Here is a 57671-nt window from a genome sequence, read left to right as displayed (position 1 = left end):
CTGTCCGAACAACGTCCTATTCTAGCCTTGATCAATTTTTCAAACGGATTATGCGACCTTGTTGTCCTCATACTTCAATATCGCCGTAAGCACAACCTGGCTAAATTGATGTTATTATCGAGCAATTTTATTTTCTTTTTTGCAGGGGCCATACTCTACCAGAATGGAGCTGAATATTTTCTACTATGCATCCTGATCTCTTCCACTTTACTTTATGACGATCGTCGTATACACCTACTTTTTGCATTAGCAGTTACTATAGCCATGGTATTTATTTACATCTCTCCAAATATAAACACCTTTGAACAGCCGGTGCCTGTAGCGCGCGTACTATACAATATCATCTGTTCGATTATCTTTATTGTAGTTTCTGTGAATTTGTTTCTACAGATCATCTACAGCAACATGAAAAAAATAGAAAATCAACGTCTCAGCCTACAGTCAATAAACAAGGACAAAGAAAAAGTTTTTTCGATTATTGCCCATGATATAAAGAGCCCATTTGCTACCTTAGAGACAATGGTTGTAGCACTAGAACAACAGGTACTCAACAATAGCATATCTCCAGACTTTATTCGTCAATTAAGACTACGGATAGTACAACAGAACCTAGTCCTCGATGACCTTCTTCAATGGGGTAGCAGTAGCTTACGCGGGATTGCTAATGCTCCCGTCCCGTTAATGATCACACCTATAGTAAACGACATTTTGGCTACATTTGAAGAACAGATACTAGTAAAACAGTTAAACTTCAAAATCAGCATTCCCGAAGATGAACACATATTGGTGAATAAAGACCATTTGACCATCATTTTACGTAATTTCATAAGTAATGCAATCAAATTCAGTTACGTCACAGGCGAGATACACATTTTCACCTCGACCGACAAAGACTTTACATTTATCCATATTAAAGATCAAGGCATAGGAATAAATCCTTCTAAATCTGCACTCCTCTTTAATGAGATACAGCGCAAGTCTCTTGGCACAGAAGATGAGCCAGGGGCAGGCCTAGGTTTAATTTTATGCAAAGACCTTATCGAACGCAACCACGGTATCGTACATATACAAAGCACTCCCAATAAAGGCTCAATATTCACCGTGGGCCTACCGAGCTATCCTAACGAAGGGAACAATGCAGACCAGAGATCTCCTGAAACTCCTATAGTATCCAACGCTCCCTCTCCAAAAATAATAGAAAATCATCTAGAAATTCGATAGTCTAGACCAATTTCCCTGTATTATACGTTATTCCATTCCCATACACTATGGTATCCATTCACCGATTCCACATAGTCTAAAAATCCCTTATAAAAAGCATGCTGCCCGATAGTACTACTATCCCCTATCACCACGAGCTTTTTCTTAGCACGCGTCAAAGCTACGTTGATACGCCTTACATCCGATAGAAATCCGATATTCCCACCTGTATTACTACGCACTAGGCTGATATAAATGATATCTTTCTCCTGGCCCTGAAAACCGTCTACCGTGCTGACCTGCAGATCAACATACGGTAATCCCCCAATATCAGATAATAATCCTTTCAATCGGTTCGCTTGTCCCCGATAAGGAGTAATAACCCCAACTGTAGGCAATTTCTCTCCATGATGTCCTCCCTCCAATTGAGCTATCAACGCACTAAGATGGTTTACTAAAAAATCTGCTTCCTCTTTATTGGACAACGCTCCCTCTTCTTCCTTTTCCTCAAAACCAGCCCCTGCGGTATCAATAAAAACAATAGGCTCAGTGTCATCTACCAACCTCCATTCTGCAGTTGCTGGCGCAGCCTTCAGTCTCCCATCGTACATCATTACCGAAGAATATGTCATTATCTGACTATTCATTCTATATTGGGTATCCAAAAAGGAAACTGAATCAGGATATCTCTTAACCAATTTTTCAAACAACGTATTAAAGAGTTCCTTACTCTCCCTTTCCTCCGACTTTATCGTAGGGGGCAATTGACAATGATCACCCGCCAATAACAACCGGTCTGCCTTGAGAATAGGAATCCAACAAGCAGGCTCAAGCCCCTGAGCAGCTTCGTCTATGACCACCGTTTCAAATCGTTTATCACGGATATGAGGATGATTTGCACCAACCAGAGTAGCCGCGATAACTTGCGCTTTACACAATATATCTTCTATTACATAATCTTGGATCCGGTCGATGTCCTTTCTTATTTTGCGTGCTTCATTCAATAGTGCTTTACGCTGCTCATATTCCGAACGTCCAAAATTACGCTTATACTTACGTGCCATATCCGTGTAGGCACGAGCTTGCTTTTCCAAGCCCTTTACCTCTTTATAACCAGCATGCTTACTCGCTTTCTCATCCACAGTCAATGCCAACAAATGTGCAGATACCTTTACCGGATTCCCTATCCTTAAGACGTTCAGTCCCAATTGATCCAATCGTTCAGCTAAAACATCCACCGCCGTATTACTTGGAGCAACAATCAATACCTGTCCGCCCGAACGTTTTATACCTGCAGCTATTGCTTTGATCAGCGTAGTCGTTTTACCTGTACCCGGCGGACCATGTAAAATAGCCAGATCACCCTTCCCCAGAATACGCCTGACGGCGTCATTTTGGCTTATATTGAGTCCAACATCATCGAAATCATCTCGTCCATCAGCTAGAGCTATAGGTTCCAGCCCCAATAACTTCCGGGTTAGTTTACCTTTCTGTGGGTCTTCAATTCCACGCTCAGCCTCCTGCAGAGCCGACTTCATCTCACGATACGAATTTTCATCAAACAAAAGGTCCAAACCTAACTTTCCTTTTCGGCTCCAATCCGGAAGTTCCTCCGTTCGAAAAGACACCTTCATCAAGTTTTGATTCACAAAAGCAATAGTACCCTGAATTCTATCTTCTTGAGGAGCATAATTCGAAAACAAACTGATAGGCATGCCAAAACGAAATCGGTGACCATTTTCAAGATCATTGGTCTTATGGAATGTAACTGTTAGATAGTCTCCCCTCCCCAGCTCACTATCGGAGATTTGTATAGGGTACCATGTCACTCCCAATTCCTTACGCTCAGTCAGTGTACGCGATGCCAATACCAGCTCATGCGCAGCTCTGTCATGCGCCAACTCCAGCTCCAACAAAGTCGCCAAATTCTTAAAATAATCCATCAATCACATCTTTATAGCTACAAATTAACCTCTTTTTTTTAACAACCGCTACACCCTACAAAAATCAAATGAAACCACTGCTTCATATAATACTAGATCAAATAGCTAGATGTCAGAAAGATTTTTTAGCTTTAGCTACTGAGTTGATAGATTATACAGGAGCGATAAAACAATGGAAAAGAAGGTAAATGCTGATGAGTTTGTAGACCGATTCATGGTCGGCAGTCTAGAACACTTAAAATACAAGCAATTCCCGGTTAAGGTATTCCAGCTTAGCGAAATTGCCCCTTTTATAAAATTCCCTACCCCTCCCATATTTTTAGCTTACAATTTGGTGATCCATCTTACCGAAGGCTATTTCACCTATCAAATTGGCCCTAAAGAATATAGTGTACAGGCCCCAGCTATTCTTATCAGTAGTTATGGAAATATTTCAGCTGTAAAAAACGCAGACAAATCAGTCAGAGGGCATTGTATATTGATCAACGAGGCCGCCATGACATCTATATTCAGGGCACAGGAAATCCTAAACATCTTCAGCATCTCCCCCCTTATCGACCTTACTCGCGAAGACAGCATTGGCATCCACCAGCTTTGCAAATTACTTTACAAAGAGCTTTATGCAGAAGACTCTTACACCGAGCTAAATAACAGCCTATTAAAATCTATCCTTTTAAAAGTTATAAAACTGTCTTCTTCGGATAAGCTACTCAGCAGAAGACAAGAAATAGCAATGATGTTCAAACGCTTGGTGCACAAAAACTTTAAAAAACACAAACATATTGGTTTTTACGCAGATAAGCTAGCCGTATCGACCAATTACCTAAATCGATGTGTATTCTCTGTATTCAATCAGTCATCAAAAGAAGTAATCCTTGAGATATGCATTATGCACAGTCAACTCCTTCTCTTTGAATCCAATAAAAGTATTTCTGACATCTGTTACGAGCTAGACTTTTCTGACCCATCCTATTTCTCTCGTATTTTTAAAAAACTAGTAGGACTATCGCCTACAGAATATCGTAATAGCGCAAAATAGAAAAACAACCAAATGCACGATTTGTCCTAGCATTAATACAGGATTCGATATATACATCCTTGTAAAATACCTACTTTTGTATCAAAGGGACATCACACGAGTAGATTAAGTGTTCATGCCTTAAAATCACACAAAGAAACATGTTTGATTTTGTGCTAGACGCTAACCTCTGTTTATCCTTCATATTTTCAATTAAAAAACGTTTGTTATGCTTAATCTTTTAGAGCAAACCGGTGTACATCAAGATTTCAATGTATATATAGCATCCTTCAGGGAGCGGTTGGCTAGCTTGTTCAATACAGAATACGACTACAATTCAATGAGCTTGTCTAGAGGTTTACCACCCACATTCCTCAGTGAGATCATGGCAATGAATCCTTTATCGGTAGCTATCCCTGAAGAACATGGAGGCAGAGGTATACATGTCAAAGAATGCTTAGGCGTATTATCCGCGGCTTCTTATGAGTCACTGTCGCTCTCGCTCATGTTTGGTATCAATATCGCTTTATTCCTTGAGCCTTTTGCCAAATATGCTGATCCTACTTTACATCCTGGTGTATTCAACCGTTTTTTGAAAGACAAAGCCATGGGGGGATTAATGATTACCGAACCAGGCTACGGTAGCGACGCACTCAATATGCGTACAGCCCATGAGCTCCAAGGCGACACTTATAGTATCAAAGGACAAAAGCATTGGCAAGGTTTGACCGGAGCTGCCGATTTCTGGTTAGTTACCGCAAGAAAAACAGTAGCCAATGGCGAACTAGCAAGAGATATTGATTTCTTCGTGACAGACAACTCGATCGAAGAACAAAAAATTATCGTCCAAAAGAAATTCAACAACTTAGGCCTATATGCTATCCCTTATGGATTGAATGATATTGACATCAAAGTACCTGCTACGCAAAAACTAATTGCCGAGAGCACTGGTATTAAATTGATGTTGGACACCTTACACCGTAGCAGGTTACAGTTCCCAGGAATGGGTATGGGGTTCATAAAACGATTATTAGATGAATCTCTACTTCATTGCAATACGAGACGTGTTTCAGGACAGCCGTTGAGTGAAATAGATGCTGTCAAATTTCAACTTTCTCGTATTCAAGCTGCATTTACGATATGTTCCGCGATGTGTTCATACAGTAGTGGCATGAGTTCTATAGCAGCAGATTTATTTGGAAATGCAGTCGATGCAAATAGCGTCAAAGCATTAGTAACGGATCTTATGCAAGAATCTGCACAGATTGCGCTACAATTGGCCGGTGCCAACGGATATCGTCTAGATCATATTGCAGGCCGTAGTGTAGTCGATAGTAGACCTTTCCAGATTTTCGAAGGATCCAACGAAATGCTCTATTCACAAGTAGCTGATTCTATAGCCCGTGTGATGCGCAAAACCAAGGTTAACAATCTCTTAGAATACCTTAAGAGTTATGACCTTACCAAACATGCTGCCGAAGTATTTGGTTCGACACTAAACTTTAACCTACCTGATCAGCCTAAGCAACGCCAGATGGTTACGTTAGGTAGAATGATTGCACGTGTAGTTTGTTTTCAGTTCGTGATACAGTCTAACCATCTTGGTTTCAGTAATGAAATGACAGAAATAACACGTCAGCATATACAAATGGACCTAAGCATGCTGGCAGGACAATGGTCTGCTGGCGCACAAGCCGACCCATTAATGGACTATCAAGAAAATAGTGACTGGTCAAATTTCATACAGTCTTAAGCAATAGCTTCCTATTTTAGTAAAATCTCCAAACGGATATATACAAGAGAGGCTGTCTAAAAAGCAACAAATCGTCGTCATTGCGAACCTGAGGAACGATGGTGTGGCAATCTAACTTACTTAAAACAAAGATTGCTTCGTCATACTTCCTCGCAAAGACGAGAAACTCAAGCTTTTTAGACACCTTCTGTTTTATATGAAGTATGTAGACTACTGTCTACATTGAATGTTTTAAAATCAACTAAGGTGGTAGCTTTGGTTTTTAAACTCCATCGAAATATAATACTGATACTTCTGTTTATCTAAAGGATAATCCCAGCAACCCAATCGATGATAGATATCACCTCCAAAACCAGACTTGAACCGATATAGCCCATACATAGGGTGTGAGGGGTCTGCCTGAGGCGCAACACCAAAAAAATCATACTCCGTACAACCTTTTTCTCGAGCGATCTGCATCGCCCGCCATTGCAATGCATATGTAGCCATATAATTCCGGTTTTCAGTAGCCGACGCTCCGTAGAGATAAGTTCCCCGGTTGGCAGAAACCACTAAAAACATTGCTGCCAAGGGCTTATCCTCCACTTCTGCGACCAACAAATACACCTCTGCTGGCGAAAGCGTATCATTAGCACGAGCCGAAAGAATGATTTTAAAATTATTAATATCGTGCAGAAAAAAATTATTACGTTCGGCCGTCTGCCTATACAGGTCATACCACACTTCTAAGCTCTCCAGTCCCAACGAGCGAATACGCACCCCTTTCCGTGCTGCGAGATTTATATTATAACGAGTTTTCGATTTCATCCTCCCCAGCAACATATCGTCGTCTCGTTTCAGATCCATAAAAATCGTATTTGAAGGCAGAATATCGGTATTTGACTTATGCAGATTCCAGTGCTCCGTATTAAAATTAAGGCGCATCTCCTGAATCCTACGCTCAGGAACCCCTAACCAGTTACCATGCAAATCATAACAATCATCGTCTTTTGCCCAATGAGATTCCCAGGACAAGTCATATCGAATCATAATACAATTGATTGGCAATTGAGAACGTAGACTTTCGGACAATTGTTCTAGGAAATATCCCTGATTTTCTTCAGACGGTTCCACTTCGGGTCCGTAGGGCACGTATGCGATACAATGATCCTCATCCACAGCCTGTAAGATAACCAGAAGGTCACCTACAAAATAACTCATATCATCCGTATCGGTATACAAATCCGACACCTTAGTTTTAAAATTAAAAGCCTTTGACTGCAGGCCTTGGAGCTTTTTAACCTTAGACCAATAAGCCGTTTGTTGGATAATCCCCGTTTTATAGAGGTCACCCACCTCTTTATCTTCAATGTCCGCTATCATGACGCTATTTTGTTCGCTTTTACAATCCACCTCTTAATACAAGACGTATTAATCGGCTAAATCCGGCAAACATATCCATTATAAATGGATAAAGCTAAGGGCTATTGTTATTTTAGTGTTAAAAAGCCACTTTACCTCCCCCGCGCTGCGAAAAAGTGAATAATCAACATCCACGTCTCCCTACCAAACGTCTACAGAGCTCATCCCTCAGAATATGCTAGTGACCAGCAGTCACTTTATTTTTGGCACGCACATAGCGGTTAATGTAATACATCAGAACCAAAGTCAACAGCACACATACTGCAACAACGTACCCCACAATATCATAATGCTCCAATGCTGATGTAGAAGTTTTCTGATAAACTATAAGCCCCGCTATCGTCGCGGCAATCCCTCCTGCGATCTGTTGCAAGGAGGCTTGAATACTCATATACGCACCACGATCACTATCATCCGGTACAGCAGAAATCAAAGCCATAGACGGTACCATACGACACAGTACGCCCAGCATGATTCCTGTATTCAATACCAATACCAACCAAAAAGGTACACCGTTTAAATTAGTATAGATCAAGCAGAATATGATAAGCCATATACTACCAACACCAAATAGCTTCAGCTTATCAAACCTATCACTCAGTCGGCCGATCATCGGCATAAACAAAAGCGAAACCAAGCCCGAAACCATAAAAAGAATTGGAAGTTGATCTTCATGAACATCAAGGTTATTAACAGCAAAGATAGTTCCATAAGGCATCATCATAAAACCACCCAACGACAGCAATGAGGTCGTCAAAAACCCACGCTGATAGGCGCTGCGTCTAAGTGTGGTGAGCAGATGCGAAAGTACATTCCGATCGCTTGTATTATTCATTAAATGAGCGTTCACAGGCTTTAGAAGCAAGACGATCCCGATCAATATCAGCACAGAAAATCCCGCTATATAAATAAAGGGAGCCTCCCATCCTTGGTGGTTGGCGACATATAGACCAATAGGTATTCCCAATACCTGACTGGCCCCAAATCCCATTTGCACAAAGCCCATGACCCGGCCACGTTTTTCCATAGGAAATACATCTGTCAATATCGCCATAGAGATTGATCCTATTACTCCTCCAAACAAGCCCGTAATAATACGAGCTGCCACAATCGTTGCATAACTATCCGCTAAACCGCAAAAAGCCGTTCCGACTACAAAACCAATATAGAAAAACACAAGTAATTTCTTTCGGTCAAAGCGATCTGCAAATCCTGCGGTCAATAAACCTGATATACCAGCACTGTAAGCGTAAGCTGATACAATATTCCCAAACGAAGAGGCGTTAATATCCATAGACTTCACTAGCATATCTCCCAAAGGAGACATAACCATAAAGTCAAGAACCACCGTAAACTGGGTAATAGCCAATAAAAAAATAACAGTCCTTTCGTAACTCGAAAACCGAGATAGCGATGTTTGATCAGACATAGAATTCGACTTTTAAAAGTCCAAAAGTAAGAAAACTTTATTTATCCTGCTTACGAACGAGAAGACTATCACATACCAAAGATGTAAGCACAACCGAAGTACGTCCAGCATAACTCACATGCATACTGCGATCAAAAGATTCTATCTCGTCGATACGAATAATCACCCCTAGAGCAAGTTCTCGTGTATTTAAGTACTTCAATAGCGATGCTGAAGATTGACCAACCGCCATCAACTCGACTTGTTCGCCGACGATACAATCGCTCAATTTGAAGTATGGATTTACGACGACATCCCCTTCTTTGCTTGGTATGGGAGAACCATGCGGGTCAACTGTTGGATAACCTAGAAGTGCATCCATTTTATTAAAAAACTCCGGAGCATGGATATGCTCTATCTGCTCTGCGATATGATGTACCTCTTCCCATCCAAATCCCATCTTCTCTACAAGGTACATTTCGGTCAATCGATGCTTTCTCACTACCAAAGCAGCTTCTAAGCGTCCTTTTTCTGTCAACCTAAGTGGCTTATAATTCTCATGAATCACCAACCCTTTTTCAGAGAGCCGCTTCATCATACTGTTTACAGTAGGCATTTTTATATCTAAAAAACGACTAACCTCGTTGACAGTAGCCTCTCCTTTTGTGCCCGACAACATAAATAGAGCCTTAAGATAATTTTCCTCTACAGCTGAGTTCATACACAAATCTACAAAATATTAGACCATACTAAGATGTTTATTGAGAAAAACTTTATTCCTATAGTCTAACTCCCTATTTTTGTGGAACAAATGAATCTATCATTAATAAGCTTGCATGTTTGATTCCATCATTTCTTTTTTAGAACATACGGACCCAGTATGGGCCGCTTTTTATGCTACTATGTTTACCTGGCTTGTGACCGCCCTAGGTGCATCTCTTGTATTCTTCACCAAAGACACCTACAAAAGATTTATGGACAGCATGCTCGGCTTTACAGGCGGCGTCATGGTCGCAGCCAGTATCTGGAGTTTACTCATACCAGCTATTGATATGAGCGAGGGCGAAGGTTTCCAGAAAGTACTCCCTGCCGTATTGGGCTTTCTTGGTGGAGCAGGTTTTCTCTTTGCACTAGACAAAATACTTCCCCACCTTCATGTCAACTTCAAACAGGTAGAAGGGATAAAGACACCTTGGCAAAAAACCACCTTGCTCGTGTTAGCTATTACACTACACAATATTCCGGAGGGTTTGGCTGTTGGTGTATTATTCGGCGGTGTAGCTGCCGGTATACCAGAGGCCAGCATAGGTGGCGCAATCGCATTGGCCATAGGTATAGGATTACAGAATTTTCCGGAAGGAATTGCTGTTGCCATGCCACTGAGAAGAATGGGAATGAGTGCTAGAAAGAGCTTTTTCTACGGACAGCTTTCAGCGATAGTAGAACCAATTGCCGGAGTAGTCGGAGCTATAGCTGTTGCTGCGTTTACCCCTATTCTCCCCTACGCATTGGCTTTTGCAGCAGGAGCCATGATATTCGTTGTCGTCGAAGAAGTTATCCCTGAAGCTCAGCAGAACAAAAGTTCAGACATGGCCACGCTGGGATTCATTGCGGGTTTTGTCATCATGATGACCTTAGATGTCGCTTTGAGCGGATAATTTGAAAAAAAATAAAATTTTATTCAAGAACAGTAAGTGTAAATTTGATTGGCTCGATTGGATAGTCTAGGCTATCCGTTTTTACTTTGCTGATTTTCAACAGCACATCCAATCCTTCACACACTTCGCCAAAAACAGTATAATCACCGTCCAGCCTAGGTTGCCCGCCATACTTCAAATAGTACTCTCTCTGCCCTGCCGTATATTTTATTCCCTTCTTAAGCTCTAACTTGTCCAGTTCTTCAGCAGAGACCGATTTTCCCACCACAAAATAAAGCTGATTCAAAAACGACGCTTTCATTGGATTTCCATCCCGTCCTGCCCCCAACGCTCCTACTTTATGAAAAGCCCGTTCATCAAACTCCGGGTTCAGACGAGGCTTTACCCCTAATGGATCCGCAGACTCCCGCTTCTCGATATCGATGTCATGTTCGCCCCCTTGCACTACAAAATCGTATATTATCCTATTGAAAAATGATGAGGCATAGGTTCCTTCTTTTATGGCTGTCAAAATTAACTCCCTATGTTTAGGCGTAAAATCATACAGCACCACCTTAACCTCACCAAATGTCGTTTTAAACAATAAACGACTCGTCTGTCCAAAAGATAGCGCCTGATTAAACAGAAAAAACAACAAAATCAAAATCGTCCTCATAAAATTAAAAATGTCAACATCATGTCATGATAAAAAAAACAGCACAAAACATTTTGTTAGTGTACATATTACACCTATATTTGTACTATCATAATTTAGGTTTATAATTGGTTACAAAAGGTTTTCATTCTCCCCGTTTGAAAACCTTTTTTCATTACTGTATTATGCCTTATCAATTGCATCGTATATCGCGTCCCATAAGGCGATTCTTTTCCTCAACGCCTCTTTTGACACCGCTTTTATTGCATCCCACCTAGAGTCGTCTGTACCACCAAGTTCCAATATCATCTGCATAGCCAATGGCCCGTGTTCATCCCCATCCAACTCAATATGACGCTCAAAATAATATATAAACTTCTGCAAATCCGTATCCGGAAACTGGAGCTGTATTTCTTTTAATATTGCATTGAACATTCCCGGTATCAAGTCTTCACGACCAAAGGTGAATGCCGCAGCGACCTCATGATCACCTCCATTAAAAATAACATCAAAAGTGTATAATAGGAACTCCTTGATACGTACATCTATATCCATTTTACGAATAGCATCTTCCACCTTCACACCGTCCTTGATTATAGAAACAAACTGCTCAATAGCACCCGTATCTGCCCCCATAGACCGCATTGCATCCAGATACATTTCATAGTGACTCAACCTGCTACCATCGATATACTCATCCGATTCTTCCGCCAGCACGATCTCATTAATAAGATATCTCGTATTTGGATAATCCGACGCAATCCACGGCACCCGTACACAGGTCAAGCGACGTTGCAGACTCTTCAACAGTGACATAAAATCCCAAACAGCATAGACGTGCGTCTCTGTAAACAATCGCAAATCTGCTATACCTTTAATTTTGGAATACAAAGGATGGGTCAAAAGCTGCTCCCTTTCCTCATGAATGTAGGCATTAATCTCTTCAATCTTATTCATACTACAAAAGTAAGTATTCATTATTGTATACATTCAACAAAAAATACCGATAAATAAAAATTACCTGTTATCGGGGATAGAAAAAAGACGAAACTATTAGCATATTTGCCTCGTAATTTAACAGAAAGATGAAAAAATTCACATTAACCCTTTTTATGGTACTTCTACTATGTACAAGTATCTGGGCACAATCCCAAAAATCATTTCGGATTGATTATCGCGTCATAACTGATGCAAGTTCCACTACAGAAAACAACGAATCGCTTATCAAAGCATGGGTCAATAAAAGTCACTTCAGAGTTGACAATGCAATGATGGGAAGTATCATATATGTTGGAAACAAAGATGAAAATTCAGCTTTCGCATTGCTACCTGATTCTGAAGAGTATGTAATTATCGCAGACGGCTTACAAGACGATGAGGAAGAGTACATTTTACCAGTAGAACTGGTTGCAGGTAAACAGAAAAAAATTGCCGGCTACAACTGCAAACTAGCTACCGTCAAAGTTGACTATGGCACAGGAGAAGACGAAAATACCACTATCGAAATCTGGTATACCGAAGACATCCCTAACCTTTACTGGGGCGAATTTTCCTTCTTCAAGCAACTCAAAGGAGCCGTTCTATCATTGAAACTGGGTGACTACGCTTTCACAGCCACCAAAGTTGTATCCGAAAATGTAGACAACAGCCTATTCGAAATACCGGACAATTATACAGAAATGGAGGACGAAGGCATGAATGGTATGAATGAGCAGCTTACCGAAGACCGCTTCGTGTACGCTGATGAAGACGGTGTATTATACGGGATGAGAGACGGAGAAGGTAATGCAATCACACAACCATTGTACACCTATATAAGTGCATTTACGGAGGATAATGTGTCCGTCGTTATCGACGACAAGGAGAAATATGGCGCCATAGACAAAGATGGCAAACTATTGGTTCCGTGCAAATATGACTACCTCAGCTATGATGAGGGCACACAGCAATACCTATTCGGCCAAACCGAAAAATACGGTTTACTCCACAAGGATGGAAAAATCTATGTTCCAGCAAAGTATGACATGATCTCATTCTTCAATCAAGGATATGCAACAATCACTCTAAATGACAAAAGTGGTTTGATCGATCAAAATCAGAAAATAGTAGTTCCGGCCCAATATGATGTCATCTTTGAATACAACAAACACAATTTCACTACCATAGAAGATGAAAAATATGTTTTAAACAGTATAGCGCAGAAGAAAAAAGTAGTAGGTGGTTTTGACTTTCTTTCACTATCGTTGGATTGTAATATCATCTTAGCACAAAAAGATGGTAAATATGGCTATATTGATGAAAATGGAAAAACAGTCATTCCTTTTAAATTTACATTCGCAAATACCTTTTCTGACGACATGGCTGCCGTAGCAGAAGATGAAGAAACAGAAGACATATATTACATCAATACGAAAGGTCAACGTATCGATGTAGCACAAAACTAAATAAACAGCACTCTTCCGCTAGGTAATTAGCGGAAGAGTCTATTTCTACGCCGCGGTTATCCACACCCTACCACTACAGCGGTGCTGTTTTATTTCCAATAGAAAACTTATATTCGTTTACTGATTTGAAGAAGTCAATGCTATTTGGCATGAAAGAAAAAGTGATAAGACATATCCTCCATTACGTTATATGCATTTTTAGCATGACATTCCTCTTCTTATGTCCGCACAGCAGTCACGCCCAAGATTTATTACAACAACTAAAAACAGATTATGATAAGACAAAAGTAGCCAGCATACCACGTTTCCAATTAACAGGAAAATATGCCCAGGCACTCTTGTTTAACAACCAACAGGACAAAGCAATCGCTATTCTGGAAGAAAATATTAAACAGGCCTCGAAGCTCCCTGAAGGAAAATACGCGGCCTATCTCTACACCGTCCTCGCTATTAATAATCGTATTTTAGAACGCATCACCACCTCGGAAACAAATATTGAAAAGGCCAGACTTTTTGCGACAAAAACTAACGATTCAGAGGCAAAAGGTTATGTAAAATATGGTGAAGGCTGGCTCGCCACAAGAAACAATAAAGAAGCGGAGGCCGTACGTAACTTCTTACAGGCTACACAATTTTTTGACAAAGCCCCTCCTTCCGCATCTTTAGATTCTAGAAAATCTTCCGTTTATAAGGAGCTGACCTCTATATACGCCAATTGGAATGAGTATGAACTACAGGAAAAGTACGGAACCTTGACACTTCAGCTTGCCCTTAAGCAAAAAGATCTTTCGGCTATCTTTGAAGCCTATATGTCCATGGGATATATGCACGAGCAACAGTTTACCCAAAATCCGCACCAAGAAAAACACCGGGATCTGGCCGAGAAATATTATCTCAAAGCAATAGATCTATACGACAAAAACAAACAGTCTTTCGCTACTGTATCCAATCTATCTTTTGTCGCCAACAACCTCGCCAATCTCTATCTACATTTCTATCCCAACACATACAAGGAGAGGGTCCGATATTACGCACAACTAGCACAATCACAAGGGCAGGCTTCGGAGCAACGAAACCATATTGCTTCGTCTTATGGTATACAGGCCGAACTCGCTAAACAAGACGGTGATTTTCATAAAGCCAGAGCCTTTCTCCTATCCTCGTTAGAAGAGATTGGTAATGATCCTCTTGCTGATCAACACATCTTGCTGAGTATATATGAAAATCTGAGTGACATTTGTGAGCGGGACAAAGACTATAAAGAATCCCTACGTTACTACAAGCTCTACCTAGAAACTTTCCAAAGCATCTATAACAAAGAAAAGCTTGGCCTGAGCAGACGTCTTGAGGCCCAGTATGAGAAAGAAAAACAAATGCAGGAGCTCCAAAATCTTCAATTAGAGACCCAGAAGAAGGAGCAGAAACTACAATTAATGCAAGTCCTTGACCTACAGCAGCGACAAGAACTAGAAAATCTAAAGCTACGCGACGAGAATAACCTCAAACGTTTAGAGCTTTCCCGTATGGAGGGGGACCAACAGCGGCAGGCCCTCCGTCTCTCCAAGTTAGAAAGTGAGACAAGAGCCAATGAAGCACAAAACTATCGCAAGGAACTCTCCTATCGCGAAAACATAAACCGTTTTTACACGGTCCTCATGATTGCTTCCTTTTTGTTACTACTTGTATTGCTGTATGCATACAGGCAACGCACCCGTCATATGAAGCAACGCGAAAAACTGCATAATCTTGAGCTAGAGAAGGAAAAGCAAAGATCCAACATCTCCACTTTAACAGCTATGCTCGACGGACAGGAACAAGAGCGCGGACGCCTGGCCCGAGATTTACACGATGGTCTAGGTGGTCTCCTTTCTGGCACAAAACTGCATCTATCCCATATTACTGAGCAGTCCGACCCTACCGTAAAAAACCAACTTTCCAAATCAATCGACCAACTTGATATAGCTGTGGATGAGTTACGACGGGTGGCCCACAATCTAATGCCAGACCTGCTACAGAACTATGGCCTAGAAGAAGCTTTAGCAGATTATGCTTCCCGCATGTCCAATGACAACATCGAAATCGATGTACAATTCCTACACTATACCTTCCCCATGACCAAGGAACAGGAACTGATTACCTATAGAATCATCCAGGAATTGGTCAACAATGCGATCAAGCACGCCTCTCCACATCAAATTATTATACAGCTAGTGGAAGAGGAAGAACGCTACAGCATTACCGTAGAAGACGACGGCAGAGGGTTTGAAATAGATAAATTAAAAAACAACAATAGTGCAGGCTTGCACAACATCAACTCTAGAATACGCTTTTTAAATGGCAATTTGCATATTCAATCAAGCGTAGAACTGGGTACCAGTATCGAGTTTTATTTTCCTAAAAAGACTACACATGATTAAAATCGCAATCACCGATGATCACCCCTTATTACTAGAGGGTTTAAAAAACATTTTATCCCAAGATACAGACCTACAGATTATGGGCTGTTACGAAAGCGCTACAGCCCTAAAAGACGGTTTACAGCACCACCCCATAGACGTACTTTTACTCGATATTAATCTTTCGGACAGCAATGGAATAGACCTCATCAAGCCACTCCGTAGCCAATATCCTACAATGCAGATCATTATACTGAGCGTGCACAACGAGTATGCTGTTATCAATACAGCCTTTCAGGAAGGCGCCCTCGGCTATATCCAAAAAAATGCCGGAGTAGAAGAGATTTTAACAGGGATCAAGACTGTGCTCTATGGCAATCGTTTTACCTGTTCACAGACCAAGACAATAATCGACAAGAAAGCGAAAGATGGACTCAGCAGCGTTCCAAAACTCACCCGCAGAGAGAAAGAAATATTAGTTGAAGCCGCTATGGGACTTACTACTGCTCAAATTGCTGAAAAGTTATTTATCAGCCCACACACGGTAGAGAGTCACCGCAAAAACCTCATCGAAAAATTCAAGACCTCCAACTTAAGCTCAGCCATAAAACTAGCCATCGAGTATGGCTTAGTTCGTGCTTAACAGAATAACTAATCTACTTTGGGGATCGACGAAAAGCTTGTTTTCAACGCGGATCGTCGATCGATACCCAATATCTCGTAGATCGCTTTCAAGTGGTATTTTACGGTATTCTCTGAAATAAACAAAATCACCCCAATTTCTTTATTGGTCTTACCCTGATTGACTAAATCGATAATCTCCTGTTGTCGGGATGTAAACGAAAAATCTTTAAGCTCAAGTTTAGCCTTTTCCAGTGTTTCACTTTCTGATGCTATTTGCTGCAATGTGGTGCGCATACGTTCGTTATCTTCTTCCACCAGAATACGCTTCTGCCTATTAACCCTATACAGAAGGTATAATACCAATAGCAACAGCAGTAAAACAAACGTAAAGCTTATCAGATAGTACTTAAAATAACGTTCACTCTTTATTTCTAAATCCTTATGTTCTTTTAGGAGACTATTTTCGATCAAGTTCAATTTACCGACCTGGTTATTCGCATTATAATTAGTCCGCGCTACACTGACCCGTTTTTGTGAATACAAGGCATTCTCATAATCCTTGATATGTTCATAATACCGGGTTATGGTTTCATCCATAATTATCTTATAGATTGCCATATCGTATTGATTTGCATAGGACATTCCATCCTCGTAAGCTTTCAACGCGGCGTCGTGATTACCCATCTCCTGAAACAGCCTAACTTTAATACGGTATATGCTGGGGAGATTTTTCGGATTATCAGCCTTTTGGATTTCGATAGCACGATTCAGCTCTTTATCCGCAGCGGCATAATCCTTATTCCGCATGGCGAGGACACCGAGTGTACAAATAAAAAAAGACTGTGTTTCAGCAGGGAGCAGACTCAACTTATTTTTGTCTATCGATTTAAAGATCGCTTCAAACTCTTTGTGCTCCTGCAGGTCAAAATAAACAAATAGACGCTCGATCTGCACTCTAAAAGCAACCTCCTCCCTCAGACTATCAGGTACAGGTTCCGCAACAGCCAGATCTAGATTTCTTAATGCCCCCGTATAGTTATAGAGTCTTTTATAGGTCAATGCTTTTTGTAAGTAGGCATTATACCGTGCATAAGCAGTAGCTCCCTTATCATTCAGGATATGCTCTAGCTTTAAGATCACTTTTTCAAATTCCTGCTTATCATTCAAATCACCAATTTCTTTTGCAAAAACAACAGGATCAAAGTCTTTGGAATAGACCGTTCCCATATAGATCATTCCAAGAAAAACTGCAAAAAAATAAGTATATAGCTTCATTACAAGATAAATATTGTCATGATGTCAATCTAATGGATGACAAACAAGCAAAAAGTTAATCGTTTGGGCCTCAAAGGTAGGCCTTTTGTATTAAAATACAATATTAACTTATGATAAAACTGCTTAACACCCTAGACCACAAAGGGACAATTGCTGGACAAATAGTCTAGACTACCCGAGCACTACCCGTCTTCTACCCGTCTTCTACTCGTCTTCTACTCGTCTTCTACTCGTCCTCTTAAATAGATATTTATGATATTTGCCGCACAGCACCAAAACAATTGTAGTATGGCAAAAAAAATAAAAGCCCTTCTCAAAATAACCATTTATGGAGAAACAGCTTCTGAACAGAAAAGAGTATATGTAATTGACAGTAAATCCCTTAAAATCGATCTGAACAACCTTTGTCCTATAGGAGAACAGGTCAATCACAAGATGATACAGAACTATGGGGCTAAGCCTAGCAACTTATCCCCAATCATCGTCCCAGAGTAAAACTTATTTCCATAACAACTGTGCTTTAAAAACACAGGTTTTGTCCAATAGATTATAGGACTCATCATAAGTCGGAGTATAAAAGAACAAATACACCGGTTGTTTCATATTTCGGACATCTACCGTTTTTTCCGTATCCATATAATAGAAGCTATTGACCGTCCGGGTAGCCTTCCACAATTTATCATTTCCTTTAGCCCCTACATCAAAGCGATGATCTTTTGTTGAAGTAAAATACCAATAGCTTGGCGCTTCATTGTTGACAAACACCTCCTTATCGGCATTAAACAAAGACTCAGCCATCCCCGTCTCCTCAAACCACATCACCTCCAGGTCGGCTTCACCCAATGCAGACTTATAAATATACTCGTCTGTCGTCACCCCTACCAAAAAGCCCTCTACTCCGGCAGACTTGATCTCCAAGGAAAATGTCTTTGGAGAGAGCATATACACGTCATCCTTAGATAACACCATTGCTCCATCCTGCACGATCTTAACCTCCAACTTTTGCGCTTTCACAAGCCCTAATGTACACATCAGGGCCAAACAAAAAAACAGTCTCTTCATATCTATTTTACCTTACGTTATAATTTCAAAACCACCCGGCAGTCCGCACAGTTTACAGGTTTTGATTGTTTGCGATACACATCAAAATGTACCGTATTCAACATTTTATCTAGCATTTCATCCCCCGTTGCTGTGCTTTCCTCTTTGACAGCCTCCATTCTTAGGTTCCCCTTCTCCTCCATCTGCAAGAGATAGTATCCAAAATATCCCCGCGACTCGAGCACCAGTGTATCCCTTTCCAACTTCCACTGATACGTCTCCACCTCCGCTACATAACAGGTATCCAGATTTCCCTCATAGTAAGTATAGTCCACCGTATTATCCGATCTAAACACAAAATTCCGAGACAGACGGCAAGCATCAAAATCCTTAATCACCTCCGTTCCCTCCTCGACAAAGCCCGACCGCTCCAATTTCCATACACCGATCAACCTAGCGGCATCTATTTCCTGTGCGCTCACCTTAGTACAACACGCAACCAGCAGCAATAAAACTATTCTCCAGTACATCATATAGCTACAAAAATAACAATTTCCGTTAGCTTCCTCCCTCCCTGCTTCCAGTGATTTCTGATATCATCCCGCCAGCGAACTGACTCCAATATGACAGAGATAAGTACTGACTCCTCCTAAAAAAGGCTATCTTTACTTTGGCTTTAGGGGTGTCCATTGTTATGGACTGAGATAGACCCTTTGAACCTGACACGGTTGGTACCGTCGTAGGGAAAAGCAAGAACCTATCCAAAAGGCACAATATATTATATTGCTGCCAATGATTCCTTAAAGCCTTTAAAAACATATATCTTTTTAAATCAGGCTTACACATGGCACATTCTATCATTAAACAACTAGAGGAACTAAGAGAGCTCAATCCTCTGGTACACAACATCACCAATCTGGTAGTGATGAACAACACCGCCAATGCCTTACTGGCATTGGGCGCATCTCCGGTCATGGCACACAGTCCTGCCGAGGTCAAAAACGTAGTGGAAATATCCAAGTCTTTAGTGATCAATATAGGCACACTTAGCGCATCGTGGATCGAATCCATGTATCAAGCTGCATCCCATGCCACAACCATAGGATGCCCTTGGGTCCTCGACCCCGTCGGTGCTGGTATCTCCGCACTCCGTAATGATGCACTCCAACGGCTCTTGAACCTACGACCGACCGTCATCCGGGGCAATGCTTCCGAAATACTGGCTCTAGCCGGCTTCAGCCAGGCTACCACAAAAGGCGTAGACAGTACTGCCCACAGTTCCACCGCCCTCCAAGCCGCTATTAAGCTTCAGAACAGCTACAATGCCATCATATGTGTCTCTGGAGAGATTGATTATATCGTCTCTGCCAACGAAATCATCGAAGTCCACAATGGCCATATCATGATGACAAAAGTTACAGGACTGGGATGTACCTCCTCGGCGCTCATCGGAGCCTTTTTGGGTCTCCGCAACAACACCGTCGAGGAAACTATTGCTGGAGTCGCTGTACTAAGCCTGACGGGCGAGCTGGCCGCACGAACCGCTAAAGGTCCCGGAAGCTTACAAATGCATTTGTTAGACGCCCTTTACAACCTGGATACCCCCACCTTACAACGCGAACTTAGTATACAGCGCTATGTCCGAAGAGATTAACTTTCCGTACCCCCTGTATCTGGTCCTCTCCGAACAGGACTGCATACACCTACCTTGGCTTCAGGTTGCTGAGGAGGCCATCCTTGGTGGTGTTGATATTATACAACTACGCGAAAAAAATGCAGATTATCGGGAGTTTATTAAAAAAGCAAAGGCGCTAAAGGAAATAACAGATCGATACCAAGTACCCCTGGTTATCAACGATGCTGTTGATATAGCCGCTGCCGTGGATGCTTGGGGCATACATGTCGGACAGCAAGATACCCCTCCCAGTGAGATTGTAGCCCGATACGGAACCAAATTTCGCATTGGATGGTCTATAGAATCCCTCTCACAGTTGGATTCTCCCGAGATCAAGTATGTACATCATCTAGGGGTGAGCCCCGTGTTCCGTACAGATACAAAAAAAGACACGATTACCGAATGGGGTATCTCCGGCATCAGGCAGCTGAAGACTCTGACACCATTACCACTGATCGCCATTGGCCATATCAACGAATCCAACATTGCCCAGGCACACCAGGCCGGAGCCTCCAGTATGGCCGTCGTATCCGCTATATGCCACAGTGACAATCCCAGAGAGGCCGCATTCGCCTTAAAGCAAAAAATCAAAAACTAGCTATTGTAATGGAAACAAAGAAATACACCGTAGCCTCCGTACTCTCCATTGCCGGCTTTGACGGCAGTGGTGGTGCAGGCATACAGGCAGATACCAAAACCATCTCCGCATTAGGCTGCTACGCCATGAATGTACTCACAGCCCTACCCGTACAGAATACGCAGGGCGTCAAAAGCATCTACGAGATACCTACCCAAGCGATAAAAGATCAACTCGAGACCATATTTGAAGATATATATCCTACTGCTATCAAAATCGGTATGGTACACAGCACCGCTCTGGTAGAACTTATCGCAGATTTTCTAAAAGACTACAGAGGACCGATTATCTTTGACCCGGTAATGGTATCCACCAGTGGACACCGCCTGATCCAAGCAGACACCATACAGGCCTGTATTGATCGGTTATTTCCACTAGCCACATTGATCACGCCCAATCTGGACGAAGTTGCTGTCCTGATCAACGAACCTGTAGACAGCCTGGCAAAGATGCGTACGGCCGGAGCAAAGCTCCTTCAGATGGGCTGTCAGGCTGTGCTTGTCAAAGGAGGACATCTTCCGGGCAATGACCTTTCCTCCATACTCCTCCGTGCAGATCAGGACATCCAATTTGACACCACAAAAATAGAAACACGCAATACCCATGGTTCGGGCTGCACCCTGTCTTCGGCCATAGCGAGCTATCTAGCACTTGGCGAGGACCTTCCGACCGCCGTCAGCAATGCGCTTGACTATGTCAACAAAGCCATACAGGGCAGCCAGCACCTCGCTATAGGTCACGGCAGCGGACCCCTCAATCATTTTCATAACCCTCAGAAACTCATAACATATGACATGGACTAATCAAGCTTGGCAAACCATACAGCCCTTATATCAGGAAATATTGGACATGCCTTTTATACACGAGCTCAAAAACGGCACACTACCATTAGCTAAGTTTCAGTTTTACATGCAACAGGATGCCCGCTATCTCGAGCACTATGGCCGTGTACTTGCTTACATGGGCAGCAAATGCACGGACAACGATCAGGCATTGGATTTTTTCGATTTCGGCAAGAATGCACTGATAGTGGAGCGAGCGCTCCACGAAAGCTATTTTACACAATTTGGCATTCCTAAAGATAGCGTAACAGCAGATCTCGAACCCGTATGCCACCATTATGTACATTTTCTAAAAAGCACCGCAGCCTTTGATCCTCTAGAGGTCGCATTGGCAGCGGTACTGCCCTGCTTTGTCATTTACAAAGAAGTCGGTGATTATATCATCAGCACACAGACCCGTGCAGACAATCCCTACAAAAACTGGATCAATACCTACAGTGGACCTGAATTTGGTATAGGTGTACAAAAAGCATTAGGTTATGTCAATGCTGCTGCCGAGCGTACTACAGACGCTATTCGTAAGCAAATGTTGGACGCCTACGTAACTGCCTCCCGGATGGAATTTAAGTTTTGGGACGCAGCCTACAACAAGACAACTTGGTAACGATTAAGAAGCAGAACAAAGCAAGGAGCTGTCTAAAAAGCAACAAATCGTCGTCATTGCGAACCAGAGGAACGATGGTGTGGCAATCTAACTTACTTAAAACACAGATTGCTTCGTCATACTTCCTCGCAAAGACAAGAAATTCAAGCTTTTTAGACAGCCTCTTGGTTAATTATACGCGCTTCAGAATCATGGCCGAAGCTCCACCACCACCATTACAGATCGCAGCTATACCATAGGTCCCCTGCTCCTGCTCCAGCACGCTGCTCAGCGTCACGAGAATACGAGCACCCGAGCACCCCAGCGGATGTCCTAAAGATACCGCTCCGCCGTATATATTTACCTTGTTGAGATCAATACCCAATAGCTGCGCATTAGCTAAAGCTACAACCGAAAAAGCCTCGTTGAGCTCGAAGAAATCAATATCAGCAATTGTCAATCCAGCCTTTTTCAGCACCTTCTCCGTTGCTACACTCGGCGTAGTCGTAAACCACTCCGGTGCCTGTTCTGCATCCGCACAGGCAATCACCTCCACCAGTGGCTTCAGTCCCAAAGCCTGCATCTTCTCTTCACTCATCAAAAGCAACACCGCAGCACCGTCACTGATTGTCGATGCATTTGCTGCTGTAACCGTCCCGTCCTTTTTAAAAGCAGGTCTCAGCGAAGGAATCTTATCATAATTCACCTGGCCAAACTCCTCGTCCTGTCCTACCGTCACATCCCCCTTACGTCCTTGTATCGTCACCGGGACAACTTCCTTTTTAAACTTACCCGCTTCCCAAGCCTCCTTACTGCGCTGGTATGAAGAAATAGCATAGGCATCCTGCGCCTCCCGTGTTATCGAATATTTATCCGCACACAACTCTGCAAACACCCCCATCGCATCCTGACTGTACGCATCAGAGAGACCGTCTTTCTGAAGTCCATCCACCAGTGTCTGATCGCCAAACTTGGCTCCCCACCTTGTTGATGTCGCATAGTATGGCGCCTGACTCATACTCTCCATCCCTCCGGCCAGTACCGTATCGGCATCTCCCAATCGAATGGCCTGTACCGCCAATGCTACTGCTTTCATGCCACTCGCGCAGACCTTATTAATGGTCGTTGCTGGCACATGATCAGGCAGTCCACCTTTTTTCGCAACCTGCCTTGCCGGAGCCTGACCTAGATTCGCCTGTATAACGTTTCCCATCAACAATTCATCCACCTCATTGGCGTCCACCTGAATATCTTTTAAAATGTGTTCGACGACTTTAGCACCCAGATCTGTGGCCAACAGACCGGACAATCCACCCCCAAAACCACCTATGGCAGTTCGCTGTGCGGCAACGATAAATACTCTTCTTGACATAACGTAAAACCCTATATATGATTATTTAAAAGTTTATAATTGGGATTGCCCCAACACTCACAGTGTGCAAACGAAGCGCTCCATTGTGATAAGCAACAAATTTAGTATTAAATATCAAAATAAATAGGAAATACAAAACCTTTTTGGCTAAATTAGCAATTATCCCGAATTATTAACAAAACACCATCGGGAGGTTATAACCAGTAAACTTAAACGTATATGCGGGCATCACTATTGACAGCAGAACACGAAACATTCCGAGAGACACTACGTACATTCATACGTAAAGAAATCCTTCCTCACGTCGATCGTTGGGAACAGCAAGGACAGATAGATCGCGAGATCTGGAAGAAAATGGGCGATATGGGCTTTATGGCGCTCAACTATCCCGAAGAATATGGCGGGCTCGACCTAGACTTCTATTTTTCCATGATACTCTGCGAAGAGCTGTCTTATTGCTTTTCGGGTGGATTTACCATATCCGCCCTAGTCATCCAATACATGTCGGCTCCCTACCTATTGAAACATGCATCCGAAGAACTGAAACAAAAATACCTACGTCCGGTATTGAGCGGCGATCTCATCAGTGCCGTAGCTATCACCGAACCTGGAGCGGGATCGGATGTCCAACACATCAAAACAACAGCACGTCGGGAAGGAGACTATTATCTAGTCAACGGTTCAAAAACCTTTATCACCAATGGTTATTATGGCGATTTCTTTATTACCGCTGTAAAAACAAGTCCCGAAAAAGGACACAAGGGAATCAGCCTGCTCCTTATCGACCGCAACAGCCCTGGAGTAACGGCTACCAAGATTACAAAAATGGGTTGGCTGGCCTCTGATACTGCCGAGCTCGGCTTTGACCAGGTCAAAGTACCGGTCTCCCATCTCATCGGAGAGGAAGACGCCGGCTTCAAATATCTAATGGGCGGACTACAGTTAGAACGCCTCACCGCCGCCATACACAGTTTAGCTACCGCAGAATCTGCTCTGGACTACACCCTGGACTATATGCGACAACGCGAAGCCTTTGGTAGAAAGCTACAGGAGTTTCAGGCCCTACGTCACCGTGTCGCTCAGATGGTAGCCGATATCACGACAACCAAAGCATTTATACAGCATTGCTGCGACCTACAGCAACAGGGTGAATATGCTGTTAAAGAATGTTCCATTGCCAAATTACAGGCCAGTGAACTCGCTGTCAGAGTCGTCAGTCAGTGTTTACAGCTATTCGGTGGCTATGGCTTTACCGAAGATTATAAGATAGCCCGACTGTACCGCGATGTACGCGTAGGGACCATCATCGGTGGCACATCCGAGATCATGCTCGAAATCATTGCTAAGATAGCCATTGATGACATCCAGTATCAACCCAAGACCAATACATAACACTATGTCACACACTCCATTTAATTTTTCCCGTATAGGTATTATTGGTGCTGGTATGATGGGCGCCGGAATTGCCTTCGAAGCGGCAAAGGCCGGTATCCAGGTATTGCTCAAAGATGTAACCATCGAGCAGGCACAGAAGGGCAAATCCTATTCCGAACGTGTCTGCCTAAAGCTCATCGAACTCGGAAAAATGCAAGCCGAGCAAATGGCACCACTCTTAGCAAATATCCACCCCGTGGCCGATTACGATACATTCCACGATCTGGATATGATCGTTGAGGCTGTGTTCGAAGATATGGACCTGAAAAAGACTGTGATTGAAGCATCGCAGTCCGGTCTTCGGCCCGGAGCCTTTTTTGCTTCCAACACCACATCCCTTCTGATCAGTGAGCTAGCCGAATCAAGTCAAGATCCGACAAACTTTATAGGCATGCACTTCTTCTCACCTGTAGACCGGATGAAACTCGTAGAGATCATCCGAGGCAAGGAAACAAGTCCACAAACGGTAGAAAAGGCTACACAATTAGCCCATATATTGGGCAAAACGGTAATCACCGTCAACGATGGTCCCGGTTTTTATACCTCACGCGTTTTTTTCAACTACCTGCTTGAAGCCATCAGCATGCTACTGGAGGGTATACCTGCCGAAATGATTGAGGCAGAAGCCCGTCAGGCGGGATTCGGAGCCAGCCCACTCGCGGTGTTGGATGAGATCTCCCTTCCGCTGATGCTGCATGTCTATGACCAACTCCCATCACTGAGTAACAGCCAACGGCGAGCATACCGCTATTTAGAAACATTGATTGCTCAAGGCCGATCGGGGCGCAAAACAGGTAAGGGCTTTTATAACTACGGAGACTCAAAAACCCTATGGAAAGACCCGACATTGCCGACGTCTGCTCCCCTTGTCGATGGGGGAACAATAGCGAAAAGACTCTTGCACGTAATGGCGCTAGACAGTTACCGCTGCCTAGAAGAAGGCATTCTGGACAGTACAAGCGATGGGGACACAGGCTCTATACTAGGTATCGGGTATCCCCCTCATACTGGCGGTGTATTCCAGCATATCGATCAGGTAGGCTTGCCTCAGTTCGTTCAGGAATGTGAGCAATTTGCCGACAAAGGTGAACAGTGGGAGATTCCGGATTCTTTACGGGAGAAAGGTTAATGGAGTTATCTAGTTAACGTGTTATCTAGTTATGAAGTTAACGAGCCTGTACCGGTTTTTCATCCGGATTGTACAGGTGCCTGATAACAGTAAAAGTAACGTCACCCTGAGTGTAGCGGAGCGGAATCGAACGGGTCTATCAACTGTATAGGGTTAATATATAGTTTCTAGATATCTCCACTTCGGTCGATTACTTGTCCCGATTTCGGGATAACGAGATAGTTTCCAAACCGAGCTTGCGAGCTCACCGTAATCCGTCATTGATAGCGAAATAACATGAAGCGAAGCAATCCCTTACTACAAGGAGATTGCTTCATTTCATTCGCAATGACGACTATTATCATCGTTCCTCAGGTCTGCAGTAAATGACATTACTTCATCATCAGATCGACCATATCATTGACATCCATAGCGATGAATGTATCATAATCCAAGGTTGACTCGCAGATCTGCTGCTGTTGCTTCTCGGAAAAGATCCGAGCTAGATTACGTTTATACTTTTCGATAAGTTTAGGTATCCCTTCCTCTCTGCGTCTAGGGTGCCCTATCGGATATTCTACAATCACTTCAGGCAATACCGTTCCGTCTTTCATCTCCACCGTAATCCCGTTGGCGATAGCACGTTTCTCTGGATCATGGTAGTCTTTTGTAAACTGTGGATCTTCCACACAGACCATTTTATCCCTTAACTCGTCTATGCGCGGATCCAGTGCCACTGCATCTTCGTAATCCTCGGCCGTAAGTCTGCCGAACAACAAAGGCACAGCGACCATATACTGTATACAGTGATCCCGATCTGCCGGATTATGCAATGGTCCTTTTTTATCAATGATACGGATAGCCGCCTCATGTGTACGGATAGTGATACGCGCTATATCAGCTGCCGACCGTCCATAAGACTCCAATTGCGCATGCAACTGCATAGCACATTCCACCGCTGTCTGCGCATGGAACTCGGCCGGAAATGAAATTTTGAACAGCACATTTTCCATTACATAAGAGCCATATGACCGTTGAAATTTAAACTCCTGCCCTTTAAATGACACATCGTAAAAACCCCATATAGGTGCAGATAACACCGAAGGATACCCCATCTCCCCTGTTTTGGCAATCAATGCCAAACGTACTGCGCGCGAGGTTGCATCCCCTGCTGCCCAGGACTTGCGGCTTCCGGTATTCGGAGCATGTCTGTAGGTACGCAGTGCCTGCCCATCCACAAATGCCAAGGACACCGCATTGATCAACTCTTCACGATCCAGTCCCAATAGCTTACCGACTACTGCTGTCGAGGCCACCTTGACCAATAGCACGTGATCCAGCCCAACCCTATTAAAGGCATTTTCCAATGCCAGGACACCCTGGATCTCATGCGCCATAATCATCGCATCCAGAACAACATCCGTCTTAAGCGCAGCTTTCCCCTTTGCCACATTCGTACGGCTTATCCAATCCGCAGCGGCAAGGATCCCTCCTAGATTATCCGATGGATGCCCCCATTCGGCTGCTAGCCAGGTATCATTAAAATCCAGCCAACGGATCATTGCACCGATATTGAATGCTGCCTGTATAGGATCCAACTGATAATTCGTACCTGGTACCTTGGCACCGTTTGGTACCATCGTCCCTTCGACCACAGGTCCCATGAGCTTCGTACAGGCCGGATAAGTCAATGCTTCAAAGCCGCATCCCAGCGTATCCAGAAAACAGTAAAAAGCAGTCCTTTTGGCGACCGTACTTGTTATATTATAATCCAGCACATAATCCGCAATATCCACCAACACCTGATCAGGTTGAGGTCTTTCATTCGATAGTATAGAAGACATATTAAAATTTAAAAAGTAAAAGTTAAAAAGTGAAAATGTTAAAGAGTTAGAATTTTAAAGAGTTAAAACGTGAGAACAGGAATTAACGTTGATTTAAAGGAACAAAAGCTCTATTCTCCGGACCTACATAATTTGCACTAGGCCGTATAATCTTGCCATCCTGCCGTTGTTCGAATACATGAGCCGACCAGCCCGTAATGCGCGACAGTACAAATAAAGGTGTAAACATCTCCGTAGGTATGCCCATCAGGTGGTAGGATACTGCCGAGTACCAGTCCAGGTTAGGGAACATACGCTTCTCTTCCCACATCACCTTTTCCAATCGTTCGGCAATATAGTACAGGTTCATATCCCCTGCTTCTTCCGATAGCTCACGCGCGACACGTTTGATAACCTCATTGCGAGGATCCGAAATCGTATACACCGGGTGCCCAAACCCGATGATCACCTCCTTATTGGCTAACCGCTGCCGTATATCTGCTTCCGCCTCATCCGGATTCGCATATCGGGTCTGTATTTCATAGGCTACCTCATTGGCGCCTCCATGCTTAGGTCCCCGTAACGCGCCTATTGCCCCTGCTATACAAGAATACATATCCGACCCCGTACCTGCGATCACGCGGGCGGTGAATGTCGAGGCATTAAACTCGTGCTCGGCGTAGAGATTGAGTGATATCTGCATAGCACGCACCCAAGAATCCGGCGGTACTGCACCATGTAGTAGACGCAAGAAATGTCCTCCCAATGTCGCATCATCGGTCTCTACAGCGATCTCACGTCCGTTTTGACTGAAATGGTGCCAATACAGCAATGCCGATCCCATCGAAGACATCAACCGATTAGCGATATCACGGGCTCCTGCCAGCGGATGACTATCCTTTTCCGGCTGTAGACTCCCGAATACCGAAACGTAAGTACGCAATACATCCATCGGATGCGATGTCGTAGGCAACTGCTTTAGTACCTTTTGTATCGCAATAGGCAATCCGCGCTGACTGAGTAGTTGGGTCTGGTACGCATTAAGCTGTGCCTGTGTGGGCAGTGTACCGTAGATCAACAGGTAGGCCACCTCCTCAAAAGTAGCCCCATCCGCGAGTTCCAAGATATCATATCCCCTATAGTGCAGATCATTACCTGTCTTCCCCACGGTACTCAGGGCCGTATTTCCTGCCGCCACGCCCGATAGTGCGACACTTTTCTTCGGTTTAAATCCTTGTTCGTTAGTCTCGTTCATCGTATTTAGTTTTGAAAAGGTTATCTAATCGGTTTTCATATGCATAATAGTCTATACTGCGGTACAACTCTTCGCGTGTCTGCATATCCTGGAGTACGGCCTGCTGTCCTCCATCTTTACGGATATGTTCATAGACCTGCGTTGCCGCTTTATTCGCCGCCCGGAATGCCGATAGCGGGTACAGAACAATCGAAACACCTGCCTCACGCAACTGTTCGACAGTAAATAACGGTGTCTGCCCAAATTCTGTGATATTGGCCAGTATCGGTAGCCCTGTTGCTGATGCGAAAGACCGATAATCCGCCAGATCGAGTACCGCCTCGGCAAAGATAAAATCAGCTCCAGCCTCCTTATAAGCCAGTGCACGCTCTATCGCCCTGTCTACCCCTTCCGAAGCGATAGCATCAGTACGGGCACCGATCACAAAATGAGCATCCGTTTTTGCATCTACAGCCGCCTTGATACGATCACACATCTCGGTAGCCGATACCAGCTCCTTACCCGGGCGGTGCCCACAGCGCTTGGCTCCGACCTGATCCTCCATATGTACGGCGGCGGCCCCTGCTTTTATCAGCGACTTGATCGTACGAGCCACATTGAATGCCGATGGGCCAAACCCCGTATCAATATCCACCATAAGCGGTAGGTCGCATACATTCGTAATACGGTCTACATCAATAAGAACATCCTGTAAGTTGGTAATACCCAGATCGGGTATCCCCAATGAACCGGCAGCAACGCCACCTCCCGATAAATAAATAGCTTGAAATCCGGCCTGTTTGGCCAGCAGGGCATGGTTGGCATTGATAGCGCCGACCACCTGCAAAGGTTTTTCCTTTTCAATAGCTTCCCTAAAAAGAAGCCCTGGAGAGTTTATCATATAATTGGATATTGAATGACTATACGCCAGCACTAGCTACCAGCGTATAGTCTTATTAATTCGTATAAACCTGCTAGTACAGGGTTTATTTCTCAACGGATAATATACGAATATAATTTAATCAATACCAAATGATTAGGATTTATTAACATTAAAACTGATAGACCAGACCAACGGTCAGTCCACCATGGAATGTATTACTTTTCGCATCCGCTTTCCACAGCTTCCAAAGCGGTTTCCCATCTTGGTCGGCAACCTCCGCAGCCTGCGAATAATTGAGAGATGGCGCGACATAAGCACGGAAGTGTGAAGACAATAACAGCGATGGTATCAATTGCAGCGAACTGCGCGAAGCATCCTTCCATCCCATATCCTTGTCCATATGCATTCGTTGCGTCAGTTCGGCCGATAGGGCAAATCTGTGGCGTTCCAGCAGATTAGCCCCCAATCCTACTTCCACCCCATATTTATAAGCATCATGATCCAGATAGGTACCCATCCCCAAGATACTGTACATAACCCGGCCTCCCGATCTAAAGTTCACACCTATAAAGCCACTCTCATCGGCAACCAGCCCTAGCTGCCTCCTTCCATTCTTTATCCAGTTAAAAAGCGCAATAGGGTAATCACTACTATCTGCAATATTGATTAAACCAGCGACCTGTACACCTTTGACCTTCTTGGCTATATTGATAACCCCTGCCACCTGGTTTCCCGCGGTCTCCGTCGCAATATTAATCCCTCCCGCCATCTGTATCCCCTTCACTACACCTCCGCTATTCATTACCCCGGCCAATTGGTACTGTACGGTATCCTTTGCATAATTGACTCCACCGGCCAGCTGTCCGCCCTTCACCTCTTTCGCCATATTGATCACTCCAGCGAGCTGTAGCCCACGGGCTGTATCCACTTTATTCCAGCCACCGGCCATCTGTACCCCCTTCACATTACGCAACACCACATTGCCGACTCCAGCGATCTGCACACCTGACACATCACCGCCGACTACATTCACCCCTCCGGCCATCTGTACACCCCTTACCTTGTATTGATTAAGGTTGAAGCCCCCGGCAAATTCCACACCATCCACACCGGCTGTATATCCACCCAATATATTGATAGACACCTTGTTCACAATCTGCGAATTAAAGAAACCGTGCGTACTCAATCCCGGCGTCAACGACATCTGGTACGGGCTATAGATAAAGAACCCACCCAGATTAGCACTCTGTATGCGCTGCGATGCACTACTGAATGCCGCACCCAAGAAAGTCTTGTAGATATTACGGTTCGAATCCACCAGTACATAATAGCCCACTTTCTTCGTTTTGCTGTCTTTAGACACATCAATCGGCAACAAAAGAATCAATGTCGTATCCCTATAGTTTTCCTTATTAAGCCCGATGATCACCTTACTGTCCGGCTTTTTGACGTCTAGTTCAAAAAATCCATCCTTATTCGTCAACGTTGCATTCAGATAAGTCCCTTTATCATATACACTCGCAAAAGACAAAGGCTTATTGCTACGCAGATCACGCACATATCCCGAGATCATGGTTTTATTATGCTGCTTCAGATCGATATCCACCTGCTCGACCACCATCCGCCAATCCGAGCGGCTGATAATAATATGCGAAGCCGTCTCCTTAAAGGAATACCGTGAACCGAGACAGCGCTCCAAGTAATCAATCAACACCCCATTATGCGCATTCGCCTGGACCACGCTATCTAAGTCAATCAATTGGCTATTGTAAGAAAATAACAGCCCCTTGTCCTGCTGTAGCTGCTCCAAGAGCTGTCCTACAGAAGTCTTTCCATAAGCAGGCATCTTGACCACCTGCGCTAGTTTTGCCTGTGAAAATGCATCTGCCTGTGCCAGAATAAAAATAGACAATGCTACAAAAAACTTAGCTCTATTTATAAAGTAAACAATCAACCTAAAGCTTTTAATAAACTGGAACATAACCGGGTTATCCTTTAATATAATATACATTACCTTTTTTCTCAATTTTCAATTCAAAAGTTTTCAATATCACGTCCAGCATCTCGTTCAATGTCTGCCGCTCGAATGATGCTGTATAGCGCAGCACTTTGGTCTTATCATCCACCACAACAAACTTTTGGTCGAACGCCTTGCCCAGCACCTCAAATACACGGCTCAGTGGTGTATTCTCAAAAATAAACTGCTGATGGATGTAATACTTGTAGAGCTGATCTTCCACCGTATCCACTTTCACTTTCGTACGTGCCGTATCTTGGATCAGCACCCTATCATTGGGCTTCAGGCGTACGCTATTGCCGGCATGATCCACCCGTACCGATCCCGAAGAGACAATGACCTCCGTCTCACCATCCGCTCTGCGCACATGAAAACTTGTACCCAGCACCGTAATCGTGCTATTCCCACTCTGAATAACAAAAGGCTGCGTCGTATCCCGCTTGACATCAAAAAACGCCTCACCTTTGCTAAGTACCACGGTACGCTCTTTGGTCAGCCAACCTTTTTTATAATCCAATACCGTCTTCTTATTAAGGTACACCGTACTACCGTCCGGCAGTCCTGCCTGTTGCAGCCTATCGTTCGAATCCAGGGATAGATCAGTAGACAATGTCCATCTCAGAACAGCTACCGAAGACATCAATAGCATCACTATCGCTGCCGCCACCATCCATGGCCTCCAGCCTCTGGAACGCTTCTCCTCCGTTAATACCAGCACCTTAGTAGGCTGTTCGTCCCGGAGCTTTATAAAATCGGCCCAGGCGCGATCCACGTCCACCTCCGGACTTTGATCCGAAGCACCGCTCCACTCCCATATCTTTTTCATATCCGTATATTCCTTTTCGTTTTCGGCGCTCTCCCTAATCCACGCTTCTACCACAACCTGCTGCTCCGCATTCAAATCACCACTTATATATTTTATCAATTCTTCCTTATTCATAATCCATTGATTAACAAAAAGACAACAACATTTAAATAATCCGCCAGATGAACCCTCAAGTGCCGCAGCGCTTTCGTCATATGTCCTTCGACAGTCTTCAGCGATAACTCGAGCACTTTGGCTATCTCATGGTATTTCAGCTCCTGAAAGCGGCTCATCTCGAACACCGCTCTGCTTTTTTCCGGCAATTTTGCCAGTGCGACATGCAATTGCTTCTTCAGCTCGGTATCTGTACCGTCGATATGCGTATCCAACCCTCCGCTCCGCTGTTGATAAGCCTCGTAGCGCTGCTTCAACTGACCCCTTTTCAAGACATTCAGACATTCGTAATAAACCGATTTATAGAGATACGATTTGACGGAAGTATGGATGGTATTTTCCCAGTCCCTTTCCCAAAACCGTAAAAAAACCTGCTGCACAGCTTCTTCCGCAGCATCCGAGTCTTCTAGAATTTTGTAGGCATAGCCATGCAAAGCCTTAAAATGCTCCCGGAATACCTGCTCAAACTTTGTTTCTTTCTGCAAAGACATACATTCAATTTAATTAGTCATTTACTACAACTTACATAGCTAAGACAGTCTATAGCGCTTACCCCCTTATTATTTTTTACTTTTTTTTATCCGTTCTTTCATTCCCATCATCTTCCCGCACTTTTTTCAAAATAAAAGTAAGGGTATAGCTGCTATTAATTGTCAAAACTATAAAAAGTAATCTTATGCTACTACTCTTCTTTATCACGATCCTTGTACTCCTCTTCGGTATGGTGACCTACCTTCTGGCACTATTGATCCGTATGGTACATGAGTTTAGCGAAAACTAAGGCACTTATGAACAGGATATATAATTTTGGAGGATTTCTGATTGGTAAGATACTGCGCTACCGTAGCGCAGTCGTCACCCAGAATCTCGCGCGCTCCTTTCCACTGTCGGATTACAAGGAGCTATCGCTGCAACATCAACGGTTCTACCGCAATATGTGCCGTCTGATGGTAGAGCTATTACTCCCTAGCCGTCCAGAGCTCATCCTTTCGGCCGATCTGTACCGTACACTGCACCAGCAATACCGTGCGGATCGCCAGATCATTCTACTGCTTGGCCATTATGGCAATTGGGAGATACTGGGCAAACTGCCACTACAGCTAGGACTCCCCATACAGTCGCTGTACAAACCTCAAAAAAACCGTTGGGTAGACCGCTTCCTACAAAGAAGACGGGGCCAATACGGATTACGCCTACTTCCCTCCCAGCAGGCTGCCAAAATCCTCCTAGACCAAACGGGACACCCTTCTATTACACTATTTATAGCGGATCAGTTTCCGGGGCAAGCCAATGGGCTGGCCATTGATTTTTTACAGCAGCCTTCCTATATGTTTATGGGTCCCGAGCGTATTGCCAAGCGCCTTGATGCATATGTGGCCTACATCGAGCTACAGGCCATAGGCAACCACAAATGGAAAGCCAACCTACAGCCCATCTGCCTGCGTGCAACAGATAGTCCCGACGGGCATATCACCACCTCCTACACCCGAAAACTGGAAAAGAGCATACAGCAGGATCCCAGCTGGTGGCTGTGGTCACACAAGCGATGGAAATAAAAATAAAAAAAAGCTAAGGGTATACTTTAGTTCGAGCATCATATATATAAACAGATTAGAAAAATATATTAAATCAATAACAATGAAAAAACAATTAACGTATGGCCTGCTTCTGGCGGCAATGGGATTCGGTCTTAATCAGGAAACAAAAGCACAAGAAGTGGATTTTGGTGTTAAAATCGGTGGCCAGTACCATATGCCATCTTTTGGCTCGGGTATAGTAAAAAGCTCTGATTCGAAGTTCGGTGTTCAGGCAGGCGCATTCGTACGTACCAAAGAACGTCTTTACGGGCAGGTAGATCTTGGAATATCCCTATACAAATACGCCTACAAGATCGACAATACGGAATACGCTCCTAAATTCTATCAGCTGAACCTACCTATCCAACTGGGGTATCGCGTTATAGAAACAGACAACATCACGTTGAGAACAGCTATCGGAGCACAGCTAAACTATCAGTTAAAGAAAAACAAGGCATATACCAATAATTTCAATAATATAACGTACGATGGTCTGATCAATATCGGCACCGATATCAAGCAATTCTCCATCGATCTAAAATACAACCACGGTATCAACAAACTCAGCAAAGAACTCGATGCCAAAAACAGAATCATCGGACTATCTGTAGGCTACCGATTCTAAATACACAAGCGCGCTAAATACACAAGGGAGGTTATATCATCTATGACCTCCCTTATGTATTTTACCTAGCATTAACGTCCAGTTTTAAACTTTATCCTTTAGGTTTTCCTTATACCACCATCTTTGACAACCAACCATTCTCCTATCGACACACTGCTTTCCCCATAAGGATCGTAACAAATGACCAAGGAAAAAATCACACAATCCATGTAATATATCATCTACACCATAGACTCCTCCTACTTTTCCATTGAAAAAACCAACAGGTACAAAGGATGGAGGGTATAGTCATAGGAGTGGTATGCATCGATCGGGATAAAAGGCTACAAGTACGAAGGAAAGTTGAACAGATCCATGGAAAGATACCCCCCCCATAGTAGTCGCCCGTCCACTTCATGGAAAAGTCCACAATATATAAAGGATCGTTCGTCAAGTCCATGGAGAAAAGCCAGCACTCTTGGGAGTCCATGAACGACCCTAAGTGCAAATTAGTATATCTCCACACCCCTCCCTAGAAGTCTCACTTTTTTTTCCAAACTTTACCTCTATTATTTCAAACACTTAATCTAGGTATTACTATGTTTTCAGTACAGACTTATCAATCCCGAAGATCAGCGCTGCAAAAGCAGATCTCCAGTGGCGTCCTGCTCTTCTTAGGGAATATTGAGAATCCTATTAATTTCGAGCATAACACCTATCCTTTTCGTCAGGATAGTACTTTTTTATATTACTTTGGCATCCCTGCTCCTTATCTAGCTGCCATTATCGATATAGACAATGATAAAACGATCATTTTTGGCAATGAGCTGAGTATAGATGATATCGTATGGACCGGACAGCAGGAATCGCTGAAAGATAAATCCTTAAAATGTGGGGTGCAGGAAACGCTTCCTTTCGCACAATTGGCATCATACTTACAACAAGCTAAAAAAAGTGGTAGGACTATACACTACCTCCCGCCGTATCAATCCAGCAACAAACTATTGCTCGGCGAATTATTGCAGGTCAGCCCGAAGGAAATAAACCCCTCTGTTCCATTTATCAAAGCCGTGGTAGCACAACGATCGATCAAAGAAAACCAAGAGATTGCGGAAATCGAAAAAGCATTGGCAGTGTCTACAGAAATGCATCTATTGGCAATGCGTACGGCTCAGGTCGGTACACAGGAACGCCATATGGCCGCTGCCATACAACACTATGCGTATGACCACAACTGTAACTTTGCTTATCCACCGATAGTAACGGTACATGGAGAGATACTTCACAATGCCTATCAACAGAACTTCCTAAAAGAAGGCGATATGATACTGAACGATTCGGGTGCGGAGACGGCTATGGGCTATGCCGCAGATCTCACCCGGACTTTCCCGGTTTCGGGGCGCTTCACCGCACGCCAACGGGACTTATATAATGTGGTACTAAAAGCTTTTGAGGCTGCGAGAGAGCGTCTGAAACCAGGGATAAAGTTTAAGGATGTACATCTGCTTGCGGCAAGACATCTTGTCGAAGGTCTTGTGGCCGTAGGACTGATGAAGGGAGATCCTGAAGAAGCGGTACAGGCACATGCACACACGCTATTCTTTCAATGTGGATTAGGCCATATGATGGGGCTCGATGTACATGATATGGAAGATCTGGGCGAGCAGTATGTGGGATACACCGAGCAAGAGCCTAAGGATACGAGTACATTTGGTCTTAAATCTCTACGCCTGGGACGTGAACTACAAACAGGATTCGTGCTGACTGTCGAACCGGGGATCTACATCATACCGGAACTTATCGATATGTGGAAGAAGGAAAATAAGCTGTCCCAGTTCATTAATTATGACCTGCTGGAGTCGTACCGTGATTTTGGCGGTATACGGATAGAAGATAATTTCTTAATTACCAATGAGGGTTTCCGTCTGTTAGGCCCCGAGTTAATCAAATCAGTAGAAGATATAGAAAACTATAGAACCAATCATGTACAATAAGATCACACGCATTTTACTCGCCTTATTCGCAGTTCAGCTCTTTTGTCTGGCGTCGGCGGCAGCGCAGACGCAATGGACTGAAGATGGCAATGGATACTACGATTTCTCTAAAGATGGTATCGTCATTGTCGACCTCTTGCACGCCAACAAACGAGAAGTATTTCTTGCGGCCAAAGACCTTACTCCAACAGGACAACGCTCACCACTGGAAGTGCAGAGCTTTCAATTGTCACCAGACAAAAAGACGCTCTTGTTATTTGCAAATACCAAACGGGTATGGCGCGAAAATACGAGAGGTGACTATTGGCTGTACAACCTGAACAATAAAGCGCTGACACAGTTGGGCAAGGGACTGCCGGAATCGTCATTGATGTTTGCTAAATTCTCGCCCGATGGAAAACAGGTGGCTTATGTCTCTAAACATAATATCTACATAGAAGATACCAATACGCTACACTATAAACAGATAACGCAGGATGGCACTGATCGTATGATCAATGGTACCTTCGACTGGGCCTATGAAGAGGAATTTGGCACGAAGGACGGTTTCAGATGGTCTCCTGATGGAAAAAAAATAGCCTACTGGAAGCAGGACGCGAAAGATACACGCCATTTCTACATGATCAATAATACAGATAGCCTGTATTCGTTTATCATTCCTGTGGAGTATCCAAAGGTAGGACTCAAGCCTTCAGCTACCAGTATATGGGTGTATGACCTAAATAATAGCACCAACAAGCTGATGGATATCCCTGGTGATCCCAGCCAGCATTATATCCCACGCATGGAATGGACGCTGGATGCGAAGTCTGTGATATTACAACAGCTGAACCGCAAACAGAACGAGAGTAAAATCATGCTTAGCGATGCCAATACAGGAACTAGCCATACAATACATACCGAAACTGACCCTGCCTGGATAGATATCAAAGCACGTTGGAATGACGGTGATCCCAGTGGCTGGGACTGGATGGACGGAGGCAAAGCCTTTATCTGGCTCTCGGAGAAATCAGGATGGAGACAGATCTATAAGATCGATCTTCAAGGTAAGGAGACGCTGTTAAGCAAAGACAACTTTGATGTGATCCAGATAGACCGTATTGATCCCCTATCCAAAAGTATTTATTTCAGCGCCTCTCCGCTCAACGCAACTCAAAAGCATCTTTATCAGTTGTCTTTTGCAGGAGGTAAAGCAAAACGGATTACACCGGCTGAACTGAAAGGTACGAACAGCTATACGATCTCACCTAATGGAAAACTGGCCATTTTTACCCAAAATAGTACTACGGCTTATAGTAGTGGTTCCGTAGTATCCCTGCCTGCTCATTCGCAGCTCATCCCTCCTACGCGGGAGATGCAAGCGGACAAAACCATACCACAAACGGAGTTTTTCCAGGTGACAACGGTGGATGGGGTGACGCTGGATGGCTGGATGGTGAAGCCTAAAAACTTTGACCCGAAGAAGAAATACCCCGTAGTCTTTTATGTATACGGTGAGCCTGCTTCGCAAACGGTGACGGATAACTTTTTTGCGGGTAAGAATTTCCTATATGCCGGCGATATGACCGAGGATGGTTATGTTTATATCTCACTGGAAAACCGTGGCGCTCCTGCTCCTAGGGGACGTGAGTGGCGCAAATCCATCTATAAAAACATAGGGGTAATCAACATCAGGGACCAGGCTATGGGGGCCAAAGAGGTATTCAAGTGGGGATTTATAGATACAGACCGTGTGGCTGTATGGGGATGGTCCGGAGGTGGGGCCTCTACCCTCAATCTATTGGGGCAATATCCGGATATATACCAAACGGGGATCTCGGTAGCGCCCGTGACGAATCAACTCTTGTACGATAATATCTATCAGGAACGATACATGGGATTGCCTCAGGAAAATGAAGCTGATTTTATAAAAGGATCGGCACTGACCTATGCCAAAAATGTACGGGGCAATCTCCTACTGATTCATGGTACGGGTGATGATAACGTGCACTATCAGAATGCGGAAGTATATATCAATGAGCTTATCAAACATGGGGTCACCTTTGACATGATGGCCTATCCGAACCGTAGCCATTCGATCAACGAAGGGGAAGGTACATCGGAACATTTAGCTAGACTGTACACGCGATACCTAAAGCAACACTGTCCACCGGGCGCTAAATAGTCATCCAAAAAAAGTTAGGGACAATTTGTTTTTTTAAATATTCCTAAGTACCTTTAGTCATAAGGAGATAGAGTCGCTCTGATGCTGTCTCCTTATGATATAAATCTAAAGTACATGAGAAAATTCAAATTAGACCAGACGTTGGTTCCTGTAGCAATGCTATTATTGGTTGTTGGTATGACTAGTACTGAAACGTACATGAAGTTTACACTAATGGGAGCAGCTATCCTCTTAAATTTCACAGCACTTATCCTCAACACGCAAAATATTAAAAACAAGGAATAGCACAAGCATCGCTTTTTTAATAGTATTGTTTTATCTTTATTCCGATGAATAAGGTATCGGAAGACTATATTTTAAAACAAGATAATACAAAGGAGAAACAGCGAAGTGCTCTTTTGTTGTTTGTATTATACATTCTTATTTTTTTCCTACTTGCACTCCTCTTTCCTAAAGAGAATGATCAGGTCTTTGTTCCCATGTATTACCTAGCGGCAGTTTCAGTGCTACAGCTGAGCTATGTTGCTTATTACAGGCCCCCTTTAAAATCCTGGTCAGCAGTTCTACTGATTATATTTTTTGTTTTGTTCTGCCTCTTTCTGGCATTTAGTGTTTACATTACCGGCCTTGCAGCCGCCTACCAACATTAAGACATGAATATACTCAATAAAATATACATCGTATTGCTTGTAGCTGTGCTCGTGAGTATGGTCTTTTTAGTCCGTCGATCGGCTCAAAAAACAAAGTATAAAGCAGGAACTTTCTCTGCTGTACCTATACATGTCCGAAACCTGTATTTTACAGACCATAGATCTTCTGAACTAGGTTACTTTTATGATACTGATCCCAATTATTTTGCCTGGCGGCAGGTTGACCAGTATTTTGAGAACGACCGGATAGATATACCGGATAGCTTACATATCGAGTATTTCTCTTATACCGACTCGCTTTTCTATAATAGTATACTGCCGATAAACAGGATGGACTCTACCTGGAAAAAATACACAATCTCTTCCGAGCCTTTGGTATTTACACTGGGTGTAGCGGACAAAGGGATTGTCAAACTGTGGTGCTCAACCCCGTCACTAGGTACGCAGTTGATCCTCAACGAACAGCTGCCTCCTATCAAACCCAAACCGGAGGACCTATATTATAAGGAACCTCTTTCTGAAGCCCGTTACATCACCGAAATGTTTTCCTTATTGAGTGATAGTGTAAAAAATAATGTCCGTCAGCAACTGTATATAAAAAGCTATAAGGATAGCAATGACTACAAGCTCCCGGAGTACCTCCTCGATTGAGGAGTTCTACTCTTTAAGAAAATAAGCGGCCTGTAATCCCCGCTCATTATTTAACTGCAGATCGGATTTGAGCAGCTTGATCTGGTCCAATTGCGAAGACATTTTATACAGTGCTCCCTGATAGGTGATCATATATAGGTTTGAATTGGCTACTGTAAGTGCTAATGGTTGACCTAAATCCGGCGACCAGGCTTTTTCCTGAGCCACTTTGCCGCTTCTATCTAGAATCAGAATCCTATCTTTTGCCAATACAGCATACTTGTTCCTTTCTAATAGATCCAAGGACTTGATATCTCCCAGATCTTTCATAGTCCATTGGATATCGCCCGTTTTGGGATCTAGAGCAGATAAACCATCAAAGGGGAGTAAAATGGTATTGTCGGTAATAAACAATTCAGAATGTACATATCCCTCATCGGATGTGGGTTTGTATTCCCACTGCATGGCCAGCTCCTGATTCAAACAATACACCCTGCCTTTTTCAGTCAGTATATACAATAGTCCATCGTGGAGCTTTGGTGCGAAAGAAGACCCTTCTTCCAAATTAAACTTTGCCAGTTGTTTTCCTGTCTCTGCAGCTAATTTTACCAACTGATATCCGGTGGTCTGGTACACTGCATCACCTTCTACCAGGGGTTCAGACATCAATACAGTACCACTTTGGTAATTCCATTTTTCTGTTCTATCTTCTATGGAGACAGACTTAATCTCGCCATGACTATTTGCAAATAGCATATGGTCACCATACACTACAGGACGTTGATAAAAATGGACAAAACGTACATCGTCGAAATGGTAGCCGTAAAAAGCCTGATCTTTGGATACACTATCTCTGAATATCCAGTTTTGCCGACCTGAATTCTTAGCATAGGAAACGATGGTTCCATTTAAGTAGTCTTTGATTAGCTGTCCCTTATAGACTGTCATATAACTGAGTTCATCTATATCGGGATCTGTCTGCAATTGCTGCCAACACAACGAGTCTGTCGCTAAATCGAAACAATAAAGGCTTCCGCTATTTGTCGTAACAAACATAGTAGTCGACGCGGGGGCTTCGGACTTATCCATCTGGCAGGCTCCAAGAGATGCGAACAGCGCTAAGGCGATAAGCAGGTTTCTACAAAAACCTTTATTTAAAAAGGTTATAATCATAAGGAATGGTTTGTGAAAAATCCGTTATATACCAGGTATCAGGATCGGACTGAAACCGAACAAAATCATAAACGATATACAGTGGTTCCTGAATATTGCCTAAATTATTGCCTTTGCTATCAAAAGCACAGACCATAGCTGTGACACGCGCGATCTCGGGATCATTATCTTCGACCGGCTGTAGCTTGGCCTCAAACGCGGTACCGATACGGATATGGGCATCATTATTCCTCAATAAAGCGACCATATCCTGCTTATACCGATGTACAATGGCCTGCTGAGCCTCCAAATCGGTAGGCTTAAGATCTGTCTTATGGAGATGATTAAAGTCCATGCCCTTAAAATGGGTATACGCTTCCTTTACATCATCCGGAATAAACTCGCCTTTGCGAATCTGCGCTCCCCAATATAAGGTATCAAAAGGCTCACGTATAGCCATAGTAGCTGATAGGGTATCTGGGCCATATACTCCAATAGGCTCTTCTACGATTGCCGCTTCTCCTGATTCTGTATGAAATAAACTGGATGTCAGGCTCTGAAAATGATGTGGGATATGATGCCATCCCACTACAAAATGGAGAATAGCAACGACAAATGCAAGGATAAGACCTACAACTACCAACAAGGGTTTTCTGTTCATATATGACATCTTTTAGTAGGCCAAAAGTAAGGCATAACTATAACTTTTTTTAAAAATTATTTTAAAAAACTTACGTACTGCCTATAAATAATTGAATCCTGCACATAGGGTGTCAGGAAGATTTTGTAGATTTATCGCCAAAGTAAACAGATCAATATGGATCCTTGTAGATTATAGTCCCCTACAGTCTTGTAATGAGTAATAACGATATACGATCCTATATCGTATCGTTGTCTATACGCCAATCGTTTACTTTTAGAACAAAACAACTATGTCAACTAAAAACACCAAAATAGCTGTTCCTGCGGCACTTTTATCCATGGCCTGCGTACAGGGAGGAGCCTCTATTGCAAAACAATTATTTCCGGCTATAGGCGCTATAGGCACCAGTACATTGCGTATTGGCTTATCAGCTGTGCTATTGACACTGATCAATCGTCCCCGGTTTTCTACATTCACGAAACAACAATGGCTGTACGCAGCACTATATGGAATCGGTATCGCGGCGATGAACCTTATTTTCTATATGGCAATACAACGTATACCATTGGGACTGGCTGTGACCGTGGAATTTGTCGGACCGCTATTCCTGGCACTGGTCCTATCACGAAAACTACTGGATGTCGTATGGGCTTTACTGGCCTGTGCAGGTATATTGCTGATCGTTCCCTGGACCAATAATGATATTGATCTTGTAGGTTTAGGTCTGGCTTTACTAGCAGGTACTTTCTGGGCGATGTACATCGTCATGGGCGGCAAGGTCTCTAAAGTAATGGAAGGTAAGGATGCTGTAACCACGGGAATGTTGTTCGCGACATTGCTTATCATCCCTTTTTCTATTTGGGATGGGGCTATCTTTCAGGTCACACCACTTTTATTACTGAAAGGATTGGGAGTCGCTATCTTTTCCAGTGCACTTCCATTCTCTTTGGACTTTGTTGCCTTAAAGCGATTGCCGGCGAAGACTTTCAGTATCCTGACGAGTCTCCAACCTGCCTTTGCTGCATTTTCCGGCTTACTTTTCCTACAGGAAACGCTTACATTTATGCAGTGGATATCGATATGCTGTGTCGTAGCGGCAAGCATGGGAACAACGATTTTTAGCAATTCGAAATAAAAATACGTATATTGGGTTTGGCCGTTTATTCGCTCCGATTAGGCCAAACCTTATAGCATTCTTTTCCTTTCCCCTTTATCTTTTTTGATTCCTGGCCCCAAAGGGACAACTATTTAATTCACTTAATTTATTAGCATGATATATACAGCACAACAAACACAAAACATTGTGATTACTGGAGGACCAGGCATGGGTAAAACCTCTATCATCACACACCTGACGGCACAGGGCTATCATTGTATTCCCGAAGTGGGACGTATGATTATTATTGAACAGATGCGTACCCAAGGAAACAAGCTGCCTTGGGTTGACCCATTGGCTTTTGCCATGGAAATGCTTGGACAGGCTACAGCTGACTACAAAAAGCGGGTAAGTCAACCGGCTGGTGGTTTTACATTCTTTGACCGGGGAATTCCCGATATCATGGGATATCTATCGATCTGTGGCATAGCCATCCCTCCAGCACTGGAAGAGGCATGCCACAATCTCCCCTATTTCAATAAAGTATTCATCACACCTCCCTGGGAAGAAATATACGTTAATGATGCCGAACGTAAACAGTCTTTCTCGGAAGCCATAGACACTTATGAAGCCATGAAGCGAGTCTATAGCAATCTGGGTTACACCCTGATCGAGATCCCTAAATTAAGCATCGCTAAACGTGTACAGTTTATCGTATCAGCGCTCCAATAAGCAAAAACTTCTTTAATCAAACTTGGACCGCTGAATCCGAACGGCATTCAGAATAGCAATTAAAGCGACCCCGACATCGGCAAATACAGCCTCCCACATCGTAGCCAAACCTCCGGCACCTAAAATGAGAACAATTCCCTTAACGACAAAAGCAAGGGTAATATTCTGCCATACTATTCTTTTGGTCTTCTTCCCTATCCGTATCGCCATCGGTATTTTACTCGGCTTGTCGTCCTGTATTACAATATCTGCAGTCTCTATCGTCGCATCACTACCTAAACCGCCCATTGCTATACCGACATCACTGAGTGCGACCACAGGAGCATCATTGACACCATCGCCTACGAATGCAACGGATTCGCCTTTAGCTTTAATCTCCTCCACACGTTTCACTTTGTCTTCGGGCAGCAGATCTCCAAAAGCACTGTCAATACCTAGCTCCTTAGCGACGTATTGTACGACTGAGCTCTTATCTCCACTCAGCATGGTCGCTTTTACACCACTATTATGCAACTGTTGGATAGTCTCTAGAGCATCTTCTTTGATACGGTCTGCAATGGTGATATAACCGACAAACTGCCCGCCATAAGCAATAGCGATGACGGTAAAGACTATGCCGGACGGATCGATATCATATTGGATAGCAAATTTATCCATCAACCTGAAATTACCGACCAAAAGCTCTTTCCCTTTTACCGTGGCCTTCAATCCATGTCCAGCTATCTCCTCGACATCTTCTAGTACAAGGTTATGGTCCAGATCTCCTACATATTTATGAATTGCTGTCGCTACCGGATGTGAACTTTTACTTTCCAATATATTGACCATGGCCAACATCTCCTGACGGTCAAATTCATTCGCTATAACAACATCCTGCACCTCAAACACGCCCTCGGTCATGGTGCCGGTTTTATCCATCACTACGTTCTCTATATCGGCAAGGATATCCAGAAAATTAGAACCTTTGATCAGGATACCGTTGCGACTGGCGGCTCCTATTCCTCCGAAGTAGCCCAAAGGAATAGATATGACTAATGCACAAGGACAGGAAATAACCAAAAAGATCAATGCTCTATAAAGCCAGGTCACAAATTGATAATCTGACACAAATAAAGCGGGCAGCAATGCAATTCCTATGGCTAGAAAAACAACGATAGGCGTATATATCTTTGCAAATTTAGAAATGAACAATTCGGTCGGCGCTTTTTTACTACTGGCCTGTTGTACCATTTCAAGAATTTTACTCAGCTTACTATCCGCATAAGCTGTAGTAATCTGAACATTCACCAATGTATTCAGATTAATCATACCGGCCAGCACGACCTCGCCCGCATATTTCGTATCAGGCTTGCTCTCGCCGGTCAAGGCCGCTGTATTAAAAACAGCCTGATCGCTCAGAAGAACACCGTCTAGGCCTAGCTTCTCTCCTGGTTTGAGCTGTACGACATCATTAATACGTACATCCTTAGCCTTGATCAATGAAGCTACATTGTCTCGGATTACGGTCGCTTCATCAGGACGCTGATCTAACAACGCCTTGATATTGGACTTGGCTCTTGAAACGGCTAATGTCTGGAAGCTCTCGCCAACTGCATAAAAGAGCATGACTGCCACACCCTCTGGGTACTCGCCAATGGCAAAGGCACCCAGCGTAGCAATCCCCATCAAAAAGAACTCCGAAAAGAAATTGCCACGTCCGATTCCTTTTGCGGCATCTTTAAGAACAGGGAGACCAACAGGTAAATAGGCAACCGAATACCAGAATAAACGAACCCCACCACTGAACCAGTCCTGAGGAAAATAATTATCAATACCTAACGCAACAAGCAGCAATACCAAGCTGATAATAGCTGGCATAAATAGCTTTAAATAACTACCATCTGTAAAATCATGGCTGTGGTCATGTCCATCATGATCATCATCGTGAGAATGCGCTGCCGCGTCATGTGTGCAACAGCTCCCTGTATCTTTTCCTTTTTTTGAACCTACAAGTTCAGAAGCACCTGCATTATCATATATCTTTTGGGTTTGTGTACAGCAAAGCTGCCTTCCCATCTCGTCATAACGATGTTTATGTTCCATATCAACAATATACTACTTTTATAATTAATGTTCGTGTCCTCCTGTATTCCCTAGTTTTGCATTGATAAAAAAGGCTCCCTTCACAACGATCTGCGTATCTTTTGCTAATTCTTGTACAGGAGTAATCGCTGTATAACCAAGTTCACTCGCTCCTTTTGCAATCTCTATTTTTTCAAAATTGACCTGTCCCTGGGGCGGTTTACTATCTGCATGCGAATGCTCATGTCCCTCTCCCTCCTGGTGTACGTGTCCTTCTTCATCATGATGTGCTTCGGCTTCTTTGTCGGTGACCACAAAGATGTACGACTTCCCATCGGCCTCCACAATGGCTTCATTAGGCACCGACAACGCTTTGCGCTCATTTAGACCTAGTAGACCAATCGTATTCATACCATCTATAAGCCCCTGCTTATTACCTAATACATCGCAGTGTACAGCAATCGATTTACTGTCATTTTCAAAAGATGATCCGATCCTAAAAACCTTGGCCTTGTAGGTGACACCTGGATTATTAGTCAATGTAAAATCGATAACCTGTCCTATCTTTACATTTGGGAGATCCTTTTCGAAAACCTGTAAATCCAAATGAATCGAGCTGTTGTCCACGATCTCTATCACAGGTGAAGATACATCTACGTAGCTTCCTATTTTTGCAAAGACATTACTCACAGTGCCATTTATAGGGCTTTTTACGACCAAGACCGATTTTAAATTGGCATCTGTAAGATGATTGATATCAATCCCCATCAATGCGATCTGCTGCTGCAGAGAAGCTTTTCTAGTACGTAGGGTATTCATTGTCGTCTGCGCTGTTTGAAGATTCTTGCCTGCACCTGCATTTGATGCATTCAGTTCCTGCTGACGTTGTAACTCCTGCTCTGCCAATACGATCTGACTGGATACGGTAAGGTACTCCTCTTGTAGCTGTATGTACTGTGGATTGGTAATGGTCGCTATGGTCTGCCCCTTTCTAACATAATCTCCCAACTGCACAAGTAGGCTTTTGATCACCCCGCCATAGAGTGATGTCGCGTTTGCTTTATTATTATTGGGCACACTCAGTTGGCCATTGACTTTAATAGAAGCCATCAGATCCTTGTATTCCATACTACTCCAAGTGATTCCGACAGAAGATATCTGCTCTTTGGTCAAGGAGGCTATTGTAGTTGATTCCTCTTCAGACTCGCTATGCGCTGCTTTTTCTGTCCCTTCTTCCTTCGGCTTATTGCCATTACATCCCACTACGAAAAGTAAGAATACGAGTGCCGGTGATATTATTTTTATGCGTAATTTCATTATGATATCTTTTTAAACTGATTATTTATTATTCAGATAGTTGATTTGTATAGCAGATTTATTATACAGATTGAGCACATCCAAATAATTCTGACGGATGGTGATTGCCTGCCCTAAAAACTGACTAAGCTCGGCAAAGCCAATCTCTCCTGTATTATAACTGAGTGTCGCTGCTTTGATTATCTCATCGGCCTGTTTTAATCCAGACTTTTCATAAAAATCCAACAAAGCCTTATTTCTTTCGATCTCCGCAATAGCTGAAGCTTGATCTGTCTGTAGCTGCTGCTTGTTATAGGCTAAGGTTTCCTCCTGCACCTTAACCTCGGCTTTTGCCGCTTTCACTCTATTCTTGGCTGCCGACATGCCAAACAACGGAAAGGATGCTCCTACTGAGAAAGCGGTTACAGGATCGTTTATTCCGAGGATCCGCTGTGAAGAAAAGCCTCCGGAGAAACCGGGCATATTGTTGTTTCGCTCTACCTGGACATTGGAATTTGCAATAGCGATGTTCTGTTGCTGTAAATTCAATATAGGATGGGACGTATTATCTGCCAACAGCTCCATTCCTACCTTTGGCATTGCGCTTTGCAGAGGCAACAACCATTCATTGCGATTGGTCAGTAACATCAGCTGCTGTTGCTGTATGGTCATTTCTTTATTATTTTGTTTGATCTGAGCCCTCAATTCGTTCAACTTGGCTTCTGCTGCAATACGATCGAGCATCGCTACATCACCTGTCCGGACACGTAGATCTGTTGCTTTGAACAGACTGGAATAGATACTATCCAGTTGTCCAAATAGTGATTGTCTATCCTGCAGATACCATAACTGGAAGTACGCCAGTCGGACGTCTCTCTTTATCATAGCGGTGATAAGGTCCTTATTTAACTCGGCAAACTTCAACTGTTCGCTAAAGTATTTTTTACGTGCAGTATATAATCCAGGCCATGCGATATCTTGGGATATACCTATAGTGGGCCGCCCTTTTCGATTGGAGGGCTGTAGTTCATCGTTCTGTACCGATACGCCAAAAGGAGCAATATTAACGGCTGTCTTGACAGTATAACCAGCGGCATCGACCTCAGCCTGATTTACCCGATATTGAAGATTGTTCTTCAAGGCACTATCTATTAAACGCTCAACAGGGACTCTACTTTGGGCATTGGCAAACAAAATCCCCATTCCAAATAACAATATGGTCATTGTTGTTTTCATGGTATCAACTTTAACTGGTTTTATTTTTGAATTAAAAATAATATAGAGCAACGGAAGCACGAACAGGGTCAGGAAAGTCGCTGTTACCAACCCTCCGATTACAACAGTAGCCAGGGGTTTCTGCACCTCCGCACCGGCACTCGTACTAATAGCCATTGGCAGAAAGCCTAAAGAAGCTACAGTCGCAGTCATCAATACGGGTCTCAAGCGGATTATCGTTCCTTGTCTCACACGCTGTAACACGTCCTTGATTCCCTCTTTTTCGAGTTGATTAAACGTCCCTATCAGAACGATACCGTTTAAAACGGCTACCCCAAAAAGGGCAATAAAACCTATTCCTGCACTAATACTGAAAGGCATACCTCGTAATAAAAGGGCCAATACACCACCTATAGCACTCATCGGAATTGCGGTGAATATCAGCGTGGCCTGCTTGAAAGAATGGAATGTGAAATACAACAGCATAAAAATCAACAACAAAGCAATAGGGACGGCAATCATAAGCCGGGCAGATGCCTTTTGTAAGTTTTCAAACTGCCCTCCATAGGTAAAATAATAACCAGATGGTAGCTTGACGTTTTCTAACTTCTGTTGGATCTCTTTGACTACAGACTGAACGTCCCTATCGGCAACATTAAAACCGATTACGATCCTGCGTTTACCGGATTCTCTACTGATCTGGGCAGGGCCCAATTTGTAATCGATATCCGCAAGCTGAAATAACGGGATCTGCGCTCCGCTCGCAGTAGGGACCAATAGGTTACGTACGTCATCTATACCACTCCGATGGGTGCTATCCAACCGGACTACCATATCAAATCTCCGCTCATTTTCGTATACGCTTCCTGTACTCCTACCGGCAAATGCGGTGCTGACAATATCATTTAGATCTTGTATGGTAAGTCCATTATTAGCGATCCGAACCCGATCGTACTCGATATTGATCTGCGGCAATCCGCTGACCCGCTCTATCTGCGGTACGGTAACGCCGGATACGGTCTGTATTACAGCGCCGACTTTGGTCGCATAGTTCGCTAGGGTGTCCATATTTTCGCCAAATATCTTTACCGCTACATCTTGGCGTATCCCGGTCATCAATTCATTGAAACGCATCTGGATAGGTTGGTTTTTTTCAAAGAAAACTCCTGGAATGACCTCTAATTTCTCCAATATAGCATCTCCCAATTCGTCATAGGTCCTGCCGGAAGCCCATTCCTTCTGCGGTTTTAAAAGGACCATCATATCCGTCGCTTCCGGAGGCATGGGATCTGTCGGCACTTCGGCCGCCCCTGTCTTTCCTACAACCATGCGTACCTCATCAAACTCTTTTATAATCCGGGAGGCTTTCATCGAGGTCTCTATACTTTGACTCAAAGAGCTTCCCTGAGGTAGAATACAATGGAAAGCAAAATCGCCCTCTTGTAGCTGAGGGATGAACTCGCCTCCCATACGGCTAAATAAGAATACAGCTACTCCGAACACAAGTACGGTGATCGATACGACAAGGTATTTAACCTGTATCATCTTCTCCAGCATAGGCTTATATCCGCGCTGTAACCGGGCGATCATCTTGTCACTGAAAGTCTCCTTTCCGCTGTTCTTCTTAGGTAGAAACAACGCACTCATCATAGGAATATAAGTCAGCGAAAGGATCAAAGCCCCAAGAATAGCAAAGCCTACGGTTTTTGCCATCGGGGTAAACATTTTTCCTTCGACGCCTACGAGGGTAAGGATAGGGATATATACAATCAGGATTATAATTTCGCCAAATGCTGCACTTGTTCTTATCTTGGAAGCTGATTCGAAAACCTCTTCATCCATCTGCTCCTGTGTAAGCCTTTCGGTAGATTTTCGTAGGCCTAAATGGTGTAAAGTGGCTTCAACGACAATTACCGCACCATCTACTATCAATCCGAAATCTATAGCCCCCAAGCTCATTAGGTTGGCACTGACACCAAAGACATTCATCATTCCTAAAGCGAACAAGAGGGACAATGGGATAGCAGAGGCAACAATTAAACCGGCCCGAAGATTACCTAAGAAAATCACTAATACGAAGATGACAATCAATGCACCTTCAATTAGATTTTTTTCTACGGTCTGAATCGCCCGCCCGACGAGGTCGGTACGGTCTAGATAAGGTTCGATAATAACATCATCAGGCAGTGACTTCTGGATTGTAGGGAGTTTCTCTTTGACTCGATTCACGACTTCATTACTGTTTTCTCCTTTGAGCATCATGACGACACCTCCTACCGCATCGACCTCTCCATTATAGGTCAAAGCACCATATCGCACGGCACTACCGAAACGGACATCAGCAATATCTTTAACATACACGGGTACTGTTCCCGTAGTTTTGACAGCAATATTCCCGACGTCTTCAAGTGATGTAACCAATCCGATACCCCGGATAAAATAGGCATTCGGTTTTTTATCAATATAGGCGCCGCCTGTATTCTGATTATTTTTTTCTAAAGCGGTAAACAATTCCGGAATGCTAACATTCATCGCTCTCAGTCTATCTGGATTTACCGCTACCTCGTATTGCTTTAGTTCGCCTCCGAAACTGTTTATTTCGGCAATACCAGGTGTACCATAAAGCTGTCTTGCTACGATCCAGTCCTGCATCTCGCGCAGATCTTTTGCGTTATACTTCGACTCACTCCCTTTCTTGGGGTGGATAATATATTGGTATACCTCGCCCAATCCGGTACTGACTGGTGCCATTTCGGGGCTGCCTATACCGGCCGGAATATTTTCGACAGCCTGTTTCAATTTTTCGCTGATCAGCTGGCGGGCAAAGTAGATATCGACTTCTTCTTTAAATACCACGGTGACAACCGACAGGCCAAACCGTGAAATACTTCGTATCTCTTCAATATCGGGTACGTTTGCAATGCTCTGCTCAATTGGAAAGGTTACTAATTGTTCGACCTCCTGTCCTGCTAAAGTAGGAACTGAGGTAAAGATCTGGACTTGATTATTGGTAATATCAGGCACAGCATCTATAGGGAGCTTGGTCGCACTCCAGCTCCCCCATATGATAAGCAATAAGGTCATCAAACCTATAATGATCTTATTTTTTATGCTAAATCTTATAATACTATCTAACACAATACATTAAATTAAAGTTTGTAATTTTTCTCTAAAAGATAATTAGGTAGCCCGATATAGTTTCTTCGAAATGAGAAAACTATAATAATCTTTGTTGCTACAACAAATAACTATAGATATTGTTGCACCTGATAAACAATAAAAATCATCGATCAGATAACCAGCTATAGATGTACGTAGGAAGGATGGGGCTTAAACGAGAGCCTTAGGAGGCTGCCAAATGCTCCCATTATAATCGGAGATCGGAAATTTAGCAGCAAAAGATTGATTCGCTATCTTGTAAACAATCGGCTGTTCTGGAATTTCATACCAGAAAAAGGAGACTTCACTGATATGTACACCACAGCAAGAACATCCACATAGAGGCGTACAGGTATCACGACTCTCCTGATCATGATCGTGGGAATCGGCAGTCAAATGTGTTAAATCAATCTGTATTGGAACAATGAGATGATCGGTACATGGCAGCACTGCTAATACCAATATATAAAGGGACAATATGTAGGTCAACCATCTCAACACAAGCAATATTACATAATTTCAATAAAAAAACAAAAACTATGCCACCAGTTACATGCCCTATTCTCCCTGTCCGCATATTTAACTAGCAGTACAGTTTCTAAAACAAAGAAAAAACACATTGTGTAACAAAATAATAACCTGAACAATTATGGAAGATTACTTACTTTTATAAAAAATAAACCTTAGACATGAAAACACTATTAGTCGGGCTGATATTAGCCTTAAGTCTGCAGCATACTGAAGCCCAAACTTCTCCTCTTCCTGCTGAGAAAGTATTGGATTTGGCCATTGCCAAAGCCACCAAAGAAAATAAAAGTGTATTAGCGATTTTTCATGCTTCATGGTGTGGATGGTGTCATAAAATGACAGCTAGTCTTAATGATCCTGCGATAAAACCTCTTTTTGACAAGTATTACGTCATAGCGGACTTTACGGTGTATGAAACCAAAGGAAAAGAGAATCTCGAAAATCCTGGCGCTGCTGAACTATTAAAAAAATACAACAATGCAGATCAAGGTCTACCGACCTGGCTGGTTTTTGATAACAAAAAGAATTTGATAGCTGATTCTCAGATTCGACCTGCCGGGGCATCGTTATCGACTAAAGGAGAAAATGCCGGTTGCCCTGCCGCTCCTGCAGAAGTAGCTCATTTTATCGACTGTCTGAAGAAAAGCTCCACCTTAAATGAAGCTCAACTGGCCGATATTGCGGCTGTATTCCGTAAAAACGAAATAAAACGTTAAGCTGTCTAAATGGCAGTATGATAAGGTTCCAATCTTATATTATCAATACTAATAGACCACTTTAAACGAAGTGGTCTATTTTTTGTCCTATAGGATATAGATGCCTGCAGACAGATATAGCAATACGATATGCAGGCTAAAAAAAATTATACACATATGAAAACATTGGTAAGAATTATTGTCCCGATTGTGCTAATAGGAGTTATTATATGGTTGGTTAAAGATAAATTCACTCCTAAGATTACGACAGAAACCAAACACCAGATCCTGGTGGAACGGATTGAATCTATGGGAAAACTTGAGTTAGTAAAATATAGATTCAGTGATGTCATCGAACATAAAGATGTAAGTAACTATCTACCGGACGCTAGCGTGCTGCTGATCGTTAAAGCGGACGCTGTGGGATGTATAGACCTTAGTAAGCTTAAACCCGAAGACGTGACCATATCTGGGGATTCGGCTACGATAGTACTTCCTAAAGCAGAACTCTGCTATGTCAAAATAGATCATAAAGATTCTAAGGTATACGATACAAAAATGGCTTTTTTTAGGGAAGCAACTTTGGTAGATGAAGCATTCAAAAGTGCAGAAGCAGAAATTACGAAGCAAGTTCAAAAATCGGATATACTGACACAGACACAATCTAATGCCATTCACGTCTTTCAACCACTACTGGAAGGACTTGGCTTCAAAAAAGTAAATTTGACTTTTAAATAAGCGTATTTCTCCGCTTACTCCAAACTTGCTGTTAACTACCCTTCATAAGTATAGGAGAGACGTCATTATTCTGTAAAAGTCAGTGAACACGCTCCCATAAAAGAGATCAAAGCAAATACGATTTTGTAGATTGAATCGTTTTTAAATCAAAAGAGAAATATGTTAAGTCAAAATATTAAAGAAAGTACGCACCCAGCACATCAAAAAACGGAAGGAATAGTAGTACGTCAATTAAAAGCTATCCGCTCGGAAGTAGACTATGTTAATGTTCTAAAGGGGTTTTACGCCTATTTTCGCTCGGTAGAAAACAATATCGCACCCTTTGTTACTACAGATGTACTGCCTGATATCCACGAACGTCGCAATTCGTCCTATATCCAAAAAGACATTGAAGCGCTCGGAGGTAATATCGATAACCTACCTGATGCAAATGCCCCTATCGTGACCAATGTACTGGAAGCCCTAAGCGCACTATATGTATTGGAGGGTTCAATTATGGGAGGACCTTATATCGTACAGATGCTCCATAAATATGGGATAGAACGCGGTACTTCCTTTTTCGAAGGATATGGTGCAGACAGCGCCGCGATGTGGACTGGTTTTACAGCTGTACTGAACAAATACGGGGAAACCCCAGCCGATCATGCACGGGCTATTGACGTAGCCAATCAGACATTTTTTAATTTTGGTGACGTATTCACCGAAATTCTGTCCGAAAACTAACAAAAAAGAGCGTACTGAATTGGAGTACGCTCTTTTTTGTTTATAATTTCCGTTATTATTATGTAACCGGATGATTTATTCATTCAACAGATCCAAAACCAGGTGTGTCAGGGCAAGCATCGATGTTTTGAAGGCCTTTTCATCAAGGTTGAATTGCGCATTATGCAATCCATACTGAGTTTCTGAACCTCCATTATCTGTTCCGACCAACACAAACAAAGAAGGGTATCTGTGAGAGTAATAAGCAAAGTCTTCGGCGGCCATCCATATTCCTAGGTCTGCAACCCGCTCCTGCCCCAACAGATTTTCCAGGAGGTGTTTAGAATGAGAAGCTAAGCTTGGGTCATTGTACAATGTTGGATACCCTCGACGTACCTCTAATTGTACGGAGGCGCCTAAAGAACGAGGCAATGTATGGATCACATCCTCTATCTGCCGCACTGCTTCTACCCGCCATTTCTCATCTACAGTTCTAAAAGTCCCTTCCAATATCACCTCTTCGGGAATGACGTTGGCAGCTCCTCTTCCCTCAAAACGACCAAAAGTTAAGACAGATGGTGTATTGGGGTCGGCTTTTCTGCTTACGACCTGTTGTAACGTACTCAAAAGCTGTACTGCAATCATAATGGGATCTACCGCACGATGTGGCTCGGCGGCATGCCCTCCACTTCCCTTGATGGTTAAGTAAAATTCGTCACTAGAAGCCATGAAACGCCCCGCACAGATCCCAATTTTACCCAAAGATAACCTAGGACTCACATGTACCCCAAAAACAGCTTTTATATGGCCTCCAAAAGATTCTAAAATACCCGATTCCAACACTTGTAGCGCCCCACCAGGGATTTTTTCTTCCGCAGGTTGGAAGAGCAAGAGAATCTTGCCCGAAAAGGATGATCGTAGTCCATGGAGTATACCGGCAATCCCAAGAAGATTGGCCGTATGGAAATCATGTCCACACGCATGCATAACACCGTCATGTTCGGAGCGGTAATCAATGAAATTTTTCTCTTCAATAGGAAGGGCATCAATATCGGCACGTAATACAATAATATCCTCACTACTAGCGCGCTCCCCTTCTATTACACCTACAACACCTGTTTTGGCAACGATCCGATAGGGAATATTCATTGCATCCAACCGTGTTCGTATGTAGGCACTCGTTTCAAACTCATGAAATGAAAGCTCGGGGTGCTGATGGAGGTATCTACGATCGTAAACTGCTTGCGAAAATACTTCTTCTATCCTATTGCTTATTTGATCTGTTAATCGGTCCATGGTCAGTTCTCGCTTTTATAGTCGAACAAAATAGCTAAAAGCAATCAAAATAAAAATAGATTTATAAAATATTCATTTTATAAAAAACAAAAACAGACATGATGATATTGTTTCTATAAGCAGGGATAAAATCATCGCCTTTGAAAAATAAAATAATGGAGTAATACCAATTCATTTATCCCTTTCTGAATTGGTATACTCAAACGGATAATCATTATGAAAAGAAAGCTGGTACTTCGCTGCTATGTTCTTCTAGTCTTCTATATGTGCGTACTATCGTTGCGTGGAGCCCAGATACAGCGAGACTCGACTATACACGATACAGATAGTTCGCAAAGTGACTTTGTATCGCGTATGGAGGTATTTTTCAACGAATCGGCACAACGAAGCCTGAGGGATCTTGAGAATGATAAAGCCGCTATACGGCAAAACCAGGTTATGGAGGAGATTAAAGCGCTCTCTAGACAAGCCCGCTCATTCCTAAAAAAGGGATTTGACACGCTTGAATTAAAAACGGATCTTCAACAAGTTATCCAATGGCACTATATCGTCAAAGAAGGTGTATTTGAAAATAAAGGTTCCTATCAAACCTCTCGGAACCTGACTACAACTTCACATATACTAAAAGCACTCTACACGGAAACCTCTACCTACAAAAGGAAGATCGACAGCTACCAAGACCGCCTCAGTACCTACCGCCTGCAGATAGACTCGTTAAGTAATGAGCGTGCACTCTTTATTTTTCCGCGAGACTCGGCTGAATTACAACAATACGTACATAAATTAAAGGTTCTCGCTCTGGAGATTGCACCTATTACGCAACAGATCCACAAGAGTATGAATGATATACAGCTCCTGCAAAATGATGTCAACCTAGAGCTACTGAATCTAGAAACAGGCCTAGAAGAAGTGCTATACTATCAACAGCAACTAGCTGGTCGCTCATTGAGTCAGGAATTTCCAAAACTATGGGAACCGAATGCATTCGATAGGCCATTTAAAGAAATACTGAGCTTTTCCTTGGTCAAAGCTAAGCTCGTATTCAGCTATTATCTCCGTGGATACTGGAGTAGACTTTTTCTCTTACTGATTGCTATCAGTATTGTCACCGTATATATCTACTCTCTGCGCAAAGATGTTAAAGAGGAGGGAAAAATTAATATTTCCAAGAGTATGATACTCCGTAGACCTCTTATCTCGGGCTTACTCATCGGGCTCAGCTTAGGGCAATTCATATTTCCTAGTCCTCCTTTTCTATTTTCAACAATAATGCTCTTATCCTGTGCTATATTGATGACGCTACTGTTACAAGGTTTCACTTCGCCTTACTGGATGGCTATCTGGCTCTCCTTATTAA

Annotated in this window: 49 protein-coding genes and 1 riboswitch (2 of these 50 only partly in view); of the genes, 26 read left to right on the top strand and 23 right to left on the bottom strand. The window is 43.3% G+C overall.

The features are described from left to right. On the top strand, positions 1-1221 hold the 3' portion of the coding sequence (locus JKG64_RS01295) for a sensor histidine kinase (RefSeq protein WP_210352534.1). It extends 147 nt beyond the left edge of the window; only the last 1221 of its 1368 coding nucleotides appear in the window; its start codon lies off the left edge, out of view; its stop codon occupies positions 1219-1221. A gap of 20 nt (positions 1222-1241) precedes the next feature. Here JKG64_RS01295 and JKG64_RS01290 read toward each other — a convergent pair whose 3' ends face one another. Continuing rightward, positions 1242-3143, bottom strand: a complete 1902-nt coding sequence (locus tag JKG64_RS01290; protein ID WP_210352533.1) for an AAA domain-containing protein — start codon at positions 3141-3143, stop codon at positions 1242-1244. Positions 3144-3315: 172 nt separating this feature from the next. Here JKG64_RS01290 and JKG64_RS01285 point away from each other — a divergent pair, with 172 nt between their 5' ends. Both JKG64_RS01285 and JKG64_RS01280 read left to right on the top strand, forming a co-directional pair. After that, on the top strand, positions 3316-4182 hold the full coding sequence (locus tag JKG64_RS01285) for a helix-turn-helix domain-containing protein (RefSeq protein WP_210352532.1): 867 nt from the start codon (positions 3316-3318) through the stop codon (positions 4180-4182). Positions 4183-4390: 208 nt separating this feature from the next. Then, positions 4391-5914, top strand: a complete 1524-nt coding sequence (locus tag JKG64_RS01280; RefSeq protein WP_210352531.1) for an acyl-CoA dehydrogenase family protein — start codon at positions 4391-4393, stop codon at positions 5912-5914. A 237-nt stretch (positions 5915-6151) separates the two neighbouring features. On the opposite strand, the gene JKG64_RS01275 is transcribed toward JKG64_RS01280, so the two are convergent. The 3 genes from JKG64_RS01275 to JKG64_RS01265 form a co-directional block, all read right to left on the bottom strand. Next, positions 6152-7276 carry a lipid II:glycine glycyltransferase FemX gene (locus JKG64_RS01275; RefSeq protein ID WP_210352530.1) on the bottom strand — a complete coding sequence of 375 codons (1125 nt, stop codon included), beginning with the start codon at positions 7274-7276 and terminating at the stop codon, positions 6152-6154. A gap of 217 nt (positions 7277-7493) precedes the next feature. Continuing rightward, complete coding sequence (locus JKG64_RS01270) at positions 7494-8744, bottom strand: MFS transporter (RefSeq protein ID WP_210352529.1); 1251 nt, start codon at positions 8742-8744, stop codon at positions 7494-7496. A gap of 37 nt (positions 8745-8781) precedes the next feature. Continuing rightward, positions 8782-9444 (bottom strand): metal-dependent transcriptional regulator, encoded by a 663-nt coding sequence (locus JKG64_RS01265; RefSeq protein WP_210352528.1) that lies wholly within the window; start codon positions 9442-9444, stop codon positions 8782-8784. A 115-nt stretch (positions 9445-9559) separates the two neighbouring features. Between JKG64_RS01265 and JKG64_RS01260 the strand changes: the two genes are divergently transcribed. After that, a complete protein-coding gene (locus tag JKG64_RS01260; protein ID WP_246512451.1) occupies positions 9560-10381 on the top strand; it encodes a ZIP family metal transporter in 822 nt (273 codons plus the stop codon). Positions 10382-10400: 19 nt separating this feature from the next. Here the strand turns inward: JKG64_RS01260 and JKG64_RS01255 are convergent, their stop codons facing one another. Further along, a complete protein-coding gene (locus JKG64_RS01255; RefSeq protein WP_210352527.1) occupies positions 10401-11036 on the bottom strand; it encodes a peptidylprolyl isomerase in 636 nt (211 codons plus the stop codon). 162 nt (positions 11037-11198) lie between these two features. After that, positions 11199-11972, bottom strand: a complete 774-nt coding sequence (locus JKG64_RS01250) for a DUF3050 domain-containing protein (protein ID WP_210352526.1) — start codon at positions 11970-11972, stop codon at positions 11199-11201. A 128-nt stretch (positions 11973-12100) separates the two neighbouring features. On the opposite strand from JKG64_RS01250, the gene JKG64_RS01245 reads away from it, so the two are divergent. The 3 genes from JKG64_RS01245 (at position 12101) to JKG64_RS01235 (ending at position 16498) form a co-directional block, all read left to right on the top strand. Continuing rightward, positions 12101-13459 carry a WG repeat-containing protein gene (locus tag JKG64_RS01245; RefSeq protein ID WP_210352525.1) on the top strand — a complete coding sequence of 453 codons (1359 nt, stop codon included), beginning with the start codon at positions 12101-12103 and terminating at the stop codon, positions 13457-13459. A 203-nt stretch (positions 13460-13662) separates the two neighbouring features. Continuing rightward, positions 13663-15876, top strand: coding sequence for a tetratricopeptide repeat-containing sensor histidine kinase (locus JKG64_RS01240; RefSeq protein ID WP_210352524.1), 2214 nt, complete (start codon positions 13663-13665; stop codon positions 15874-15876). Then, positions 15869-16498, top strand: a complete 630-nt coding sequence (locus JKG64_RS01235; protein ID WP_210352523.1) for a response regulator transcription factor — start codon at positions 15869-15871, stop codon at positions 16496-16498. Before JKG64_RS01240 ends, JKG64_RS01235 begins: the two co-directional genes overlap by 8 nt. Positions 16499-16506: 8 nt before the next feature. Here JKG64_RS01235 and JKG64_RS01230 read toward each other — a convergent pair whose 3' ends face one another. Further along, positions 16507-17754: a tetratricopeptide repeat protein gene (locus tag JKG64_RS01230; RefSeq protein WP_210352522.1), complete on the bottom strand. Its 1248-nt coding sequence runs from the start codon at positions 17752-17754 to the stop codon at positions 16507-16509. Positions 17755-18042: 288 nt separating this feature from the next. Here JKG64_RS01230 and JKG64_RS01225 point away from each other — a divergent pair, with 288 nt between their 5' ends. After that, the gene (locus tag JKG64_RS01225; protein ID WP_210352521.1) at positions 18043-18249 is read left to right on the top strand and encodes a hypothetical protein; all 207 of its coding nucleotides are present in this window, start codon (positions 18043-18045) and stop codon (positions 18247-18249) included. Positions 18250-18252: 3 nt separating this feature from the next. Here JKG64_RS01225 and JKG64_RS01220 read toward each other — a convergent pair whose 3' ends face one another. Continuing rightward, positions 18253-18816: a hypothetical protein gene (locus JKG64_RS01220; RefSeq protein WP_210352520.1), complete on the bottom strand. Its 564-nt coding sequence runs from the start codon at positions 18814-18816 to the stop codon at positions 18253-18255. A 17-nt stretch (positions 18817-18833) separates the two neighbouring features. Beyond that, the gene (locus tag JKG64_RS01215) at positions 18834-19328 is read right to left on the bottom strand and encodes a lipocalin-like domain-containing protein (protein ID WP_210352519.1); all 495 of its coding nucleotides are present in this window, start codon (positions 19326-19328) and stop codon (positions 18834-18836) included. Between the two features lie 135 nt (positions 19329-19463). After that, a riboswitch (TPP riboswitch) is annotated at positions 19464-19558 on the top strand. Positions 19559-19639: 81 nt separating this feature from the next. Between JKG64_RS01215 and thiM the strand changes: the two genes are divergently transcribed. The 4 genes from thiM to JKG64_RS01195 are packed head-to-tail and all read left to right on the top strand — an operon-like array spanning position 19640 to position 22553. Next, positions 19640-20449, top strand: a complete 810-nt coding sequence (thiM, locus tag JKG64_RS01210; RefSeq protein ID WP_210352518.1) for a hydroxyethylthiazole kinase — start codon at positions 19640-19642, stop codon at positions 20447-20449. After that, the gene (thiE, locus tag JKG64_RS01205; RefSeq protein ID WP_210352517.1) at positions 20433-21068 is read left to right on the top strand and encodes a thiamine phosphate synthase; all 636 of its coding nucleotides are present in this window, start codon (positions 20433-20435) and stop codon (positions 21066-21068) included. The genes thiM and thiE overlap by 17 nt, the downstream gene beginning before the upstream one ends. Before the next feature lie 8 nt (positions 21069-21076). After that, positions 21077-21910, top strand: a complete 834-nt coding sequence (gene thiD / locus JKG64_RS01200; RefSeq protein ID WP_210352516.1) for a bifunctional hydroxymethylpyrimidine kinase/phosphomethylpyrimidine kinase — start codon at positions 21077-21079, stop codon at positions 21908-21910. Beyond that, a complete protein-coding gene (locus tag JKG64_RS01195) occupies positions 21897-22553 on the top strand; it encodes a TenA family protein (RefSeq protein WP_210352515.1) in 657 nt (218 codons plus the stop codon). The genes thiD and JKG64_RS01195 overlap by 14 nt, the downstream gene beginning before the upstream one ends. A 172-nt stretch (positions 22554-22725) precedes the next feature. Here the strand turns inward: JKG64_RS01195 and JKG64_RS01190 are convergent, their stop codons facing one another. Further along, positions 22726-23904, bottom strand: a complete 1179-nt coding sequence (locus tag JKG64_RS01190) for a thiolase family protein (RefSeq protein WP_210352514.1) — start codon at positions 23902-23904, stop codon at positions 22726-22728. Positions 23905-24123: 219 nt separating this feature from the next. Between JKG64_RS01190 and JKG64_RS01185 the strand changes: the two genes are divergently transcribed. Together JKG64_RS01185 and JKG64_RS01180 are read left to right on the top strand one after the other, a co-directional pair. Then, positions 24124-25296, top strand: a complete 1173-nt coding sequence (locus JKG64_RS01185; RefSeq protein WP_210352513.1) for an acyl-CoA dehydrogenase family protein — start codon at positions 24124-24126, stop codon at positions 25294-25296. Positions 25297-25300: 4 nt separating this feature from the next. After that, positions 25301-26467: a 3-hydroxyacyl-CoA dehydrogenase family protein gene (locus tag JKG64_RS01180; protein WP_246512450.1), complete on the top strand. Its 1167-nt coding sequence runs from the start codon at positions 25301-25303 to the stop codon at positions 26465-26467. Positions 26468-26838: 371 nt separating this feature from the next. Here the strand turns inward: JKG64_RS01180 and JKG64_RS01175 are convergent, their stop codons facing one another. The 6 genes from JKG64_RS01175 to JKG64_RS01150 all read right to left on the bottom strand — a co-directional run bounded on the left by JKG64_RS01175 (position 26839) and on the right by JKG64_RS01150 (position 33873). Beyond that, complete coding sequence (locus tag JKG64_RS01175; RefSeq protein ID WP_210352511.1) at positions 26839-28290, bottom strand: bifunctional 2-methylcitrate dehydratase/aconitate hydratase; 1452 nt, start codon at positions 28288-28290, stop codon at positions 26839-26841. A gap of 82 nt (positions 28291-28372) precedes the next feature. Then, positions 28373-29524, bottom strand: a complete 1152-nt coding sequence (gene prpC / locus JKG64_RS01170; RefSeq protein ID WP_210352510.1) for a bifunctional 2-methylcitrate synthase/citrate synthase — start codon at positions 29522-29524, stop codon at positions 28373-28375. After that, the gene (gene prpB / locus JKG64_RS01165; RefSeq protein ID WP_210352509.1) at positions 29511-30404 is read right to left on the bottom strand and encodes a methylisocitrate lyase; all 894 of its coding nucleotides are present in this window, start codon (positions 30402-30404) and stop codon (positions 29511-29513) included. The genes prpC and prpB overlap by 14 nt, the downstream gene beginning before the upstream one ends. A gap of 151 nt (positions 30405-30555) precedes the next feature. Beyond that, positions 30556-32397 carry a peptidase associated/transthyretin-like domain-containing protein gene (locus JKG64_RS01160; RefSeq protein ID WP_210352508.1) on the bottom strand — a complete coding sequence of 614 codons (1842 nt, stop codon included), beginning with the start codon at positions 32395-32397 and terminating at the stop codon, positions 30556-30558. Further along, positions 32375-33343 carry a FecR family protein gene (locus JKG64_RS01155; protein WP_210352507.1) on the bottom strand — a complete coding sequence of 323 codons (969 nt, stop codon included), beginning with the start codon at positions 33341-33343 and terminating at the stop codon, positions 32375-32377. The genes JKG64_RS01160 and JKG64_RS01155 overlap by 23 nt, the downstream gene beginning before the upstream one ends. Continuing rightward, positions 33340-33873 carry an RNA polymerase sigma-70 factor gene (locus tag JKG64_RS01150; RefSeq protein WP_246512449.1) on the bottom strand — a complete coding sequence of 178 codons (534 nt, stop codon included), beginning with the start codon at positions 33871-33873 and terminating at the stop codon, positions 33340-33342. The genes JKG64_RS01155 and JKG64_RS01150 overlap by 4 nt, the downstream gene beginning before the upstream one ends. A gap of 297 nt (positions 33874-34170) precedes the next feature. On the opposite strand from JKG64_RS01150, the gene JKG64_RS01145 reads away from it, so the two are divergent. The 6 genes from JKG64_RS01145 to JKG64_RS01120 all read left to right on the top strand — a co-directional run bounded on the left by JKG64_RS01145 (position 34171) and on the right by JKG64_RS01120 (position 41022). Further along, positions 34171-34938, top strand: a complete 768-nt coding sequence (locus JKG64_RS01145; protein ID WP_210352506.1) for a lysophospholipid acyltransferase family protein — start codon at positions 34171-34173, stop codon at positions 34936-34938. A gap of 82 nt (positions 34939-35020) precedes the next feature. Further along, positions 35021-35584, top strand: a complete 564-nt coding sequence (locus JKG64_RS01140) for an outer membrane beta-barrel protein (protein ID WP_210352505.1) — start codon at positions 35021-35023, stop codon at positions 35582-35584. Positions 35585-36162: 578 nt separating this feature from the next. Continuing rightward, positions 36163-37557, top strand: coding sequence for an aminopeptidase P family protein (locus JKG64_RS01135; RefSeq protein WP_210352504.1), 1395 nt, complete (start codon positions 36163-36165; stop codon positions 37555-37557). After that, positions 37547-39721 (top strand): S9 family peptidase, encoded by a 2175-nt coding sequence (locus JKG64_RS01130; RefSeq protein ID WP_210352503.1) that lies wholly within the window; start codon positions 37547-37549, stop codon positions 39719-39721. Before JKG64_RS01135 ends, JKG64_RS01130 begins: the two co-directional genes overlap by 11 nt. Positions 39722-39835: 114 nt before the next feature. Continuing rightward, the gene (locus tag JKG64_RS01125; protein ID WP_210352502.1) at positions 39836-40006 is read left to right on the top strand and encodes a hypothetical protein; all 171 of its coding nucleotides are present in this window, start codon (positions 39836-39838) and stop codon (positions 40004-40006) included. Between the two features lie 368 nt (positions 40007-40374). After that, on the top strand, positions 40375-41022 hold the full coding sequence (locus tag JKG64_RS01120) for a DUF2931 family protein (RefSeq protein WP_210352501.1): 648 nt from the start codon (positions 40375-40377) through the stop codon (positions 41020-41022). A gap of 6 nt (positions 41023-41028) precedes the next feature. Here the strand turns inward: JKG64_RS01120 and JKG64_RS01115 are convergent, their stop codons facing one another. Together JKG64_RS01115 and JKG64_RS01110 are read right to left on the bottom strand one after the other, a co-directional pair. After that, complete coding sequence (locus JKG64_RS01115) at positions 41029-42174, bottom strand: outer membrane protein assembly factor BamB family protein (RefSeq protein ID WP_210352500.1); 1146 nt, start codon at positions 42172-42174, stop codon at positions 41029-41031. Beyond that, on the bottom strand, positions 42152-42814 hold the full coding sequence (locus JKG64_RS01110) for a hypothetical protein (RefSeq protein ID WP_210352499.1): 663 nt from the start codon (positions 42812-42814) through the stop codon (positions 42152-42154). The genes JKG64_RS01115 and JKG64_RS01110 overlap by 23 nt, the downstream gene beginning before the upstream one ends. Before the next feature lie 271 nt (positions 42815-43085). On the opposite strand from JKG64_RS01110, the gene JKG64_RS01105 reads away from it, so the two are divergent. Both JKG64_RS01105 and JKG64_RS01100 read left to right on the top strand, forming a co-directional pair. After that, positions 43086-43931, top strand: coding sequence for an EamA family transporter (locus JKG64_RS01105; RefSeq protein ID WP_210352498.1), 846 nt, complete (start codon positions 43086-43088; stop codon positions 43929-43931). Between the two features lie 135 nt (positions 43932-44066). Next, positions 44067-44624 carry an AAA family ATPase gene (locus JKG64_RS01100; RefSeq protein ID WP_210352497.1) on the top strand — a complete coding sequence of 186 codons (558 nt, stop codon included), beginning with the start codon at positions 44067-44069 and terminating at the stop codon, positions 44622-44624. A gap of 12 nt (positions 44625-44636) precedes the next feature. Here JKG64_RS01100 and JKG64_RS01095 read toward each other — a convergent pair whose 3' ends face one another. From JKG64_RS01095 to JKG64_RS23305, 4 genes are all read right to left on the bottom strand, one after another. Then, positions 44637-46706: a heavy metal translocating P-type ATPase gene (locus JKG64_RS01095; RefSeq protein WP_210352496.1), complete on the bottom strand. Its 2070-nt coding sequence runs from the start codon at positions 46704-46706 to the stop codon at positions 44637-44639. A 24-nt stretch (positions 46707-46730) separates the two neighbouring features. Continuing rightward, entirely contained in the window at positions 46731-48002 is a 1272-nt protein-coding gene (locus JKG64_RS01090) for an efflux RND transporter periplasmic adaptor subunit (RefSeq protein ID WP_210352495.1), read from the bottom strand. Between the two features lie 21 nt (positions 48003-48023). Next, entirely contained in the window at positions 48024-52280 is a 4257-nt protein-coding gene (locus tag JKG64_RS01085) for a CusA/CzcA family heavy metal efflux RND transporter (protein WP_246512448.1), read from the bottom strand. A 246-nt stretch (positions 52281-52526) separates the two neighbouring features. Continuing rightward, complete coding sequence (locus JKG64_RS23305) at positions 52527-52856, bottom strand: DUF6660 family protein (protein ID WP_380893385.1); 330 nt, start codon at positions 52854-52856, stop codon at positions 52527-52529. 188 nt (positions 52857-53044) lie between these two features. Between JKG64_RS23305 and JKG64_RS01080 the strand changes: the two genes are divergently transcribed. The 3 genes from JKG64_RS01080 to JKG64_RS01070 all read left to right on the top strand — a co-directional run bounded on the left by JKG64_RS01080 (position 53045) and on the right by JKG64_RS01070 (position 55039). Next, positions 53045-53599: a thioredoxin family protein gene (locus JKG64_RS01080; RefSeq protein WP_210352493.1), complete on the top strand. Its 555-nt coding sequence runs from the start codon at positions 53045-53047 to the stop codon at positions 53597-53599. A 156-nt stretch (positions 53600-53755) separates the two neighbouring features. Further along, positions 53756-54316 carry a DUF4230 domain-containing protein gene (locus tag JKG64_RS01075; RefSeq protein WP_210352492.1) on the top strand — a complete coding sequence of 187 codons (561 nt, stop codon included), beginning with the start codon at positions 53756-53758 and terminating at the stop codon, positions 54314-54316. Between the two features lie 159 nt (positions 54317-54475). Then, complete coding sequence (locus JKG64_RS01070; RefSeq protein ID WP_210352491.1) at positions 54476-55039, top strand: biliverdin-producing heme oxygenase; 564 nt, start codon at positions 54476-54478, stop codon at positions 55037-55039. A gap of 75 nt (positions 55040-55114) precedes the next feature. Here JKG64_RS01070 and JKG64_RS01065 read toward each other — a convergent pair whose 3' ends face one another. Next, entirely contained in the window at positions 55115-56314 is a 1200-nt protein-coding gene (locus tag JKG64_RS01065; protein WP_210352490.1) for a M20 metallopeptidase family protein, read from the bottom strand. A 216-nt stretch (positions 56315-56530) separates the two neighbouring features. Here JKG64_RS01065 and JKG64_RS01060 point away from each other — a divergent pair, with 216 nt between their 5' ends. Further along, a protein-coding gene (locus JKG64_RS01060; protein WP_210352489.1) for a mechanosensitive ion channel domain-containing protein crosses the window boundary here: on the top strand, positions 56531-57671 show its beginning. 1328 nt of this gene lie beyond the right edge of the window; 1141 of the gene's 2469 nt are visible here — the first part of the coding sequence; it begins with the start codon at positions 56531-56533; its stop codon lies beyond the right edge, outside the window.

Origin of the sequence: Sphingobacterium tabacisoli, from assembly GCF_017908035.1 — a bacterium.
GTDB classification, from domain to species: Bacteria; Bacteroidota; Bacteroidia; order Sphingobacteriales; family Sphingobacteriaceae; genus Sphingobacterium; species Sphingobacterium tabacisoli.
The sequence above is the reverse complement of the archived record's forward strand: the minus strand, read 5'-3'. Positions and strand labels throughout refer to the sequence as shown.

Excerpts from the sequence above, each read along its gene's own strand:
- JKG64_RS01290 (WP_210352533.1), bottom strand. The coding sequence starts at position 3,143 with ATGGATTATTTTAAGAATTTGGCGACTTTGTTGGAGCTGGAGTTGGCG.
- JKG64_RS01285 (WP_210352532.1), top strand. The coding sequence starts at position 3,316 with ATGGAAAAGAAGGTAAATGCTGATGAGTTTGTAGACCGATTCATGGTC.
- JKG64_RS01280 (WP_210352531.1), top strand. The coding sequence starts at position 4,391 with ATGCTTAATCTTTTAGAGCAAACCGGTGTACATCAAGATTTCAATGTA.
- JKG64_RS01275 (WP_210352530.1), bottom strand. The coding sequence starts at position 7,276 with ATGATAGCGGACATTGAAGATAAAGAGGTGGGTGACCTCTATAAAACG.
- JKG64_RS01270 (WP_210352529.1), bottom strand. The coding sequence starts at position 8,744 with ATGTCTGATCAAACATCGCTATCTCGGTTTTCGAGTTACGAAAGGACT.
- JKG64_RS01265 (WP_210352528.1), bottom strand. The coding sequence starts at position 9,444 with ATGAACTCAGCTGTAGAGGAAAATTATCTTAAGGCTCTATTTATGTTG.
- JKG64_RS01260 (WP_246512451.1), top strand. The coding sequence starts at position 9,560 with ATGTTTGATTCCATCATTTCTTTTTTAGAACATACGGACCCAGTATGG.
- JKG64_RS01255 (WP_210352527.1), bottom strand. The coding sequence starts at position 11,036 with ATGAGGACGATTTTGATTTTGTTGTTTTTTCTGTTTAATCAGGCGCTA.
- JKG64_RS01250 (WP_210352526.1), bottom strand. The coding sequence starts at position 11,972 with ATGAATAAGATTGAAGAGATTAATGCCTACATTCATGAGGAAAGGGAG.
- JKG64_RS01245 (WP_210352525.1), top strand. The coding sequence starts at position 12,101 with ATGAAAAAATTCACATTAACCCTTTTTATGGTACTTCTACTATGTACA.
- JKG64_RS01240 (WP_210352524.1), top strand. The coding sequence starts at position 13,663 with ATGACATTCCTCTTCTTATGTCCGCACAGCAGTCACGCCCAAGATTTA.
- JKG64_RS01235 (WP_210352523.1), top strand. The coding sequence starts at position 15,869 with ATGATTAAAATCGCAATCACCGATGATCACCCCTTATTACTAGAGGGT.
- JKG64_RS01230 (WP_210352522.1), bottom strand. The coding sequence starts at position 17,754 with ATGAAGCTATATACTTATTTTTTTGCAGTTTTTCTTGGAATGATCTAT.
- JKG64_RS01225 (WP_210352521.1), top strand. The coding sequence starts at position 18,043 with ATGGCAAAAAAAATAAAAGCCCTTCTCAAAATAACCATTTATGGAGAA.
- JKG64_RS01220 (WP_210352520.1), bottom strand. The coding sequence starts at position 18,816 with ATGAAGAGACTGTTTTTTTGTTTGGCCCTGATGTGTACATTAGGGCTT.
- JKG64_RS01215 (WP_210352519.1), bottom strand. The coding sequence starts at position 19,328 with ATGATGTACTGGAGAATAGTTTTATTGCTGCTGGTTGCGTGTTGTACT.
- thiM (WP_210352518.1), top strand. The coding sequence starts at position 19,640 with ATGGCACATTCTATCATTAAACAACTAGAGGAACTAAGAGAGCTCAAT.
- thiE (WP_210352517.1), top strand. The coding sequence starts at position 20,433 with ATGTCCGAAGAGATTAACTTTCCGTACCCCCTGTATCTGGTCCTCTCC.
- thiD (WP_210352516.1), top strand. The coding sequence starts at position 21,077 with ATGGAAACAAAGAAATACACCGTAGCCTCCGTACTCTCCATTGCCGGC.
- JKG64_RS01195 (WP_210352515.1), top strand. The coding sequence starts at position 21,897 with ATGACATGGACTAATCAAGCTTGGCAAACCATACAGCCCTTATATCAG.
- JKG64_RS01190 (WP_210352514.1), bottom strand. The coding sequence starts at position 23,904 with ATGTCAAGAAGAGTATTTATCGTTGCCGCACAGCGAACTGCCATAGGT.
- JKG64_RS01185 (WP_210352513.1), top strand. The coding sequence starts at position 24,124 with ATGCGGGCATCACTATTGACAGCAGAACACGAAACATTCCGAGAGACA.
- JKG64_RS01180 (WP_246512450.1), top strand. The coding sequence starts at position 25,301 with ATGTCACACACTCCATTTAATTTTTCCCGTATAGGTATTATTGGTGCT.
- JKG64_RS01175 (WP_210352511.1), bottom strand. The coding sequence starts at position 28,290 with ATGTCTTCTATACTATCGAATGAAAGACCTCAACCTGATCAGGTGTTG.
- prpC (WP_210352510.1), bottom strand. The coding sequence starts at position 29,524 with ATGAACGAGACTAACGAACAAGGATTTAAACCGAAGAAAAGTGTCGCA.
- prpB (WP_210352509.1), bottom strand. The coding sequence starts at position 30,404 with ATGATAAACTCTCCAGGGCTTCTTTTTAGGGAAGCTATTGAAAAGGAA.
- JKG64_RS01160 (WP_210352508.1), bottom strand. The coding sequence starts at position 32,397 with ATGTATATTATATTAAAGGATAACCCGGTTATGTTCCAGTTTATTAAA.
- JKG64_RS01155 (WP_210352507.1), bottom strand. The coding sequence starts at position 33,343 with ATGAATAAGGAAGAATTGATAAAATATATAAGTGGTGATTTGAATGCG.
- JKG64_RS01150 (WP_246512449.1), bottom strand. The coding sequence starts at position 33,873 with ATGTCTTTGCAGAAAGAAACAAAGTTTGAGCAGGTATTCCGGGAGCAT.
- JKG64_RS01145 (WP_210352506.1), top strand. The coding sequence starts at position 34,171 with ATGAACAGGATATATAATTTTGGAGGATTTCTGATTGGTAAGATACTG.
- JKG64_RS01140 (WP_210352505.1), top strand. The coding sequence starts at position 35,021 with ATGAAAAAACAATTAACGTATGGCCTGCTTCTGGCGGCAATGGGATTC.
- JKG64_RS01135 (WP_210352504.1), top strand. The coding sequence starts at position 36,163 with ATGTTTTCAGTACAGACTTATCAATCCCGAAGATCAGCGCTGCAAAAG.
- JKG64_RS01130 (WP_210352503.1), top strand. The coding sequence starts at position 37,547 with ATGTACAATAAGATCACACGCATTTTACTCGCCTTATTCGCAGTTCAG.
- JKG64_RS01125 (WP_210352502.1), top strand. The coding sequence starts at position 39,836 with ATGAGAAAATTCAAATTAGACCAGACGTTGGTTCCTGTAGCAATGCTA.
- JKG64_RS01120 (WP_210352501.1), top strand. The coding sequence starts at position 40,375 with ATGAATATACTCAATAAAATATACATCGTATTGCTTGTAGCTGTGCTC.
- JKG64_RS01115 (WP_210352500.1), bottom strand. The coding sequence starts at position 42,174 with ATGATTATAACCTTTTTAAATAAAGGTTTTTGTAGAAACCTGCTTATC.
- JKG64_RS01110 (WP_210352499.1), bottom strand. The coding sequence starts at position 42,814 with ATGAACAGAAAACCCTTGTTGGTAGTTGTAGGTCTTATCCTTGCATTT.
- JKG64_RS01105 (WP_210352498.1), top strand. The coding sequence starts at position 43,086 with ATGTCAACTAAAAACACCAAAATAGCTGTTCCTGCGGCACTTTTATCC.
- JKG64_RS01100 (WP_210352497.1), top strand. The coding sequence starts at position 44,067 with ATGATATATACAGCACAACAAACACAAAACATTGTGATTACTGGAGGA.
- JKG64_RS01095 (WP_210352496.1), bottom strand. The coding sequence starts at position 46,706 with ATGGAACATAAACATCGTTATGACGAGATGGGAAGGCAGCTTTGCTGT.
- JKG64_RS01090 (WP_210352495.1), bottom strand. The coding sequence starts at position 48,002 with ATGAAATTACGCATAAAAATAATATCACCGGCACTCGTATTCTTACTT.
- JKG64_RS01085 (WP_246512448.1), bottom strand. The coding sequence starts at position 52,280 with ATGACCTTATTGCTTATCATATGGGGGAGCTGGAGTGCGACCAAGCTC.
- JKG64_RS01080 (WP_210352493.1), top strand. The coding sequence starts at position 53,045 with ATGAAAACACTATTAGTCGGGCTGATATTAGCCTTAAGTCTGCAGCAT.
- JKG64_RS01075 (WP_210352492.1), top strand. The coding sequence starts at position 53,756 with ATGAAAACATTGGTAAGAATTATTGTCCCGATTGTGCTAATAGGAGTT.
- JKG64_RS01070 (WP_210352491.1), top strand. The coding sequence starts at position 54,476 with ATGTTAAGTCAAAATATTAAAGAAAGTACGCACCCAGCACATCAAAAA.
- JKG64_RS01065 (WP_210352490.1), bottom strand. The coding sequence starts at position 56,314 with ATGGACCGATTAACAGATCAAATAAGCAATAGGATAGAAGAAGTATTT.